The organism is Rhizobium fabae (genome assembly GCF_003985135.1).
Classification (GTDB): domain Bacteria; phylum Pseudomonadota; class Alphaproteobacteria; order Rhizobiales; family Rhizobiaceae; genus Rhizobium; species Rhizobium pisi.
In genome coordinates, this window is record NZ_ML133646.1 from 280988 (window position 1) to 337099 (window position 56112).

The window sequence follows — 56112 nt, forward strand, 5'->3', positions numbered from 1 at the left end:
GCGATCGGAGCTGTTGGCTTCTTGATGATCCTCGATGCCGTTGGCATTCAGATCGGACCACTCCTGGCGGGCGCCGGGGTCGTAGGCATAGCCGTCGGCTTCGGTGCCCAAACACTCGTCAAGGACATCATATCCGGCGTTTTTTATCTGTTCGACGATGCCTTCCGCATCGGCGAATACATCCAGGCGGCAAAATATAAGGGTACAGTTGAAGGCTTTTCGCTGCGATCGATCCGCTTGCGACACCACCGCGGCCCGGTCACCATCGTTCCTTTCGGTGAACTCGGCGCAGTGCAAAATCTCAGCCGCGACTGGGTTATCGACATCATTACTCTCACCCTGAACTATGACAGTGACCTCGAGGAGGTTCGCAAGACCATCAAGCGCATCGGTGTTGAGCTCCTGGAGGACGCTGAACTTGGGCCTAACATCATCGAGCCCTTAAAAATGCAGGGGATCGAGCAGATGGCGGACTACGGCGTGCAGATTCGGCTGAAGTTCATGGCAAAGCCCGGCGAACAGTTCGGCGTTCGCCGAAAGGCGCTCGCCATGCTCAAGAAGACATTCGCGGAAAAAGGGATCCAGTTTGCAACTCCGACGGTTCATGTTTCCGGCGGTCCGGCCGATGCCGCGGCAACCGCTGCCGCGTCGGAGCTCCAAAGACCATCAAAAGTCATCTCGACACCTGAGGAATAACAACGGCGAGCGCATGTGCGAGCTTTCGGTCGAATCCCGTCAAGGCAGCTCGCGACGAAGGTATGCCATTGTAATCAAATGGCATATTCTTGTTCCATAATCTATCTTATGCGATAAAGATATGTAGCCGCAAAGTTGAAGTGTCCTGTTTCTGCAAAGTTGGAATGTCACTCTCCCTCCACCTGAACGGCGCCTGGAGCCTTCCCTGATTTAAGAACGTTTCCGAGGCGGAGCGCGCATCGCCCTTAGCCGGCGGATCGTCTCGCAGCCCTCGGTCGCCGACGAAACCGCGGTCTTCCTGCCGGCCGCTTCGGCCGCAGCGTCCACCAGCTGGAACGCATATTCAACCGCAGCTTCCGTATCGTCTTGACAGAGTTTCTCGCCGCTGCAGCGGGTTTCAAGCAATCGTCGGACCCGGCGCTTGATCACTGGCACGACGAAGCGACCCGAGTGAGTGAAAAGCTGTCGTAAGCAGCTGGTTGCGACCACTTCGCAAACCAATAGCTTTCCCTCGATTTCGCCGAACGTGGGTACAGCGAATCGCGCTCCTCCCGTCCTGCAGTCACGATCTGTAACCAACATCTTCGTTCTCCTGTCATTTCAGTTTCATCGACCGCCTTCAGTACCCAACGCGGGATCTCCGCTCCCCATAAAATATAGGGTCAGATCCGACATCGTCGGCCCTCACCCGTCAGCGCATTCTAGACGGCCGGAACAGGACCGCCTTGCGCCAGATCAATGAACGGCCATTCGAAATTGCATGAATTCATTCTGTGAGGCACCCGATCGCTGTCGACGCGCATCGAGATGCCCGCGCTTTTCTGCTACTGAGGTCCATCTCATGCGGCGCGCAATGCCGCTGGGATCATCGGCCAAATCCGACGACGAAAGGTCAAGCCAGGAGCAAGCCGGCAAATCCGGCAAGGGTGGCGAAAACGCCGGCGATGGCGAGGCGAATGGCATAGCCGATGCTCCCCATGCTTGCTGCAAGAACGGTCTTTGCAAGGAGATTGGCAAAGGCCGCGACGGCGATGGCGTGGGCAGCCGCTTCCGCCGGCACCTGTGCGTCCGGCAGTTTCGCAACGACAAGCGTTATCGCATCGAGGTCGCCAAGTCCCGTGATGAAAGCAAGGGCAATCAGCGACTGGGTTCCGAAGACGATCATGGTCATTTTTGTCAGGATCATCACAACAGCAAGAACAAGCGCGAAACGCAGTACGACCATCACCTCAAGCGGGTTTCGCGGTGAAAAATCGGCGCCGTCGTCGGCGCGCCGCAACGACGCGGCAAGGCCGGCTCCTATGGCAAAGACCACCGCAGCGGCAGTGAGTGATGGAGCCAGTTCCCTGAAAACGGCCGGTGCAATGACGCCGCAAATCAAAAGCACGCGGACAAGCGAAACCGCTCCGGCCAGCATGGCTCCCGCTGAAAGAAGTGACGAGATCGCAGGCATCTGCGTCGACTGGCGGGCAAAGGAAAGCGTCAAGGCGGTCGATGAGACGATGCCGCCGCTTGCCCCAGTTAGCAGTATTCCGGCGCGAGCGCCGCTGAGCCTGATCAGGATATAACCGGCAAACGAGACGCCTCCCACCAGGATCGTCATCATCCAAAGCTCGAAGGGATTGATCAGCTGCCAGCGATCGATCGGCTCGTTGGGAAGGATCGGCAGGATAACAACCGTCATCGTCAGCAGAATCAAGGCGGCTCTGAGCTCGAGCCAGGTCAATTGCCGGAGAAATCCATGCAACGGTTCCCGCGCGGCGAGAAGGACCGTGACTGCAACAGCGCTCGCCGCCGTTACCGTCATATCCGCAACCACGGCGGCATACCCGAGCGCAAACACCATTATTGCCGCGATAGCCCCGGTAGCGCTGTAATCCTCTTCCCGCGCAGCCTGCAAACGGCTGAACAGGAGGACCGTGACGCAGAAGAACCCAAAGATGGCCGTCGGCAGAACCGGCCCGATCACCGGCTGCAGGAAACCGCAGACCCCCCCGAGAAAACTGGACAGGCCATAAGTGCGGATGCCCGCCACCCTCTTACCCGCGGCGGCGTCACGATCCTGCCAGCCGCGCTCTATACCGACCAGAATGCCGATCGCAAGCGCAAGACTGAGACGCTGGAATGCTTCTGTCGTCACCAAAGATGTCATCATTCGATGGTCCGGAACTGGCGGGCTGCTCCATCGCTCAGAGCGCCCTCGCCGTCTAAGTCTTTGCCATTGATCCGCAGCCGTCGTTCGGCGGCGTTCAGACAGGGCGGGACAATCGTCGTCATGGTCTTCCGGCTCCGCACCGATTTCATTTCAATATATTGCAATATGACCTACGCCGGCCACTGCCTTGCGAAAGATCAACGCAGGCCGCTGCGGCAATGAAGTGGCAGACGAGAATGGACCGGACCCCATCGTTTCCGCAGGGCAAAACGACGTGGAACCTTTGAGCACTTGGGACATTGCCTCCCTGCTATCAGGCGCTCTGAATTGCGTCACCTGCACCATAGGAGGATTTCATCATGATGAGCGGTCCATTGAAGGCGCTTCTCGCCGTTCTTGCCGTTGCCGGCTATCAGAACAGAGACAAGATCGGGGAACTCCTGCGGGGTCTCCAGAACCCTCAGCAGCCGGGCGGGCTTGGCGGAGCTGCCGGTTCGGGCGGTCTCGGCGATCTTCTCGGAGGGTTGACGTCAGGCAGCATCGTCAGCGGCGGCCTTGGCGATCTCCTCAAGACATTCCAGCAGAATGGTCACGGCGACAAGATAGAGTCGTGGGTGAGGCCCGGCCAGAATGCCGATATCAATGACGGCCAGCTCGCGGAAGCGATAGGTCCTGACGTTCTCAACGAGATTGCAGGGAAGACCGGCCTTTCGCATCAGGAGATTCTCGGACGGCTGAGCCGCGATCTTCCCAAGGCGGTTGACGACCTGACCCCGAATGGAAAGGTGCCGAGCGCCGAAGACGATGTTTTGTCCTCCGCAAGCCAATCAACCGGCTCCCCTCGCCCCGGCATGGTCTGATACCGGGACGACTGGCGCGCGGCGCAGCAAAACAACCGTCCGAATGGAATCCCGTCGGCTAGAGCCTTTCCGGGTTAGATTGAAGCATTCTGTTGGCTCAAACGGAGTCGGATGATCGACCGGCCGGCGCGCGTCGTAGCCCAGTTCTACGGCCAAGCCGGCCGGTCGATCAGGCGGCCCGTTTCAGCCAACCCGAAGGGCCGGGCATATTTCCGCCAGGATCAAAGGCGATCGGCTCGGACGTACCTTGGGGTATGCCCGTCGCCAATCGCCTTTGCCCTGACGAAAATCTGCTCCGGCAGAATGCTTCAATCTAACCCGGAAAGGCTCTAGTTTATTGCCTCGGTTACGAGCTTCGTATTGAAGTAGGCCTCCATGGCTTCGCTGCCGCCTTCCGACCCGTAACCCGACTCTTTCATGCCGCCGAAGGGCAGCTCCGGCAGCGCCAGTCCATGATGATTGATTGACAGCATGCCGCTTTCGATGTCGCGGGCAAGGTCGGCGCTCGTCTTCGCGGACGTCGTGTAGGCATATGCCGCCAGCCCGTATGGCAGGCGGTTGGCCTCCGCAACGGCAGAACCGTAGTCCGAAAATGCGCTGACGATCGCCATGGGACCGAAGGGTTCTTCGTTCAGCACGCGCGCATCTCGTGGAACGTCCATAAGAACTGTCGGCTGGAAGAAATTGCCGAGATTGCCGATCCTTTTGCCGCCGGTTGCGATTTTCGCGCCGCGCATGACTGCGTCGGCCGTCAGCGCTTCCATGGCTTCGACCCTTCGCGGGTTGGCCAGCGGCCCCATGGTTATGCCATCGCTCAATCCATCACCGACGGTGACTGCCTCGGCCGCCTTGACGAAGCCGTCGAGGAATTTTTCAAAGACGCGCTCCTGGATGAGGAAACGTGTTGGCGCCACGCAGATCTGGCCGGCATTTCGAAATTTCGCAGCGGCCAATATCCTGACCGCAAGATCGATATCCGCATCGTCGAAAACGAGAGCCGGCGCATGGCCGCCGAGCTCCATCGTGACGCGCTTCATATGGGCGCCGGCGAGCGAAGCCAGATGCTTTCCGACCGCGGTCGATCCCGTGAAGGAGATCTTGCGGATAACAGGGTGCGGGATGAGGTGACCGGAAATATCGGCCGGAATTCCGAAAACCAGATTGAGGACGCCCGCCGGCAGGCCGGCGTCAGCAAAGGCGCGAACAAGCTCGGCGCAGCTTGCCGGCGTCTCCTCCGGCCCCTTCAAGATGATCGAGCAGCCGGCCGCAAGAGCTGCCGAGACTTTTCGCACCGCCTGATTCAACGGGAAATTCCAGGGGCTGAAGGCGGCCACCGGGCCGACAGGCTCCTTGACCACCATTTGCCTGACATTGGTTGCTCTCGGTGGGATCAGGCGGCCGTAGGCACGGCGAGCCTCTTCGGCAAACCAGTCGATGATGTCGGCAGCACCCATCGTTTCCGCCTTGGACTCTGCCAGCGGTTTGCCCTGCTCCAATGTCATTAGTCTCGAAATGTCGGCAGTGCGGCCGCGCAGGATCTCGGCTGCGCGGCGCATAAGCTTTGCCCTGTCGAACGCACTGACCTGCCGCCATTGTTCGAACCCTGCGGCGGCGGCCGAAAGTGCTTCGTCGAGATCATTCCCGCCGGCATTTGAAACGCGGCCGATGACCTCACCCGAAGCGGGATTGACGATGGACAGGTGCGCGTTCGACCCGTCCCTCCAGAGGCCATCAATGAAAAGCTGGGTATCCGGATAAGCCGACATATCGCTCTCCATTGCTGTCAGTAACCGAGCGCACAACCATCTTTTCGATGATCGGAGCCGCCCAGCAGCGTGTTGTGTTGATCGTCGATCCAGATCGCCTGAGCACCGCCGATCGCCCAATTCGGAGCGACAACCTTGAAACCGCGAGCTTCAAAATCGTGAGCGATGGAGGTGCGAAGAAGTGCTTCGGCCTCGACCGTCGCCGTGCCGGGGAGCGGAAAGAGCCGGGGCAGATCGATGGCGCTCTGGATGTCCAGACCGAAGTCGAACAGCTTGGAAAGGAAGTGGGCGTGGCCCATCGCCTGATAGTGCCCTCCCATGACCCCGAACGACAGGACAGTTTTGCCTTGGCGCGTCACCAGCCCGGGGATGATCGTGTGCATGGGTCTCTTGCGCGGCCCTATCGCGTTCGGATGGCCCTGTTTCATCCCAAAGCTCTGTCCACGGTTGTGGAACAAGACGCCGGAGTTCGGCGCCATCAAGCCGCTGCCGTAGGGATGGAAGATCGAGTTGATGAAGCTGGCAACATTTCGGTCCTTGTCGACGACCGAAATATAAACCGTGTCCGAATGCTCGGCGCCGTCGAAGGCCGCCGCGGCGTCGGCAACTCCATTCAGGTCGATCTTGGCGGCAAGACTGTCGGCGAGTTCGTCGGACAACAGGAACTCGACCGGAACATCCGATACTTCAGTGTCGGCTATCCTCCGGTCACGGGCGGCATAGGCCAGCCGCGTGGCTTCAACTTCAATGTGCAGATTGTCGACGCCGAGTGGATCGCCCCTGCGTTCGAAGCGCTCCAGGATCTTCAGGATCATCAGTGCGATGATCCCCTGCCCGTTCGGCGGGCATTCATGCACCGTCCATCCTCGATAGGTCGCGCTGATGGGCTTCACATATTCGCCGGCGGCAGACGCAAAATCCTCAAGCGTATGCAGTCCCCCCAACGAATTCAGCCGCGCCACCATGTCTTCCGCCACGGGACCGCGATAGAAGCCGTCACGTCCCAAGGCTGCTATCGTCTCCAAAGTTTGGGCCAATTCCGGCTGTCGTTGAACCGATCCGACGGGCGGAACCTCGTCATCGACCAGGAAAATACGGCGCGTCGAGGGATCGCGCAGCAGCATATCGCGTTGGTTGGAGAGGTCGGCGGCCACGCGCGGCGTGATCCCATAACCGTCGCGCGCCAGCGCTATCGCGGGAGCGAGAATTTCCGCCAGCGACATCCTTCCATGATCGGCGACAAGGCGCGCCCATGCATCCACCGCACCGGGAACGGTCACCGCATGCGGCGACGATCGCTCGATCGAAGTGATCCCGTTGTCCCGGTACCACTCGAAATGTGCCGCAGCCGGTGTGCGTCCCGAGCCGTTATAGGCAACGACATCATCATTTCCATTTGAGGCAAGCAGCGCAAAGCAATCACCGCCGATGCCGGTGGATCCGGCCTCGACCACGCATTGCACGGCGCAGGCACCCACCGCAGCATCGATTGCCTTGCCGCCGGCTTTGAGGATATCGATCGCCGTCAAAGTCGCCATAGGATGTGATGTTGCTGCCATCCCATTGCGGCCGACAGCTATCGATCGTCCCGGCATTTCGAAGTTTCGCATGTCGTCGATTCCCTTGCTCAGTAGAGGCCGGTCGCCCTGGCCCAGGTGTAGGTGTCATCCAATGCACGGGTGGAGCGATCGAACAAGTCGTTGATCTCAGCCTCGGTGATGATAAGCGGCGGGCAAAGCGAGTAGTTGTCGCCAAGCGCGCGTGTGATGACGCCATGGACCTGGGCCTGCTTGCCTGCGTGAATGGCAATGCCGTCCGCTGGCTTGAACTGCTCTTTCGTTTCCTTGTTGCGAACCAGTTCGAGAGTGCCGATGAGGCCGCGGCCGCGGGCGTTGCCCACGAGCGGATGGTCGCCAAGTTCGTTCAATCGCCGCTGGAATACTGGGGCGACGTCCCTGACGTGGCCGACAATGTCGCGCTCCTCGTAGATTTTCAAGGTTTCCAAAGCGACGGCGGTCGCAACAGGATGGCCGCTATAGGTGAAACCATGTCCGAATGTTCCGATTTTCTCGCTCTCTGCGACGACTGCGGAATGGACCTTCTCGTTGATCATCAGTGCGGATATCGGCTGATAGGCTGCAGAAAGCTGCTTTGCCATGACGATCATATCCGGCTGAAGCCCGAAGCTTTCGGAGCCGAACATCGTGCCGAGCCTGCCGAAGCCGCAGATGACTTCATCGGCGATCAGCAGCACGTCGTATTTTTTGAGGATTGCCTGGACCTTCTCGTAATAGGTCGGCGGCGGAACGATGCAGCCGCCGGATGCCATCAACGGCTCGGCGAAAAATGCACCGATGGTTTCCGGGCCTTCGGCGAGGATCATCTGTTCGAGCGAATCGGCACAGCGCGTCGCAAATTCCTCTTCCGTTTCCCCCGGGCGGCCGTAGCGATAAAATTCCGGGCAATCGGTATGCAGCACCCGGTCAATAGGCAGATCGAAATCGCGATGGTTGTTCGGAAGGCCGGTCAGGCTGGCCGAAGCGATCGTCACGCCGTGGTAGGCCCGCATCCGCGATATGATTTTCTTCTTTTCCGGCTTGCCGATGGCATTGTGATAATACCAGACAAGCTTCATCGCCGTGTCGTTGGCCTCGGAACCCGAATTGGCAAAGAACACTTTCGACATCGGCACCGGTGAAAGCTGGATGAGCCGGTCAGCAAGCTCGACTGCGGTCTCATGCGTCTTGCCGCCGAAGCTGTGATAGAAGGGCAATTCCTTCATCTGGCGGGTTGCCGCGTCTACCAGCCGTTGTTCACTGAAACCGAGCGACGCACAAAACAGCCCGCCAAGCCCCTCGATATATTTATTGCCGTCGCTGTCGATGATGTGGATCCCCTCACCCCTGGCGATCACCATCGGGCCGTCCTTCAAATGCTGCGAGGCGTTTGTATAGGGATGAAGAACGAAGGCGGCGTCGCGGGATTCGAGGGAATTGAGAAGGATGGTCACAGTGGTTCTCCAAATGATGGGTGTGTTTCGATGGCGACGCTGGGCCGGTCAGCCGGCGCGACCTCTCGGTGCGCCGGCTGCCAATCGCTGCCGAAATGGGAGCTCTTCCGCTTGATCAATCAAGCTTCGTCTTCATCCACTTCTCAGCGAGCTTGTTGATGGTGCCGTCCGCTTCAGCGGCTTCGATCGCGGCATCAAACATCGACTTCAAGACGGTGTCGTCCTTGCGAAGGCCAGCCGCGATGCCCTGCCCGAAGACCCCACCCTTGAAGGTCGGACCCGCGATCTTGTAGTCTTTGAAGTCGTCCTTGCCGAGCGTTGCATTCAGTGACGTCTTCTGGGCGACGACAGCATCGATGCGACCGGCCTGGAGGTCCAGGTCATGCTGTTCGACCGTCTTGTATTCCCTGGTATCGACGACACCCTTGAAATAGGCATCGAGAAACGCAGTGTTCGCCGTCGAGACCTGGGCGCCCACGGCCTTGCCCTTCAGGGCGTCCCGAAGCGGCTGCAATTCCTGCTCGACTTTCGCCTTGTCGCCGGCGAGATCGACCGTCGTTCCCGTTCCCGGCAGATCTGCGAGAGGACCTGATTTATCGACCATGAAGGCGGCCGCAGTCGGGGCATAGGGCTTGCTGAACGAGATGACGGCAAGACGCTTTTCGGTAACGATCATCGAAGCCATGATGGCGTCGAACTTCTTCGCGTTGAGCGATGGAATGAGCCCGTCCCAATCCTGGGCGACGATGGTGCACTTGATCTTCATGCGAGCGCACAGGTCGTTGGCAAGATCGATCTCGAACCCTGCGAGCTTGCCGTCCGGGCCGGTAAAATTCCAGGGCTCGTATGCGCCCTCGGTTGCAATGGTGATCTCCGTCGGTTTCGTCTCTGCAACGGCAGCGCCAGCCGACAGGACGCCAAGCAGAGCGGACGTCAGCAAAAGTTTTGATACTTGCATTTTGGTATTCCCCTTTTTGTTGCGCCCTGCCCCTTTTCCAAAAGCAAGGCTGTGGCAGACTCCACGCGTCCAGCGATTTGCTAGGACGCGCGAACCTTGATTGCCTCTGCCGTCAGGCAGAGGAGTTCGAATAAGACCTGAGCGGCAATCTGCGCCGTGTTCGAGGTTGGATCGTATTGCGGAGCGATCTCTACGACGTCGCCGCCGACGATGTTCAAACCTGCAAGTCCGCGCAGAATTCCAAGCGCCTGGGCTGATGTCAGCCCACCGACCTCAGGGGTCCCGGTGCCGGGCGCAAAAGCCGGATCAAGAGAATCGACATCGAAGCTGACGTAGGTCGGACCCGATCCGACGATTTCTCTCGCCTTTGCGATCACGCCCCTTATGCCAAGGTCGCCAACTTCTTCCGCGTGGATGACGGTCATGCCCGACGCATAGGAGAATTCCCAAAGATACTCGGAATTCCCTCGAATTCCGATCTGGATTGTGCGCCTGGGGTCAAGAACGCCATCCAGAACCGCCTGGCGGAACGGTCCGCCGTGATGGAATTTGCAGCCCTCAAATGAACCGCCCGTGTCGCAATGCGCATCGATGTGGATCATCCCCACTGGCTGATGCCTGCCAATCGCCTTGAGAATGGGAAGGCTGACCGAATGGTCACCGCCGACCGCGAGCGGCACGACACCAGCCCCTACCAAGCGGTGGACAAATCGTTCGATATCTTCGTGAGACACAGCAAGATCAAAGCGGCTTTTGAACGGGACATCGCCCACGTCGGCAACGCGCGCATGGGCCGTCGGGACGGCTCGCAGGACATGATCGTAGGGACCGACGCGATCGACATTGCGTACGGCTCTCGGTCCGAACCGTGCACCCGATCGGTTCGTCACCCCGAGATCCATGGGGATTCCGAAAAGCGCAATGTCTATGTCCATGAAATCAGGCGATGCATCCGGACGATACGGAGCCTTCAGCAAGGTCGGAACACCGCAATAAGGCGCCTGCCGGCTATCGCCCTCCCCGAAAACCAGTTCGGCGACCTTTCGAAACTCAGGATCGAACACTTCACCGCCTGAAGCATTCGAAAAACGCTCCCGCAATTCGTCCAGGCTGAGAATCTCCGGCATCGGACCTCCACGTGTTCTGCCCCTTCAGGCCGCGATCAAAAAGCGGATGAAGAACCATTGCTTGTTGTAGCCAACATTGTATACATAATCGTATTCTGCTTGATCGAGCAAGAGGGAAAACGTTATGGTGTCATTCGCCGATACCGGTGAATGGACCAGAGATGGAAGGGGAATTGATTGGCACCGACCAAAACGGAACAGCGAGGATCATTGCGCGAGAGCACGTATGCGCAATTGAAGGACCTGATCCTCAGCGGCCAGCTTCGCCCCTCGGAGCGCCTTTCGGAAATTGCGCTTGCCAAGCGTTTCGGCGTCAGCCGTACGCCGTTGCGTGAAGCGCTGATGAAGCTTGAAGAGGAAGGGCTTATCGTCGGGCAGCGGAATTTCGGCTACACAGTGACCGATCTCGACGTCACCAAATTCTGCAATCTGCTGGTCGTTCGCGAAGCGCTCGATGTTTGCGCGGCCCAACTCGCCTGCGAGATGGCGACTGAGGAAGACCTTGATCGGCTTCGGGGCGTCATCGCCCAGATGGTGGAACTCAAGGAAACGACCAATGAGACGCCGTCGGACGCCGCGCGGAATCTCGATCTTGGACTGCACATCCATCGCGTGATCGTCGAATCGACCCGAAACGAGGCCCTCGTGAGGGCGACGGATCAAATTTACCAGCAGCTTCGCCTCGCACTTTGGCTCGAAGTCCTTTGGGTCGATCTGGAGCACACGGATCTCGATGAGCACCGAGCGATCGCAGATGCCATCTGCGCACGCGACCGGGAGGCGGCCGCCATTGCAGCGCGGGCCCATGTCCAAAGCTCGCTCAAGAACATGTCGAAGCTCCAGCGCATTTGGGCGCACCGGCGCGCTGCCGAGTGAAGCAACCCTGATCTGTCACCAAGAGGTCCACGCATGGCATTTATCGGTAGTTATCTGGCTCTCGTCGGTTTCGGGCCGACCGGTTGGGGCTGGCTGCTTCTGACGGCAGCGGCCATGACAATCGGTGTATCCATCTGCGGCTTTCTGGCTGGAACGGTGATCGGCTCGGTCGTCACCTTCATGCAGCTGTCCCGCCACATGGCGCTGCGCTGGCTTGCCGACTGCTACACGACGGTCCTTCGCGGTGTACCGGACCTTCTGGTCATCTATCTGTTCTATTTCGGCGGCAGCGCATTCCTCGGATCTATCGGCGGCCTGTTCGGGTATCAGGGTTTTATCGGAATGCCGGCTTTCTTGACCGGGACCTTGGCGCTTGGCGTGGTCTCGGCAGCCTATCAGGCCGAAGTATTTCGAGGGGCCTACAAATCGGTTGCACGTGGCGAACTTGAAGCCGCCAGCGCCGTCGGTATGCGGCCATGGCACAAGTTCAGGCGCATCGTCGCCCCGCTCGTCCTCCGTTACGCCATTCCTGGCCTTGGAAACACCTGGCAGCTCGTGTTGAAGGAGTCGGCATTGATATCCGTCACGGGTCTCGTCGAACTCCTGCGCCAGTCGCAAATCGCGGCCGGATCCACCCGCCGACCCTTCGAATTCTACCTGTCAGCGGTCATTCTCTATCTCGTCGTAACCTGGTTCTCCTCAATCGTATTCAGACGAATGGAAGCTCGAACGACCCAGGGCGTAAGGAGAGCGCTATGACGGATATCGGTTTCATGTGGGATACGTTTCTCACGCTTCTGACCGGCGTGCCCCTCACCCTCGAACTTGCGGTCACGTCCATCCTGGCAGGAAGCATATTGGCGCTTGCACTCTCGCTACTGGCGGTGACCGGCGGTGCAACAGGACGAAACATAGCCGGCGCCTATGTCTTCGTCTTCAGAGGTTCGCCTCTCCTCGTTCAGATGTTCCTGATCTACTATGGGCTCGGCCAGTTTCGGCACGGGTTACAGGACCTCGGGCTCTGGTGGTTCTTTCGCGAGCCCTATTGGTGCGCGGTGCTCGCGCTCACTCTGAACACGGCCGCTTACTGCAGCGAAATTTTCCGCGGCGGCCTGCGGGCGGTTTCCAGCCAGGAAATCGAGGCGGCGCGCGCCTGCGGCATGTCGGGCGTTCTTCTGTTCCGACGGATCATCGTGCCCATCGCCATCAGGCATGCGCTGCCGGCCTACGGCAACGAGATCATCCTGATGCTCAAGGCAACGGCGCTCGCGTCCGTCATCACGATCATGGAAGTCACCGGCCTGGCCGGAAAGTTGATCGCCGACAGCTTCCGTGCCTTCGAGATCTTCATCGTCGCAGGGGCGATCTACCTTGCAATCAATTTCATTGTTACGCGCATGCTCTTGCTGGTCGAATTTTGGCTTTCGCCTCACATGCGTATGCGGCTGCAATCTTAGATGGGAGTATGCATGTCTGACAGGGGAACAATTTCGGCGAGCGACAATAAGGACAAAAGCGCTGCCGTTTCGGTCAAGGAACTTCGGAAATGCTTCGGCCCACTGGAAGTCTTGAAGGGCGTTTCGTTCGAAGCGCACGAGGGCGATGTGATATCCATTCTCGGTTCGTCCGGATCGGGCAAATCGACGATGCTCAGATGTCTCAATATGCTCGAAACTCCCGACAGCGGGGAAATCCGTATCGGCGGCGAGGTGTATGGCCTGAAGAAAACGGGGCACAGAACCGTGCCCGCCGACCGCAGGCAGGTCGATCGGATGCGCGAACACATCGGCATGGTGTTTCAAAGTTTTAACCTCTGGTCGCACATGACGATCCTGGAAAACCTGATCGAAGCACCGGTGCACGTGCAGAAACGCGACCGCGCGGAATGCATTGCAGAGGCCGAAGCTCTGCTTGAACGGGTCGGTATCGCCGACAAGCGAAATTTCTATCCCGCGCACCTCTCCGGAGGGCAACAGCAGCGCGCTGCGATCGCGCGCGCGCTCGCGCAGCGTCCGAAGGTCATGCTGTTTGACGAGCCGACCTCCGCCCTCGATCCCGAACTCGTCGGTGAAGTGCTCAAGGTGATGCGCTCGCTTGCTGAAGAAGGTCGCACCATGCTTGTTGTGACGCACGAGATGGCGTTTGCGCGCGACGTTTCCAATAAAGTGGTGTTTCTCCACAAGGGTGTCATCGAAGAAACCGGCGCACCTGCCGAGCTTTTCACGCAGCCGAAGTCCGAACGATTTCGGCAGTTTCTGTCGGGACGAGGCGACGTCGTTTGACGTCTGCTCCAGATCAATGCCGACACGCCGGTCGCCGCTCGTTTAGCGCTTGCGGGCCCGGGGCAGCAGGTTCATGCTTGTCTTCTGTATTGAAGCCCGCCGATAGCGGCTGAATAGCCGGAGCAAAGTGGGCTTTTCGTGAGACGCGTGCGATGGAGTGCGCCGGCTGCGGTTTCGATATTCAAAGCGGTTTTGCTTTCTGTCCGCGATGCGGCGCAAGGCAACCGCTCTCCTGCGCCGCCTGCGGCTTCGCGTGCCAACCCGATTTTGCCTTCTGCCCCCGATGCGGCGCGCCGCTTTCCGGCAAAGTGCAATCCGCATTGAAGCCGAATGCCGAGCCGGCGGTAACGGATAAATCAGACAGCGATGCCGACCGGCGGCCGGTCACCGTGCTCTTTGCCGATCTCTGCGGCTTCACCACCCTGAGCGAGCAGATCGACCCCGAAGTCATGCGTGTGCTTCAAAACGAGTTGTTTGAAGAAATGACCCAGGCGGTCGAGACTTATGGAGGCTTCGTCGACAAGTTCGTCGGCGATGCGCTGCTGGCGTTGTTCGGTGCGCCTGTCGCGCATGAGGACGATCCGATTCGCGCGCTTAACGCCGCACTCGATATGATCGATCGGGCCACGAAGGTCGGCACGCGCTGGCATTCACGCGCCGGTGTGCCGCTGCGTCTGCACATCGGCATCAACAGCGGCCCTGTCGTCACCGGCAGTTTCGGTGCGATCAGCACAAAATCCTATTCCGTGACCGGAGACACCGTGAACACGGCGCAGCGCTTGCAATCCATGGCCGGCGAAAACGACATCCTCGTCGGACCGCTGACCTATCGCCTCACCCGCCATGCCTTCGCCTTCGACAGCCTCGGCGCGCAGACATTGCGCGGCAAAAGCGGAAACGTCCATGTCCATCGCCTGACGGGCCTCCTGGAAGCGCCGCATACGGCGCGTGGACTCGAAGGATTCGGCCTGCAAGCGCCGATGATCGGACGGGATGCTGAGCTGTCGCGGTTGCTGACATGCCTCGATCTTGCCTGCGGCGGTGCTGCACAGCTTGTCCGCCTGATCGGCGAAGCGGGTATCGGCAAGTCGCGGCTGGTGAAAGAATTCGTCGCAATCGCCGCCAATACCGCCCGTTTCCAGGGACTGGCCATCCGCCAGGCCACCTGCTCTCCCCTCGGCGAACAATCCTACGGCACGCTTGCTGCGGTCGTGCGTAGCGCCTACGGCATCGGCGAGCGGGACGATCCCGAAAGGACACGGCACCTGCTGGCAACGGGGTTCCGCGCCCTTGATCTCACACCGGAGGACGTCGACGGGTTGTTGCCGCTGTTTCTACATGTCCTCGGCTTCGGCGACCCTGACGGCGCGTTGCGGCACATCGAACCGGAGCAGTTGCGGCGACAGATCTTCTATGCGGTCCGCACCGTCTTCGAGCGGCGGCTGGGGCAAGGTCCTCTGCTGCTTGTTATCGAGGACCTGCATTGGGCGGACGCCGCCTCGCTGGAAGTGCTTCGCTTCATGATGGATCGGCTGGAGCGCAGCCGGTTGATGATGCTCGTGGTCTACCGGCCGACATCGAAGACCGACCCGCTGAATTCCAATCGTGTCAATGTCACCGTGCAACGTCTTGACCCACTCTTTGCAGCCGATGGGCAGAAGCTGCTTGCCGCCTTTTTCGGCGAGGCTCACGGCAAGCTGCCGGTCACGATGCGCAAGCGCATCCTCGATCGCGCCGGCGGCAACCCGCTTTTCATCGAAGAAATCCTTCGGGGACTGATCGACATGGGCACGTTGCACCATGATGGTCAGCACTGGCACGTGGCGGCCGAAGACACCGTTGTCGATATCCCGGTCAATCTGCAGGCCCTGCTGCTTGCCCGTGTCGATCGTCTGCCGCAGGAGATAAGACGGTTGGCGCAGGAGGCAGCGGTGGTCGGCCCGAAGTTCGATACCGCCCTCCTGCGCACTGTCGCCACCGATCCGGCCGGCATCGATGCCGCATTGGATTACCTTTGCGATGCCAATATCATCGAGGAATTGCGCGGCCCCGATGCCGTCGTGTCGCCGGGCTATCGCTTCAGCCAGACGCTGATGCATGACGTCGTCTACCACAATCTCCTGCTCCAACGGCGGATGGAGCTTCATCGACGGATCGGCCAGGTGCTGGAACGCCAGTATGGCGCGTCGCCCGACCGGCTCGAGCATCTGGCGTTGCTCGGCCATCACTTCAGCCTGACCACCGAAAAGGCCAAAGGAGCCGCTTACCTGATGGCTGCAGGCGACCTGGCGCGCAAGACCTACGCCAATGACGATGCGATGCGCCTTTACCGTCAGGCGCTTGCGGCCTTCGCAAACGAGGCGGAGGTGACGCCGGAGCAACTGGCGCTCCTGGAGCGTCTTGCCGATCTATGCGGCCCGGCCGGTCTGCGAGATGCTGCCCTGAACCACTACCAGCGCGCGCTTGCGATCCAGCGCACCAGGGACGACCCTATCGCCGCGGCGAGGATACTGCGAAAGATCGGCCGCCTGCACCTCGATGCAGGGCGCCGCGATCAAGCGGAGACACATTGCGCCGAAGCCGAAGCGATGATCGCGACGATAGATGCGCCGATCGAACATGCGCATCTCCTGCAGGAGCGCGGCCATCTGGCTTTTCGCATGGGGGATCAGGCCGCGGCCGCCGAGTGGGCGACGCTGGCGCTGCAACGTCTGCAAACGCTCCCGATCGATGGGACGACCGAGGCTGGACGGGAGGCGGCGCGAGCGATGGCGGAGGCGCTAAATACCAAGGGTGTAGCACTTGCGCGGCTCGGACGTCGCCGCGAGGCCGTGCAGGAAGTGGAACACAGCCTCTCGGTCGCCGAAAAGGCCGATCTGCAAAGTGCCGCCTGTCGCGCCTATTCCAATCTCGGCGTTCTCTACACGATCGTCGACCCGGCCAATGCCATCAGGATCTGCCGGCGCGGGCTGGAGGTGGCGACCCGCATCGGCGATCTCGGCTTCCAGGCGCGCCTTCTCGCCAATCTCGCAGTCGCCTGCTGCACTTTCACCGATCGCTGTGCTGCAGAGGGTGTACCGGCGGCGGAAAGGGCCATCGAAATCGACAGGGCGCTCGATCAGCGCGATCATCTCTCCGTTCCGCTGATCGTGCTTGGCCAGATTCATCAATGCCACGGTCAGCCGAAGCTAGCTCGTAAGTATTACGAGGAAGCCCTTGAGGTTGCGGAGGAAATTGATGAACCGCAACTGCTCTTTCCGTGCTATGATGGCTTGGCGACACTCAGCCTCGAACATGACGACATGGACGAGGCGGAACGGTATTTTACGCTGGCACAGGATGTGTGCATCCGCCACAACCTCGATCCAGGTACGCTCGTCGTCTTACCGTTTCTCGACTGACTTGTCCTCGTTGCGGTGATCGCCTGAAATCGATTTGGCAAATCGATTCAAAAGCATAAAGGGAGGAATGAAAGATGCAGGAGAACCACGTAGGAAGACCATTGCAGCCAGGAGATCGCGCGCCGAACGTGGTGCTGGATGCGATCACCCGTCAGGGTAAGATCGCTATCGACGATTTTCGCGGCCAGAAGCCGGTGCTCGTCGGGTTGTTCCGCGGACTGCATTGCCCCTTCTGTCGCCGGCAGATCGCCGCCATGGCCGAACTCACTGACGCATTGCAGGAAAAAGGCATCGACAGCCTGACCGTCGTCAACACGCCGATCGACCGCGCTCGCCTCTATTTCCGTTACCATCCGCTTCCCAATCTGCTGGCGGCCTCGGATCCCGAACGGGTATCGCACAAAGCCTTCGGCCTGCCGAACCTTCAGTTCACAGAAGACGAGAATGACTGGCCGCACAAAATCAGCATGAATGCGGTGACGTCTATGCGCATTGACATGCCGGACGAGCTTCCAGCGCCCATGGACCTGATGGCCGCGGTGGAATATCTCGACAAGGCGGACGGCTATGACTTCACCGAGGACGACAAGCAGATGATCGCCACCGGCCACGGCCAACTCGTCGGCGAATTTCTGCTCGATCGGGATGGTGTCGTGCGCTGGTGTTTCACTGAAGTCGAGGACGGTGGCAGCCATATGTTCGGCGGCCCCGCGCCGCGGGAAGTGATGTCGGCAGCGTCGAATATGGCTGTTTGAAGCGAATGAGGCCGCGCTTGAAGGGTCGGACGCTTGGACAAGGCGGGCAACTTCCAGTCCCGCGTGATCGCGCCCTTATTCCGTCCTGAACTTGGCGTGGCAGGTCGTGCAGGTCTGGAGCATGAGGTGGAACGCGTGTTCCGCCGGCATTGCCGATAGCTCCTGCTCGTTGCGGACGTGGGTGCCGAGCGGCCCGCCGCCCATGGCCTCTCCAGGCTTCATGCGCATGCTGGCGGGCATCGGTCCTGGGTTATTCTGCGCAGCGGCGTCCAGCGCGACCGCGTAGTCGCGCAGGTCGTTCGCGATGCGGTCGAACCGCTCGCGCTCCTCGCGGATATTCGGCCTGGCCTTCGACTGTGGACTGGCGGCCTCGGATGCGAAATGCCCAGAGAGCACGACACCCGACCTGTCGCGGATGGCGTCGGCCGCCGATCTGAACTCGGCAGCCTTGTAGTTCGCCGGATCCTTGAACATGTCGGAGATCCTCTTTGCCGCCGCGGCCATGGCCTTCATGTCCGCCTGCCGAAGCGCTACGACATCCTCGGCTGCCGACGACGGGACTGCGGTGATCAGCACCGCTTCCACGACGGAGAACAGTCCGAAAATGATCCGTCTCATAAGGCTGCGTTCCGAATCCGAGATCATGCCACTTGCTTCCGATATCCGTTCTCATCTGGGCAGCAAAAAGGCGGACGCCCTCCCCGATACGCTGCCATCTCACGAAGGGGGCAATCAGGAAGCGTTAACCGTCGCCGACTAATCTGAGCCTCTCGCTGGGAGAGGATCGATGAAAGGTGGCTATTCGCTGGCCCAGATAGGGCTTCACTGGCTGATCGCCCTCATGGTGCCGGTCCAGTATCTGACGGGCGGCAGTATCGAGAGAACCCACCACGCCGTCCACATGGGCATGACCCCATCGTACTGGGACGTCGTCCAGCACCACCTTCACAACTACGCGGGAATAGCGATCGGAGTGGCGATGGGCGTGCGGCTGGTTGTTCGTATCCTTCAACCGCCTGAAACGGGTGAGCCCACCTCATGGACCGGTCGGGCCGCCTCGGCTCTTCACCATGCCTTCTACGCCGCGATCATCGGGCAGGCCTGCATGGGATTCGTCGCGAGCTACTTCTGGTTCGGAATTGCCCCATACCACGTCATCGGGTCGAGGATCATACTGGGAATGGTCGCGCTGCATCTCGCCGCTGCAGCGTGGCACACGCTGGCGGTTCGCGACGAGACTGTCGACCGGATGGTGTTTCCGCGTCGAAAGTAGTCAATCGAAAAATTGAAACGTGGCCAGCGCCAGAACGACGTAGCGTCCTGTCTTGGCAACGAACACCACCGACCAGCAGGGGCTCCGACTGCATCGGCAATATCGTCACCGCACCGAGAGCGGCGGCGAAAAGGCCGAAGTATGATGCGAAATCGATCATGGTTAGAAAAGAACGGCTCCTGTTGACCTTACCACCGTGGGAAGCTCTAGCCTGTGCACACCGTGATGTTCGCGCCACATAAAGGACTCGAAGATCAACGAGACATAGGTCCTAATTGAAATCGCGCTGCTTTGCATGTAGCTCGTTGGGAATGGGCAAGATGTACCGAATCACAATGAGCAGACTGCTCGTGATGATGCGGCTGGTGATCATCGTATCACTGGCGGGGTACTCGATGTCGAGCGCCAACGCCGCGATGCACGGCTCCTCGTTCCCCGATCTGAAAGCCATCGTCTCGGACGTAATGCCTTCCCATGAAGGCCACGACATGACGGAGGCCGCCCGTCACGGCCACTCGCACGGCGATGTGTCCGATGATGGCGATGGCCCGTCGAAGCTCGTCAAGCAGGAATGCTGCAAGGACTTCTGCGGCGGCTTTGGCATCATCTGTGCAGGCCCCGACGTCGGGGGGCCTGTCGTGACCTCGATCCGACAGTTCGCCGACGACCGCACGACCCTTGGCGAACTGCCGACCCTCGACCGTCCCCCGAATATCTGAATAGAGACGCGCCCGCTTGATCGGGTCCAGCCGGACGCCTGCCTTTTAGGCGAGCGCCCGTAGGCTATCTCTTATTCGGAAATTTCATAATGAAACCCTCTCTTTTCGTGGTGGGGCTGCCGCTTGTTATCGGCGGCTGCGCATCCACGCTTCCTCCCGACGTGGTGGCGTCCCCCGCTGCAGTCGAACAGCCGTCCCCGCGCCCGATCGCATACCAGTCGCCGATCTCGGGCTATGTCGCCAGGCAGCCCGTCGATCCCAAGCCGTGGCGTAGACAGAATGACCTGCAGTCTCCCCCGAAAGGAGACGCCTCATGATCGACCTTAGAAAACTGATGTCCGTGCTGGCGTTCCCGCTGGTGCTGAGCGGCTGTGTCACGGGCGCCGAATATTCCAGCAAGCAAGCAGGCTTCGCTTCCGTTGCCGACAAGACAGCAATCGCGACCGCGAAGCAGACAGTCTGGATCCAGAACCAGAACCAGGCCCGCTCTGCCGCCGCTGAGGTCAAAGACCTGCTCGCGCGACGGAAAGTCCTCGACGTCGAGACGGCCGTCCAGATCGCGCTGCTCAACAACAGGGGTCTCCAGGCCGCATACGCCGATCTTGGCGACAGCGCCGCCGACGCCTGGCAGTCGACGATGTTCATCAACCCGACCGCCTCCATCGGCACGACGGGCATGGGGACGCCGGAACTGGAGGCGTTCAAGACCATCGAGGGGATGATCACCACGAACATCCTGGCGCTCGCGACGAGGAACCGGGACATAGCGATCGCCGACACCCGCTTCCGGCAGGCGCAGTTGACTGCGGCGGTAAAGACACTCCAGGTCGCCGCCGACACGCGGCGAGCCTGGATCGGCGCGGTGGCGGCCTGGGAGAACGTCGGGCAGCTCCAGCGCGCTCAGGCAACAGCGGACGCCGCTTCCGAGCTCGCGGAGAAGCTGGGCGAGACCGGCGCGATGACCAAGGGCGCCCAGGCCCGTGAACATGTGTTCGTCGCCGAACTTGCCGGAGAGACCGCGAAGGCCCGCCTGGCGGCACGCCTGACCAAGGAGGAGCTGACGCGGCTCATGGGTCTTTGGGGCTCCGACCTGGACTACCAGGTTCCCAAGAGCCTGCCGCCGCTGCCTGGGTCCGTCGCCAGACGCGACACCATCGAGACCGAGGCACTCCGAAACCGGATAGACCTCCAGGTGGCGAAGCTCGAACTCGAGGCCACTGCCAGGTCGTATGGTCTGACCGAAGCGACGCGCTATGTCACCGACCTCGCGATCCTGACCGGTTTCGAAACCGAACGGGAAATCGAGGACGACGAGAAGAAGACGAGGACGACGGCCCAGGTCGAACTGGAGTTCGCGATCCCGATCTTCGACACCGGCAAGGCCCGGATGCGCAAGGCCGAGGTGGCCTACATGCGTGCGGCGAACCAGCTGGCGGAGAAGGCCGTCAACGTCCGGTCGGAGGCGAGATCCGCGTATGAGGCCTACCGCTCGAACTACGACATCGCCCGACACTACCGCAATAGCGTCGTGCCGCTGCGCACCAAGGTCGAGGAGGAATCCCTGCTGACCTACAACGGCATGATCACCAACACGTTCGAGCTGCTGACCGACACCCGCGACAAGATCAACTCCATCCTGCTCTCCGTCAACGCGAAGCGTGACTTCTGGCTGGCCGAAGCCAACCTCGCGCCTGCGATCTACGGCGGCGGCGCGACGAACGCGTCGGCAGAGACCGAGGTCGCCGCTGCTTCCGAGAGCGGCGGTGGCGGCGGCCATTGAGAAAGGAAACCACCATGTTCAATAGACGACAACTGTTCGGTGCCAGCGCGGCCATGCTGGCGGCGGGAGCCTGGACGAAGACGTCGGCGATGGGCCTGCCTGACGCCCCGACAATGGAATCGGCGGACATGCAGCCGCCGCTTCACCCGACCTCGGGTCCGGACTACCAGCCGGTCGTCACCCTCAACGGCTGGACCCTACCCCACAGAATGAACAATGGCGTCAAGGAGTTCCACCTCGTCGCCGAACCGGTTGAGCGCGAGATGGCCGACGGCATGACCGCCTACCTCTGGGGCTACAACGGCCAGTCGCCAGGCCCGACGATCGAGGCGGTCGAAGGCGACCGCGTCCGCATCTTCGTCACCAACAAGCTGCCGGAGCACACGACGATCCACTGGCACGGCATGATCCTGCCGTCCGGCATGGACGGTGTCGGCGGGCTGACGCAGCCGCACATCCCTGTCGGCAAAACCTTCGTCTACGAGTTCGACCTCGTGAAGTCGGGAACCTTCATGTACCACCCGCATTCCGACGAGATGGTGCAGATGGCCATGGGCATGATGGGTTTCTTCGTCGTCCATCCGAAGGATCCGAAGTTCATGCGCGTCAACCGCGACTTCGTCTTCCTGCTCAACGCCTACGACATCGATCCCGGCTCCTACGTGCCGCGGATCATGGAGATGACCGACTTCAACATGTGGTGCTGGAACAGCCGGGTGTTTCCGGACATCAGCCCCCTCGTCGTTTCCAAGAACGACCGGGTGCGGGTCCGCGTCGGCAACCTGACGATGACGAACCATCCGATCCACATGCATGGCTACGACTTCGAGGTAACATGCACCGACGGCGGGTGGGTACGTCCAGAGGCGCGATGGCCGGAGGTATCCATCGACATTCCCGTCGGGGCGATGCGCGCCTACGAGTTCGACGCGAAGTATCTCGGCGATTGGGCGATCCACTGCCACAAGTCGCATCACACGATGAACGCCATGGGTCACGACATCCCAACCTTCATCGGGGCGGACAAGTCGAAAGTCACCGAAAAAATCCGGAAGCTTCAACCTGATTACATGCCGATGGGAACCAAAGGCATGGCCGATATGGGCGAAATGGAAATGCCCATTCCCGAGAACACCGTCCCCATGATGACCGGCTGGGGTCCGCACGGCCCCATCGAGATGGGCGGCATGTTCTCGGTCGTGAAAGTCCGCGAGGGTATCTCGGCGGACGACTACTCCGATCCGGGCTGGTACGAAAACCCGCCCGGATCCCAGGCCTGGGAGTGGACCGGCGAACTGCCGGACGCGACCAAGGCCAAGGACGCGAAAACCCAAATCACGCCAAAGCCGACAAACGGCTGAGATTCAATCTCCCACACCCAAAAAAGGATCTACGCATGAGGAATTTTGTACTGGCACTGGCTCTCGCAGCCCTCGCGATCCCCGCGTTCGCCTCCGGCAACCACGCCGGCGGCCATGGCGAGAAGATGGTCATCGGAGAACCCGGCGACAAGGCCAAGGCGACGCAGACCATCCGCGTCACGATGAAGGAAACCGAAGACGGGAAGATGTTGTTCACCCCTGCCGTCTTCAACGTCCGCAAGGGACAGACGGTCAAGATCGCGATCAAGAACGCCGGAACCGTCGACCACGAGTTCGTGCTCGATCAGGAAGACAAGATCATGGAGCACAAGAAGGTCATGGAGAAGTTCCCGGAAATGGAACACGCCGATGCCAATTCGATCCGCCTTCCGGCCGGCCAGTCCGGCGAGATCGTCTGGAAGTTCACCACCGACGGCGAGTTCAAGTTCGCCTGCCTGATCCCCGGCCACTATGAGGCCGGCATGCACGGCGATGTCAGCGTCGCCGGAAAGTAATCGAAACCAAGGAGACACAGAGATGAAATCCGCAATGATCAAAATCGGCGTAGCCGCCCTGCTCTCGGCCAGCGCTGCCTTCGGCGCATTCGCTGAGGAATTCACCAAGGGCGTCGTCAACAAGGTCGATGCCAAGGCGAAGAAGGTCACCATCAAGCACGAGGATCTGAAGAACCTCGACATGCCTGCAATGACGATGGTCTTCCGCGTCGAGGACCCGGCTCTGCTTGAAAAGCTGAAGGAAGGCTCGAACATCGAGTTCGTTGCCGAACGCGTGAATGGCAAGCTGACCGTCACCGAGGTAAAATAGCTACCTCCTGCCGCCCGGATCGAGGCCGGGCGGCAGGACGTCGAGGAGTGGAGACGATGCACAGGAGAAGCTTCATCGCGATGGCGGCATCCGCCCTGGCGTTCGTTGACGGAGGAGTCCGCGCCGCCGCCCCGGCGAAAATGACAGTCTACAAGGATCCAAACTGCGGTTGCTGTCATGAATGGTCGAAGGCGATGGCTGTGGCAGGATTTTCCGTCGATGTCCGCGACACCGACGACCTTGCCGCGGTCAAGGCACGGCTGGGCGTGCCTGCCGACATGGAAGGATGCCACTCCGCCATCGTCGACGAATACTACCTTGAGGGACACGTCCCGCTCGAAGCCATCCAGCGTCCGCTTCGGGAGCAGCCGCCGGTCCGAGGATTGGCCGTGCCGGGCATGCCACCTGGTTCGCTGGGGATGGGCGACGCCCCCCAGGCATCCTTTGACGTCTATGCGATCCCCTCGGGGACAGGCGCGCCATACGTGTTCATGCGGGTCCGCCCTCATAAGGGATGACATCGCGATCGATTAACCCATGTCGTACTGCCGGTCAGGAAACCGGAGCGGTGCAGAGCGCTGCCCAGAGATCGTATTTCCAGTCGGTTCCCGGCTGCGCCGACACGTCGATCGCATAGTCGGCAGAGTTGATCCGGACCATGGCGGGCGAAACGCAGCGCACACTCGCCTGGTGTCTTCCTCCGTCCCGATAGAGCACTGTCCCGCCACCGTCAAATTCCGACAGCGTAATGACGACGTCGAAATCGAAGGCGGGATCGCCGGACGCAGTTCCCTCCGCTAAACTGAGGCTGACCGACCGGCTGCCGCCGAACGAAGCGGTGTGGAAGACAGCGAGCTCGGACGCCGCCGACATCGATGCGGGCTGCGCGCAAAGGATCAGAGACAGAAGGACTCGGCGCATTTACCCCTCCCGTGGTCAAATGCATTCCAGTTCTATCATATCCTCGGCCTCGCTACGATCGCATATTGCGTCTGGCCGAGCGTCAGATAGTGCAAGCAGCCTCGTTTTGATGGCGGTGATCTTCACGCTTCGCTCGGAGATGAACATGCGCGTGGTCAAACGCCGCTCCTGAGTGTGCCTGCTCGAGGCCGACGGCCGGGTGTCAGACCAATGTCATCGAAAGCGCCTAAGGGATCGCGCCTGATGCCGTCGCCAGGAGGTGCTGCCAATGGCCACATTGCAACAGGTCGCATTCCGGGCGGGCTGCTCGCTGGCGACCGCAAGCCGCGTTCTCAACCGCAACGGACCGGCGAGTGATCTGATGGTGCGCAAGGTACGCCGGGCCGCCGCCGAGCTCGGCTATCGACCGGCCGGCCTTGCCGTCGGCCGGCTGGGACGCAGGCCCGTGGTCGGCGTGCTGATCCCGAGCATCACCAATCCTGTCTTTGCCTCGTCGCTGTCGAGCATTCAGAACCGCATGCTGGTGGCCGGCCACGGCGTTCTGATTGCTCAATCGAACTACGATCCGGCGCGCGAGGCCGATGCCGTTGCAGCACTCCTGAACGACCGGCCGACCGGGCTGATCCTGACTGTTTGCGATCCATCGACCAGCGAGGCGCTGCTTGCGAAGCTCCCGCCGACCGTGCTGCTCCACAATCTGCCGACGGCGCAGTTTCAGGCGGCCGTCACCGTCGACAATCGCGGCGCCGGCCGCGAGATCGCAACGTTCTTGATCGGCATGGGCCACCGCCGCATTCTCTTCCTCTCCGGCAATTTTGCCGCCTCCGATCGTGCGCGACTGCGCTACCTAGGCTATCTCGATGCCATGGCGGAGGCCGGGTTGACACCGCTCGATGCCGTGCAGATTCCCTTTGTCGGCGGTTATGACCAGCTCGATCTGAGTGACGTGATGACCTCACTCTCTCCCACAGCGATCGTCGCCTCCAACGATCTCCTTGCGCTCGGCGTTATCGGCGCGCTGAAGCGCGAGGGGCTTTCGGTGCCGGGAGATGTTTCGGTTGCCGGCTTCGACGGCATCACCATCGGCAGGCTGATCGACCCGCCGCTGACGACGATCGAAATGCCCGACGCCAGCATGGGCGCGACGGCCGCCTCATTGCTTCTCGACATGGCGGAGAATGCCGCCCCGGCCCGCCATCTCGATGTCGCCTATGTGCTGCGCCGCGGCGGCACGGTGCGTGCCATCTGAAACCCGCGAAACACAAAGGCCGCCACGTCGGCGTGGCGGCCCTGCCTCATTTCTGCTGATGTAGCCGATCAGCTGCGCGGCAGCATGCCCTCGACATCGGCAGCCGCGTCGTCGAGCGCTTCCTTCGGCTCGGCAGATTGGTCGACGATGCGCGAAAGGTTGTCGACGATCGTCTGCGTGACCTTGACGCCGTTCGAGCAGGGGAAGGCATACCAGGGGATCATGACCGGCATCTGGCTAAGACCTGCCTGGAACAACGGGTTCTGCTTGTAGAAATCGCCGAGATATTTGGGCGACTTGGCGGCAAGCTCGTTATTCGGGACATAACCGGTGCCGGGCACGACGACGGAGGCGCCGTAAGGGCCGGCTGCAAATTTGGCGAACTTCCAGGCAGCGTCCTGCTTGGCGGCGTCATGCGTCAGGATGACGACGGCGTTGCCACCCGTCGGCAGATGGCCGTTCACCGGATCGATCAGCGGGATTTTTGCGGTGCGCAGATCAAACTTGTTGCCGACATTCTTGATCGTGTTGCGCAATGCGCCTGTTGTCTGGAATTCGAAACCGACCTTGCCGGCTGCAAAAGCCTGTTCGCCGGCGGGCTTGGTGAAAACGGGCATGCCGCCTTCGGTGACCAGACGATGCAGGACTTCGACGGCCTTCTGACCTTCCGGACCGTTGAAGGCGACCTTGCTTTCGTCGTCGCTCAGCATCTTGCCGCCGGCGCCGAAGAGCAGTGCCGAAAACATCCAGTCGTCGCCCTGCCAGCGGAAATCGATACCATCGACGCCATTGCCGAGCGCCTTGATCTTGCCGCCTAGCGCGATGACCTCATCCCAGGTCTTCGGCGGATTTTCAGGATCGCCGCCGGCTGCCTTCACGAGATCGGCGTTGTAATACATGATCGGGTTCGAGGTGGCGAAAGCCAGGCCCACCTGCTTGCCCTTGACCTGGGCGAGCTTGAGGATCGTATCGGAGAAGCCCTGCTCGGCCATGTTGCCGTCTTTCTTGACGAGCGGGCCGAGATCGACGGCAACGTCGCGCTCGTCGAGCATGCGCAGGCGATTGAGGCCAATGAAGGTGATATCGGGCATTTCGCTGGTGCCGACCTGGCGAAGGATCGTCTGGATACCTTCTTCATAGGTCGCCGAGGGGCTGGCGAACTGGATCTTGATGTCGGGGTTTTCTTCCATGAATTTCTTCGAGATCGTGTCCATCACGTCCTTGAAGAAGCCCGGCATCGGGTAATGAACCGTCAGCGTCGTCTCGGCATGCGCGGGAAGCGCGATTGCCAAGGATACGGCCGCTGCGGCGAGAAGCTGGGTGATATGTTTCATCGCTCGTTCTCCTGGTTGAAGCCGGTCAGCCTTTGAGACCGGTCATGGTGATGCCCTCGACGAAACGCTTCTGCGCAAGCAGGAAGGCGGCGACGAGGGGAAGGGTAATGATGAGGGTCGCCGCCATCAGCGCGCCGTAGTCGTCGCCGGCTTCGGCGGCGCGGAAATACATCAGGCCGAGCGGCGGTGTGGCGTAGTCCTGCTTGCTGATGACGATCAGCGGCCAGTAGAGGTCGTTCCAATGGGCGACGACCGAGAAGATGGCAAAGGCGGTGACCGCCGGCCAGGCATTCGGCACGATGACGCGGGCGACGATGCCGAGCTCTGACATGCCGTCGAGACGCGCGGCGTGGATGAGATCATCCGGCATGGCGCGGAAGAACTGCAGGAACATGAAGATCGCGAAGACCGAAATGGTGAAGGGCGCGACAAGGGCGGCATAGCTGTTGAGCAACGAGGCGCGGTCAAAGGCGACATAGAGCGGCAGCGCGGTGGCATGGATCGGCACGAGAAGGCCGAGCATGACAAGCACCATCATGGCCCGGGCGGCGCCAAAGCGCAGCTTCGCCATGGCATAGGCGCAGGGGATCGCCACCAGTATCTGGAAGAAGAAGATCAGCCCGCAGACGACGACGCCATTCCACAGGAGCCGCGCCATCGGCACCCGGCTCAAGGCCTTGGTGAAGTTCTCGACATAGGTGAGGTGCGTGGGGATCAGCGACAGCGACGAGGTAAAGATGTCGCTCTGCGCCTTGCCAGCCGTCGAGATCATGAAGACGTAAGGCGACAGGAAGATGATCGCGCCGAGAGAAAGCAGCGTCAGGCGGATGATCCTGCCGAGGGAAAAAGCGCTGGTCATCATGTGTAATGCACCCGGCGATCGAGAATGCGGTACTGCAGGAACATCAGCACCACCAGGATCAGGAGGAAGACCACCGTCATCGCCGAGGCGTAGCCGACGCGCAGGTAGACGAAACCTTCCTGGTAGATCGTGAAGAGCAGCACTTCCGAGGCCTTGTTCGGGCCGCCGTCCGTCAGCGTCTTCACGATCTCGAAGACCTTCACAGCATTGGTGATGCTGATCGTGATGACGAAGAGCGTCGTCGGCCCGAGCATCGGCCAGGTCACCAGCAGGAAGCGATCGAACGAGGATCTGGCGCCGTCCACTTCGGCTGCCGCGTAGAGCTCGCGCGGGATCGCCGTCAGCCCGGCGAGGAACAGCACCATGTTGAAACCGACCGATTGCCAGACGCCGATGATCGACAGGCTGTAGAGGACCGTGCCGGAGCTGCCCAGCCAGTTCGGGCCGGGAAGGCCTGCAAGCGCCAGAAGCGCATTGATGGGGCCGATGGTGGGATGGAACATATATTGCCAGACGGTTGCCATGGCGACGATTAACGAGGCGACCGGCAGGAAATAGGCGGTGCGAAACAAGCTGCGTGCTGCCGTCTCGCTCTCGATCAGCATGGCGATGCCGAGCCCGAGAAGAATCGATATGGGTGCGACGATTGCCGTGTAGACAGTAGTATTCCACAGCGATTTGCGGAACGTGCGGTCGGTGATCAAATGCGCGTAATTCTCGAAGCCGACGAAACGGAACTTGCCGTAGCCGAGTTCGAAATCGGTGAAGCCGAGCACGATGACGGATGCCACCGGCAAAAGCACGAAGAGGAAAAGCAGGACGATCGCCGGCAGCACCAGCATCCAGGCGATGCGGGCCTCGCTGCGCCGATGCGCAATAGCGGGATTGCCTGGCACGGCCATGGAGACGACGCTAGCCATGTGCCCTCTCCCGCTTGATGTCACTTGCGGCGAACCCGCCACCGGCCTCGGCGCGAGCGGCCAACCGGCTGCCGTCCTCGGCGAAAGCCATTGTCCTGCCCGACGACAGCCGCAATCCGACCGGGTCGCCGGCTGCAAGGCCTGCGGCTTCGGGCGGCTGAACCTTGGCGATCACGCTCTCGCCGATCGCATCGAGACGGCAATAGAGGATGACTTCCGACCCGAGGAATTCGATGCGCTCGATCCGGGCGGCAAGCCCGTCCTGGCGGTTCCTGTCTGGAAAGACGAACTCGGGGCGAATGGCGAGCGTGACCGGTATTTTGCCGGCAGGCGGGTTTTCCAGCGTCAGGCGCATATCGCCGAAAGCAACGACACCGTTCTCGGCTTCCGCCGGCAGCAGATTGATACGCGGCTGGCCGATGAAGCGTGCCACCTCGATATGGGCGGGATCGTCGTAGATCACCTCCGGGCTTGCGATCTGCAGCAACCGGCCGCCCATCATCACGGCAACACGGTCCGCCATCGACAGCGCTTCCGCCTGGTCATGGGTGACATAGAGCGTCGGCACACCGGCGCGGCGATGCAGCTCGACGATCTCGCCGCGGGCATGGACGCGCAGATTGGCGTCGAGATTGGACAGCGGCTCATCCATCAGGAAGATGCTCGGCTGGCGCACCATGGCGCGGGCGAGCGCCACGCGCTGACGCTGGCCGCCCGACATCTGACCGGGCTTGCGGTCGAGCAGATGGTCGATCTTCAGTGAAGTCGCCATGTCCCTGACGTCGCGGGCAATCGTCGTGCGAATGGTCCGCTGGTCCGGCATCAGCGATCCCAGAAAGGGCAGCCGCTGCATCCTCGACAGCCGGCGCATTGCCAGCGGCACGGCGATATTCTGAGAGGCCGTCAGATGCGGATAGAGCGCGTAGGATTGAAAGACCATGGCAATGTTGCGGTCGGCGGCGGCGATACCGGACATGTCTCGCCCACCGATCAGGATCTCACCGTGGTCGGCATGATCGAGGCCGGCGAGGACGCGCAGAAGCGTGCTCTTGCCGCAGCCGGAGGGGCCTACCAGCGCGATGAATTCGCCGGCACCGACATCGAGGCTGACGCCGTTGAGGATCTGGTTGCCGCCGAAAGCCTTGGTAATTCCCCGAAGCGAAAGCGCGCTCATTCGACGGGCTCCCGCGGCTTGACCGCCTGCGGATAGACCTCGTGCACGACATCGTCGAGTACATGCGCGGTCATGCCGGGAATAGCGACGATCGTGCTTGCGACATCGGCATCGAACTCATGGATGACGGCGCCGATCAGGCGCTCGCCCGGCATCTCCCGCTCCATCTTGTTGATGATGAAGGCGGCCGACGGCGCCCAGGTCAGCTGGGTATTGTCGAAACGACCCTGCCAGGCCCAATGAAGATGGCCGCTTGCGAAAAGCGCCACGTCGTGGGCCGCGATCAGATCATAGAGCCGGCGCCGCTGAGCAGGACGAACGCTCCAATATCCGGTATCGCCTTCATCGGGCGCATCGACGAACAGTGGCTTGTGCGCGAAGAGTGCCACGCGCCGCCCTGCCCTTTCGGAAAGCGCCTTGGCGAGCCAGTCGAACTGGGCCTCTTCTTCGTCGTCCTCATGGCCGAGAAGCAGCGAGTTCAACCCGACGAAGCGCCAGCCGGCCGTATCTTCCAGCCAGCGGTCGTCACCGGCAAGGCTGCGCCAGCGCGCCAGTCGCTCGGCATTGACGGGCTGATCGGATTCTTTGAAGTGGCCGACGTCATGATTGCCGGGAACGATCAGCATCGGGATCGACACCTGACGCATCAGATCCATCGAGAAGGTGATATCCTCGTCCTTGTCGGCCCCATCGACGGTGAGATCGCCGGTGTGGACGATCAGATCGGCGCCCGTCTCCTCGATCCATGTCAGGAGCGGTGCCCAATTGCCGTTGAAGTGCGGCTTGTTCGGGCTGAAATGGGTGTCGGTGATCTGAATGATTTTCACGGGGCGCATCTCCAAGACAGGGGAAGCGCGAGATGTCGTCACACGCGTCCCTTCCTTGGCACCTCTCTAGGAGGCTCCCATGTCAAACAGATATCTGATGTTTTCAGCTGTTTCTCAGTTGTGACATCAATCTGTCATGCGAACGCTAACCCGCCGTCCGCGGATTAGCGGCGCGGCGCATTGGCTGGGATGGATGAAACCGTTGCCGAGACGGGATCGCTCGCAGGAAATGTGTCCTCAAGTCCCTCCTCGAGTTCGTCCTCCAGCGTTTCGCGATCTTTGCTCGAACGTGCACTGGCTTGGCCGAGAAGGCCCTTGCTGCCTTCATCGAAGTTGCCGTTGCTCAGGGCATCGTAACGGTTGACGCTGCCATCCGTGCCGGGGCCGGTAAATGCCGTCAGCTGAAGCATCATGACCTTGGCGTGATCCACCGCCGTTTTCTCATCGAGTTCGCCATTGGAGTTGTCGATCCTGACTGAAATCGATTCCCCTCCCTCACCCAGAAATTCGACGGCAAGGAAGCCGCCAGCCTGCGTCACCCGCGTTTCGATCAATTGCATGGGAAACCTCCTGTGCTCACCACATCAACGGCGAGCAAGGTTCGGAGTTCCATCGAGACGCCTTTCGACGCCGCAAGCAGTCGAGCCGAATGCGTCTTCCGCCGGCCGTTTATGGTTAATTTATTAATAATTCGGGATTTATAAATGGAGCCAAGCGGTCCGGTACGTTGCGGAGGAACCCCCGATGATTCTGAAAATCCTTGCCCCGAAAATCGACGGCGATTGCCATGACACCGGCACCTATCCCGATGGGATTTTTGCCGAAAACCGAATCGATCTGTCCATCCGCCGTGACGGCCGTCGCCGCTCGCCGCATGAACGCGATTACGGCGCTGACAGGAAACTGGAAAACCTGCCGCTCGGCTTCGCCTGAGGTTCCCGCCGCCCAAGGCGGCAAGCATCACAGCCTGCGGAAGACAAGAACACCTGCCGCAGGCAGCACGGCATTGAGCGCTCCCGCCGTGGCCCTGATCTTTGCGCCGCCATTGCCGACATTCCAGCCGCCATATTCCTGAGCATCGGTGTTAAAGACCTCCTCCCAGAGGGCATCTCCCAGGCGTTCGCTATGCAGCCAATAACCGTCATCGAAAGGAGCGTCGTTCAGCGATCCGACCACAAGGAAATCCTCGCCGTCGTTCCACCGGTGGAATGCGATTACCCGATTTTCGTCATGAACCAGGGGAATGGCGATGTTGCGCGAACGAATAGCTGCTTCGCGGATGCTGAGTGCGATCAGGTCGCGATAACAGCTGAGCAATCCTGCTCCGCCATTCTTGGCTTCGCCTAGAATATTCTCCCGGTTGTCGAGGAAATCATCGTAGCGATAGGGCTTCTGGGCGCCGATTTCCTCGCCCATGAAAAACATCGGCGTCCCGGCCGACAGCAGCGTCATCGCTGCAGCGAACCTTGATCGCGCCTCGGCCCACTTGCGGGTTTCGCCGACAACAGGCGCGAAATTGACCGCGATAACAGCAGTTCGCGCCGATCCCTCTCGATTGCCGCAATCGTCATGCGACTGGTTGTAGACCACCTTTGATCGCGCGCTCGTGCGCAATGCGCCGGCAAATGACGACATGGTCAGAGGCCGCTCGTCGCCGAAACCGGCATTCTTCAGCAGCTGCGCCTGCGCACCGCCATGATATTCGACGAGATTGTGATGAAAATCGCCGTACCAGGTCGCGTCGAAGCCGAGTCCGTCGCCAGTCAGGCTCGGTTCCGTCATCGCCGACCAGTCGGAATAATCTTCGGCCGTCAGGAAAAGCTGCGGTTTGATCAGCCGCATTGTGCGGGTCCACTGCTTTAAGAATTTGGCGCCGAAGGCCGCGGCCCGGTCAGCGCGACGACCGTCGGCGTGCAGAACCGGATATTGATGGATCGAGCTCGTCTGATCCAACCGGAAGCCATCGATATGGCAGACGGAGACGAGAAAGGCGGCGCTCGAAATGAAAAGCTGGCGCACGGCTTCTTCATCGAAGGCAGGCGCCCATCCTGTGGAGATGTTATCGATATATCCGCCTCTGGGATCGGCGTAGTCCTCGGGCCGTCCTTCGTACCAGTAATAGATATTGCGCGTGTGATCGTTGGAATCATAGGCCCATTGCGCGCGCTCGCCGTCCGGATCGAAGTGGTTGTAACAAACATCGAGGATGACGGCGATGCCCTGTTGATGGCACGCCTTGACGAACATCTTCAACCGGTCCGTGCCGCCCGCGCCCTGGTCCGCGGCAAAGAAATGCGACGTGCCATAACCCCAGTTGGCCCGGGACTCGAATTCCGCAATCGGCAGCAGTTCCACGGCGTTGACGCCCAGCGCCGAAAGATGGTCGACGAATGCGATGGCGTCATCGAGCGTGCCGGGAGCGGGCTTGCCGAAACCCAGCGCGCCGACATGCAACTCATAAATGACCAGATTTTCGAGCCGGTCCGGAAGCGGCCGTCCCGCAACGAACTCGTCCGCCCAGAAAGCCTCGGCGGCAACCTCCTGGCCTGAAGGGAGCACCGCCCGTTTCGGATCGCAGACGACCGAACAGCTCTGCGGTCCGTCCAATGCCGCCGGCGATCCGTGATAGATTGCGCCGTCGGGATCGAAATCTCCGACGCCGATCTGCATGAGAGACCAGATATCGGTCCGGTAGGCGAATGATCCATCGTCCTTGGTGACGCGGTACATATAGGGCGTACCGACGATGCCGTCGAAATCGGCAAGCGTGCCACCATCGCCGGTTTCAGCGATCCAGAACCCATCCGTGGCCCTTCGCATGGCGATGGTTGCGACCGTGCCGGTGCCGTCATCGGCGATATAGCCGATAGCGGGATCGGCGAGCACGAGCGAAACCTCTTTGGCGTTCGGCGCCCAGACCGAGAAGCGAATGCCGTCGGCGGCGCCGGACCTTTCAACCCGATTGGCCCCCAGACGGCCGATCCATGTCAGATAGTAGGTCTGTGGCGCTATGTCCCGCTGGAGATCGAAAGCGCGCTCGCGACGCGACAAGGTCTCGTCATCCAATTCGGCGGCGATCGCCCAGAGGTTCGGTGTATCAGGCCGATCCAGCTCGATACCCCAGCGAAAATTCGTGCCGATCCCGGCATCGGGAAAGGAAACATCTGCAATGAAGACCTCATATCCGTCTTCGTCATGGGAACGCCGCATGGGAACGGACGTCCAATTGTTCGAATGCCGGCCGTGCTCGTCCCAACTGCCACGAAGGCGGACATTGTCGAATTCCGTCGACGGCAAACCACTACGAAACCGGAATTGAACATTGACGGTCATCGGATCCTCCAAACCTGCATCGGATTACGTCATGCAATGGGGTATGCGGCCGTCTCAGGCGGCATGATCAGCAGGCTGAATGCAAAAAGGCAAGCACCAATTCCGCGGCAATTGCGATGCGACGCAGGTCACATTCAGAACAATAAATCATGGTTAACGGGCAACACTGCACGGCCCTCCCCGTGTATTAAATCGATTCGGCTTCAGCAAATGGGCATATATTCCCACAGCCGATTCCCTTGTAAACTGGGAGAAAAACTTATGGCTCAAGCTGTTAGAATAAACGATATTATTCGTTCCTTTGGCATCGACACGCATATCGACTATACAGACGGAAAATATTCCAATGTCGGTGAAGTTGTTAAAGCTCTCGACTATCTTGGCCTCGACACGGTCCGCGATCATGCCCCCAACACTGCTTCCGATCCCAACGGTCAGACGCATCTCGGCGATGCGGCCGCAGCCGGCGTGCAATTCGTCTTCAGCGCCCAGCGGGAAGTGGACCCCGCGACCGTCGCCCAGCGGCTGCATACCTTCGTGCAGGCCCATCCCGGTTCGGTCGTCGGCATCGAAGGTCCGAACGAAGTCAACAACTGGCCGGTCAGCTATCACGGCCTCAGCGGCCAGGCAGCCGCGCTCGCCTATCAGAATGACTTGTTTGCCGCCGTCAACGCAGATCCCCTGCTGAAGAATATCCCGATCCTCGGCTTTACCGGATATACGGCCGCTTCCGCGTCCGACTACACGACGATCCACACCTATGCAAAAGATGGCGACCAGCCATATTCCTGGCTCTCCCGGGAATCCGGCGTTCAACGCGCTGCCGATCCGGGCAAGCCGCTTGCAATCACCGAGACGGGCTATCACACCTCGCTTACCGCCGACACCAACGGCGGCTGGGAAGGCGTCAGTGAAGCGACGCAGGCCAAGCTCGTGCTCAATACGTTGATGGACGGGGCAGCGCTCGGATCGAAAAACACGTTCATCTACGAACTGCTGGACGCCTATTCCGATCCGCAGGGTACCAATCAGGAAAGGCATTTCGGCCTTTTTCATCTCGACTATTCCGCCAAGCCCGCGGCGACGGCAATTCACAATCTGACCGAAATCCTCGATGACGGCGGCGCGACCGAGGCAAGCTTCAGCGCGGGGACCCTCAACTATTCGATCGACGATCTGCCGTCGTCCGCACACAGTTTGCTCACGGAAAAATCGGACGGCAGCTACCAGATCATCATCTGGAACGAGCCCGACATTTGGAACCAGGCCTCCGACACCGCCATTCAGGCCGCGACGTCAGGCGTCAAGCTCAATCTCGGGGCCTCCTTCGGTTCGGTGGAGGTGTTCGATCCTCTGGCCGGAACGACGGCAATCAAGAGCCTCAGCAACGTCTCGTCCCTGACGCTTGACGTCGTCGACCATCCCCTGATCGTCAACATCAAAGGCGGCAGCGCCAGCACGCCTCCACCGGCCGGCGACCATCTCTATGGCGGCACCGGCAACGACACTTTCACCGTGAGCAACCCCGCCCAAATCGTCGACGAAAGCAAAGGCGGTGGAACCGACACTGTCATGTCGTCGATCAGCTTCAGCCTCAAGGATACCGCGCATACGATCGGAAATGTCGAGAATCTGACGCTGACCGGCACCGCCAATCTGAACGGCACGGGGAATGCCCTGGCGAATGTTCTCACCGGCAATTCCGGCAACAATATCCTCGATGGAAGCACGGGCGCCGACCACATGTCGGGGCACGCCGGCAACGACACCTATGTGGTCGACAATACGGGCGATTTCGCCGATGAAACAGGCGCATCCGGCAAGGACACCGTCAAGGCTTCGATCTCCTTCAATCTGGCTGATCAGACACGCACCGCCGGAACGATCGAAAACCTCGCCTTGACCGGAACGGCCAATCTCAGCGCGACAGGCAACAACGCGGCCAACCTTCTTACAGGCAACGACGGAAGCAACATTATCAATGGCGGCAAAGGCGCCGATCAGATAACCGGCGGGCTCGGTAACGACAAGCTGATCGGGAAAGCCGGCGCGGACATTCTGACCGGCGGCGGCGGAGCCGATTCCTTCGTCTTCGACGTGAAGCCCGACAATCTCAGCGTCGACAAGATCCGGGATTTCTCTTCCGCGGCGGGCGACAAGCTGTTGTTCGACCATGCGATTTTCGCCGCACTCAGCCTCTCCGGATTTTCGGATGAGAATTTCGTTCTGGGAACGAAAGCGCTCGAGGCCGATGATAGGCTGATCTACGATCAGACCAGCGGCGCTCTATTCTTTGACGCGGATGGAAGCGCAGCGGGCAGCGCAGTCCATGTCGCCGATCTCGACAAGTCTCCCGCACTTCACTTCAGCGATTTCCAGCTTCTCTGATCGGGATAGCGGCCGTTCTGGCCGCCTCCACCACCATCGAATAGAATGAATTTCCGCGGCATGACAGGCAGCCGGCGTTCCCGCGCCCCTCTTGCCGCCGCGAATATCCGCCACATTCTTCCATTGACGCCACTCGTGCAGCAGCGGAGAAGCCTTTGCCCTGGATCGCCTATATCGCCCATTTCATCGCCGCAGCCTTTCTGACAAACGGCGTGCCGCATTTCGTCAACGGCGTCAGCGGCCGGTCTTTCCGCATCCCTTTTGCGCCGCGGGCAAAGCTCGGCTCGCCGACAGCCAATGTCGTCTGGGGCTGGGCAAATTTCCTCATTGCCTTCCTGCTCTTTGCCAATATCGGGCCGCTCTATATCGGCACGCCGGGCGATACGATCTTCGTCGCGGCCGGCATGCTCGTCACCGGCATCGTCCTTGCTCGGATTTTCGAGAACCAGTCTCGATAGTAACTTGCATGATGATAGTCACTGTTGTAGTGACATCAGCCATGCAGCGGACAAGCTTCAGCAATTTCAAATGCCCGGCGGCACGCGCGCTCGACAGCGTCGGCGACTGGTGGAGCATCCTGATTCTGCGCGACGCCTTCCAGGGACTGTCGCGCTTCGATGAATTCCAGAAGAGCCTCGGCGTGGCGCCAAACATCCTGACGCGGCGGCTGAAGCATCTGACCGATGAAGGGCTGTTCGAACGGCGGCTCTATCAACAACGCCCTGCCCGTTACGAGTATGTCTTGACGGAAAAGGGACGCGATTTCTTTCCTGTCCTGATGACGCTGTTTTCCTGGGGAAGCCGCCATATTCCGGAAGAGGACCTCGCCTTCCTGCTCGGCGATGCTGCCTCCGGCCAAGAGCGCAAAACGGTGCTGGTCGACGCTCAGACCGGCGAACAAGTCACACCCGAGAACACCAGCCTGCTTGCAGGCCCAGCCGCCGATGACGGGGTGCGCGAACGGATCGCCCGAATGCGCGCATGGTATCTCGGCATCGACGCATAGAGAGGAAATGCAATGGATCGTATCGTTGTCACCGGCATGGGACTTGTCTCGCCACTCGGCACCGGCGTCGAGCCCGCCTGGAGACGTCTTCTCGACGGCGGCTCGGGTCTGAGGGTGCTGGCGGAAGATATCGTCGGCGAGCTTTCGGCCAAGGTCGGCGGTATCGTTCCCAGCATCGCCGAGGACGCGGAAGCCGGTTTCGATCCCGATCGATACGTGCCGCCCAAGGATCAGAAGAAGATGGACCGCTTCATCCACTTCGCCATGGCGGCGACGGAAGAAGCGGTGAAGCAAGCCGGCTGGATGCCTACAGACGAAGGCGAGCGCGAGCGCACAGCAACGATCATCGCCTCCGGGGTCGGCGGTTTTCCGGCGATCGCCGAAGCGGTGCGGATCGGCGAGACGCGCGGCGTGCGGCGGCTATCGCCCTTCACCGTGCCCTCCTTCCTCGTCAACCTTGCAGCCGGCCAGGTCAGCATCCGCTACGGCTTCAAGGGGCCGCTCGGCGCGCCGGTGACGGCTTGTGCGGCCAGCGTCCAGGCGATCGGCGATGCGGCGCGGCTGATCCGCTCCGGAGAAGCTGACGTGGCGATCTGCGGCGGCGCCGAAGCCTGCATCGACAAGGTCAGCCTCGGCGGTTTTGCCGCCGCCCGCGCTCTTTCCACCGGCTTCAACGACACGCCGGAACTTGCGTCGCGCCCCTTCGACACGGCACGCGACGGTTTCGTCATGGGCGAAGGCGCCGGCATTCTGGTAATCGAGACGCTGGAACATGCACTTGCCCGCGGCGCCACACCGCTTGCCGAACTCGTCGGCTACGGCACTGCGGCAGACGCCTATCACATGACCTCAGGCCCCGAGGACGGCGATGGCGCCCGCCGAGCGATGGAAGCGGCATTGCGGCAGGCGAAGATCCCCGTCTCCGAGGTTAAACACCTAAATGCGCATGCGACTTCGACACCGGTCGGTGACAGGGGCGAAATCGCAGCGATCGGCACGGTCTTCGGCCGCAATGGCGGCATCGCCGTCAGCGCGACGAAATCGGCGACGGGCCATCTGCTCGGTGCGGCCGGCGGGCTGGAGGCGATCTTCACCATCCTCGCATTGCGCGACCAGATCGCACCGCCGACCCGCAACCTGGATGCGGCAGATCCGGCCGCCGACGGCATCGATATCGTCGGCAAGACGGCGCGGCCGGTGGCGATGGACTATGCCATTACCAACGGTTTCGGTTTCGGCGGGGTGAATGCCAGCGCCCTCTTCCGGCGCTGGTCTTAGCGCCCATTTTCCTTGCGCCGGAAATGGCCTACACTTCTGCTTTATCGGGATCATTTCCCGATGGAGCCGGAGATCAATCCATGCGCGCCTTCTTCGCAGTTTTCATTCTGTGTGCAGCGTCCATCCTCTCCCACGCATCGGCCCGCGCCGAAGATCCGATAGACACGACGCGGACGATGATCGAGGAACAGATCAAGGCCTTCCTCAAGGACGATGCCGAGACCGCCTACTCCTTCGCCGCCCCCGGCATCAAGGCGATGTATCCCGACAAGAACCTGTTCTTCGCCATGGTCAAGAAGAGCTACGAGCCGGTCTATCACCCCGGCAACTACGCTTTCGGGCGCAGCCGCTCGATCGACAACGGGGCGCTGATCTACCACGAGGTGCTGATTTCAGGCCGCGACGGCAAGGATTGGACGGCGATCTACCAGATCACGCGCCAGCCGGACGGCAGCTACCGGATCAATGGGGTGCAGATCATGCCCAACGCTGACAGCAAGGGCATTTGAGCGCTGGCAGACGCCGGTCACTATTCCGATAATCGAAATAATCACTTTCACCTTTTGCCAATTAACGTAGTCGAGCGAACGGCTATTGTTGGTTGCAGACGCCGACGGCGACGCTCGGTGATCTTCAACCAAGGAGAAATGTGATGAAGAGACTGATCCTTTCGCTGTTGCTGGCAACCGTCAGCATCGCCCCTCTTTCTCAGGCTGTTGCAGCTCCAGCCAAGCAGGCTGCGCTCATCCGCCAGGCTGCCGTAACCGTTCATTATCGCTCGGCCAAGATCGATGGTGTCGACATGTTCTATCGCGAAGCCGGCCCTGCCGATGGCCCAGTGGTTCTGCTGCTGCACGGCTTTCCGACATCGTCGCATATGTTCCGCAATCTCATCCCATTGCTTGCAGATCGCTATCACGTCATTGCACCGGATTATCCGGGTTTCGGCCAGAGCGGCGCTCCCGATCACGCGAAGTTCGCCTATACGTTCGGCCACTACGCCGACATGGTCGACACGCTCATGGGCCAGGTTGGCGCCAAGACATATGCGATGTATGTCATGGATTACGGCGCACCGATCGGCTACCGTCTGGCGCTCAAGCGTCCCGAGCGGGTTACCGGGCTGATTATCCAGAACGGAAACGCCTATGACGAAGGTCTGCGCGCGTTCTGGGATCCGATCAAGGCCTATTGGGCTGATGGCTCGCCCGAGAAGCGGGGGGCTCTGTCGAACCTCGTCGCTCTCGAAACCACCAAGTTCCAGTATACCGATGGCGTGAAGGATCTCTCGCGCATCAGCCCCGACAACTGGGTTCAAGATCAGGCGCTGCTCGATCGGCCTGGGAACAAGGACATTCAACTGGATCTGCTCTACGACTACCGCACGAACGTTCCGCTCTACCCGCAGTTCCAGACGTTCTTTCGCGAGCGCAAGCCGCCGGCGCTGATCGTCTGGGGCAAAAACGACAAGATCTTTCCGGTGGAAGGCGCCCATCCCTATCTGCGCGATCTTCCGAACGCGGAAGTGCATATCCTTGATACGGGCCATTTCGCTCTGGAAGACAAGCTCGATGAAATGGCGCCCCTCATTCACGACTTTCTCGACCGGAAGGTGGCAAAGCGCTGAGCTAGCGTAAGGCCTGCGCATTCCACGGCGAATGCGCAGGCTCGCATGCTTATTGCTTGCGGAGAGTGCTTTGACCAAAGATCTCATTACGCCGGTCATGCTCATACAGATCGAACTTGCGATTGCGAGCACGAGAGGTGATCGCGATTCTCTTGACTTGTTGGAGATCGACGCAAAGCGGATGGCACTTACGGCGGCAGAGATCGACGCTGCAAAACGAGGAGCGAGTTTTGATGCAATCACCAATATCGCGATTAAATTCGCGCTTGCCGATTACGCCGACGACGCGGCAGAAATAACGGCCGCGAAGAAGAAACTGGCTGCTTTCGGTGTGGCCGCCTTAGCTCCTCGTCTCCACGCCTTCGTGCAGGGGCTAAAACTGCCGACGTCAATATAGAATGTTCCCGTTCAATGGCCTGCTACACGAAGGGTTCATGCGTTGCGATCGTCCCAAAAGCGTTTAATTCTGCAATCCTGAAACGATGTACGGGATGATTGCGGCTCGCATGGACAGATGGCAGGCGATGAGAGTGTTCGTGAAGGTCGCGGAAACAGAGAGCTTCGCCGCGGCTGGGCGACAAATGCACATGAGTCCCCCGGCAGTGACGCGCATCGTTTCCTCGTTGGAAGCGGTTATCGGAACGCGCCTCCTGACCCGCACGACCCGATCAGTGAAGCTGACGGAAGCCGGGGCCAGATATTTCGGGGATTGTCAGCGGCTGCTTACCGGTCTCGAGGAAGCAGACGCGGCTGCTGCAGGGGCTTACGGCAAGCCCACCGGCACGCTCACCGTCACCGCTTCGGTGATGTTTGGCACGATGTTCGTTTTGCCCATCATGACCGAATATCTCGATCTTTACCCCGAGGTCACCGGGCGGGGCCTTTTTGTTGACCGCGTGGTGAACATTGTCGACGAGGGTATCGATGTCGCTGTCCGCATCGGACACCTGAGCGACTCCGGTTTCACCGCAACGCGTGTCGGCCAAATAAAGCGAGTGATTTGCGGATCGCCTGCGTATTTTGAGAAGCACGGCATTCCGACAGTGCCCAACGATCTCGCGCGCCATCAGATCGTAGCATCCACCAGTGCATGGACGTCGCTGGAATGGCGCTTTGGAGGAGCAGGAAAGGCTGCTGTGCGCGTCAACCCCCGCCTCTTTTGCAACACCAACGAAGCTGCAATCGCAGCGGCAGCGCGTGGCTGGGGTTTGACGCGCGTTCTTTCCTACCAAATTGCGCCTCAGCTTGAATCGGGCGAGTTGCAGACGGTCCTGTCCGACTACGATGAGGAAGCTCTACCCATCCATGTTGTCCATCCCGATGGACGGTATGCCTCAGCTAAGGTCAGAAGCTTCATCGATTTTGCTGTCGGAAAATTGCGAGCCAATCCGCATTTCAGCTAGAGCCTGTTTCAGCTTCACAGCTTGAACCTTTCTAGCGGCTTAGACCGGTTGGAGGTCCCCTCTCGCCCATTCCTCCTGCGTTTCCGCCATGAAATCGGCGAAGCGGCCTTCTGCGATCGCCTTGCGGATGCCCTGCATCAATTCCTGGTAATAGGCGAGATTGTGCCAGGAGAGCAGCATGCCGCCGAGTGCTTCGTTGGAGCGGACGAGATGGTGCAGGTAGGCGCGGGAATAGTCGCGCGAGGCCGGGCAGTTCGACTGTTCGTCGAGCGGGCGCATATCCTCGGCATGGCGGGCATTGCGGATATTGACCTTGCCGCGGCGGGTGAAAGCCAGGCCATGGCGACCGGAACGGGTCGGCATGACGCAGTCGAACATATCGATGCCCCGGGCGACCGATTTCAGCATATCGTCAGGTGTGCCGACGCCCATAAGGTAACGCGGCTTTTCGCCAGGCAGTACAGGAAGCGTCTCGTTGAGCATCTTCAGCATCACCTCCTGCGGCTCGCCGACCGCAAGACCGCCGACGGCGTAACCCTTGAGATCGAGCTTGGTGAGCTCTTCCGCCGAACGAATGCGCAGCGCCGGGATGTCGCCGCCCTGGACGATGCCGAACATCGCCTTGCCTGGCTGTTGGCCGAAGGCGACCCTGCAGCGCTCGGCCCAGCGCAGCGACATTTCCATGGCGCGCTCGATCTCCTTCGGTTCGGCGGGCAGCGCCACGCATTCGTCGAGTTGCATCTGGATGTCGGAGCCGAGCAGCCCCTGGATTTCTATGGAGCGCTCCGGCGACATGTGATGCAGGCTGCCGTCGACATGGGACTTGAAGGTCACGCCCTGTTCGTCGAGCTTGCGCAGCCCCGATAGCGACATGACCTGGAAGCCGCCCGAATCCGTCAGGATCGGATGTTCCCAGCGGATCAGCTTATGCAGACCGCCGAGGCGGGCGACGCGCTCGGCCGTCGGGCGCAGCATCAGGTGATAGGTATTGCCAAGGATGATATCGGCGCCGGTCTCGCGTACCTGGTCGAGGTACATGGCCTTGACTGTCCCGACCGTGCCGACCGGCATGAAGGCCGGCGTGCGGATCGTGCCGCGCGGCATGGAAATTTCGCCAAGGCGTGCGCCGGCATCGGTCTTCTTCAGGGTGAACTGGAAGTTCTCGGTCATTTGTCTTTCCGGAAAAGAAGGCTCGCATCGCCGTAGGAATAGAAGCGGTAGCCTGTCGAAATGGCGTGTTTATAGGCCGCGTGCATCGTTTCGAAGCCGGCAAAGGCCGAGACCAGCATGAACAGCGTCGAGCGCGGCAGGTGGAAGTTGGTCATCAGGATATCGACCGCCTTGAAGCGGTAGCCGGGCGTGATGAAGATGCCCGTGGGGCCGGCCCACGGCTTGATCTCGCCGCTGTCCCCCGCCGCACTCTCGATCAACCGCAACGAGGTCGTGCCGACACAGACGATGCGCCCGCCGTTTTTCTTCACCTCGTTCAGCCGCGCGGCAGTCTCGGCGCTGACATAGCCGCTTTCGAGATGCATCTTGTGATCGTCGGTGTCATCGGCCTTGACAGGCAGGAAGGTGCCGGCGCCGACATGCAGCGTCACGAAATGGCGTTCGATACCGGCTTTGTCGAGCGCCTCGAACAAAGCCGGCGTAAAATGCAGGCCGGCCGTGGGAGCTGCGACAGCGCCCTCCTCGCGCGCGTAGATGGTCTGATAGTCGGCGCGGTCGCGCTCATCCTCCGGCCGCTTGGCGGCGATATAGGGCGGCAGCGGAATGTGGCCGACGGCGGCGATCGCTTCATCAAGCGCAGGGCCGGAGAGATCGAAGGCGAGCATCACTTCGCCTGCCTCGCCCTTTTCTTCCACGGTCGCATCAAGCGAGCCGATCATGCAGCTTTCGCCGCTGTGGCCGAAGGCAATGCGATCGCCCTCCTTGATGCGCTTGCCGGGCTTGGCGAAGGCCTTCCATTTGTTGGCGCCGACACGCATGTGCAGCGTCGCCGACACCTGCTGGCCGCCTGCACCTTCGCGATGGCGAATGCCTTCAAGCTGCGCCGGAATAACCTTGGTGTCGTTGAATACAAGCGCATCACCTGCCCGCAGAAAGGATGGCAGATCGGAGGCGCGGTGATCGGAAAGCATTGTCTGCCCGTTCGGATCGACGACGAGCAGGCGCGCGCTGTCGCGCGGCTCGGCGGGCCGCAGCGCAATGCGTTCATCCGGCAGGTCGAAATCGAAGAGGTCTACGCGCATAAGGGCACTTTCAAGCAAAGCGAAACCCGCCCCGCGCTTTCACGCAAGGGCGGGTTTCAGCAGAAATCACAATCAAACGTCGGCGGCAACCCGCAGAGAGACGATCGAGTCCGGATCGGAAACCGGCTCGCCGCGCTTGATCTTGTCGACGTTGTCCATGCCTTCGATGACCTGGCCCCAGACGGAATACTGCTTGTTCAGCCACGGCGCATCGGTGAAGCAGATGAAAAACTGCGAATTCGCCGAGTTCGGGTTCTGCGAGCGCGCCATCGAGCAGGTGCCACGGACATGCGAGGTCGCAGAGAATTCAGCCTTCAGATCGGGCTTGGAGGAGCCGCCCATGCCGGCGCGGCTGGGATTGAAGGTTTCCGAGCCCTTCTTGCCGAATTCGACATCGCCCGTCTGGGCCATGAAGTCCTGGATGACGCGGTGGAAGACGACGCCGTCATAGGCCTTCTCGCGGGCGAGTTCCTTGATGCGGGCGACATGCTCCGGGGCGACCTGCGGCAGGAGCTGAATGACAACCTTGCCCTTGGTGGTTTCCACAATGATGGTGTTCTCGGGGTCCTTGATCTCGGCCATTGCCTTCTCCTGTTGTTTTCTTCTCGTCGCTTACTTCTTGCCCAGGGTGACCTTGATCATCCGGTCGGGATTGCTGACTTCGCCGTTCTGGCCTTCGCCCTTCTTGATCTTGTCGACATTTTCCATGCCGGAAACAACCTTGCCGACAACCGTGTACTGGCCATTAAGGAAGGAACCGTCGGCGAACATGATGAAGAACTGCGAATTGGCGGAATTCGGATCCTGGGCGCGTGCCATGCCGACCGTGCCGCGTACAAACGGGGTCTTGGAGAATTCGGCCGGAAGGTCTGGCAGGTCAGAGCCACCGGTGCCGGCCTGGCTCGCGTCGAAGTTCTTTTCCATGTTGCCGTATTTCACGTCGCCGGTCTGGGCCATGAAGCCGGGGATGACGCGGTGGAAGGCGACATTGTCATATTCGCCCTTCTTGGCCAGCGCCTCGATCTGGGCGACATGCTTCGGCGCTACATCGGGCATCAGCTGGATGACCACGGGGCCGTTCTTCAGCTGGATGGTGAGATAGTGATCGGCCGACTGGGCGAAGGCATCGCCGGCGAAAGAGGCGAGATACAGCACGCCGGCAAATGCGAGATAAAAGAGTTTCATGTGAGCTCCGTTGGGCGTTATCCGCCTAGTCTTTGCGCTTGGATGTGAGGGCTTGCAAGACGGCTGCCGGCACGAAAGCGCTGACGTCGCCGCCCATGGCGGCGATCTGGCGGACCAATGTGGCGGTAATGGGCCGCGAAGCCGTTCCCGCCGGCAAAAAGATGGTCTGAATATCAGGCGCCATCGTCCTATTCATTCCGGCCATCTGCATCTCGTAGTCGAGGTCGGTGCCGTCGCGAAGGCCGCGGATCAGCAGCGTTGCGCCATGGGTGCGGGCGGCATCGACGACCAGATTGTCAAAGGCGACGACGGCGATGTCGCCGGTCTTGGCGGGCAGAACCTCGGCAAGCGAGCGGCGGATCAGCTCGGCTCTCTCCTCGAAGGAGAAAAGCGGCGCCTTGCCGGGATGGATGCCGATCGCGACGATGACCTTTTCGGCGACGTTCAGCGCCTGGACCAGAACATCCACATGTCCGTTGGTGATCGGGTCAAAGGACCCCGGATAAAAAGCTGTCGTCATCTGGCCCGACCGTTGGTTTGACGCCTTTTGTCACGGATGCCGCCTTCCCGCAAGTGATTTGGCCAGCCGATCCGGGCGACTGAACGACGGATGAATAGACCGTTCAAGGCCGTTTCAGACACCATCTGCTTAACTCGGATCGTCAAGTCGGCCGATGCCATTCCGGCATCCGGCGCCCTCCGAAAGACCAAGTCCATGCTGATCGTGCTCGTTGCACTTGCCGTTGTTTTCTCCCTCGCCGGTGAAATGGCCTACGGCTATTTCGCCGATCGCTACGAGGTGAACTGGCTACGGCCGGAGCTTGCCGAACACGCGGCGATCGTGCGCGCTGCTCGGGGCCGTCTGCGTCCAAAAACGAGCTTCGAATCTGAACGCCAGATGAACGAGACATTCAAAGTCGCTTCAGATCGGGCTTGCTAAACACCCGCTCAACATCCGGCGGAACCAATTTTAAACGGATGCGTTCATTCAACCGACACATAGATGCGACAAGCGCGCCAGGAAGGACTGAATATGCCCGGCAAGATTACCATGATTAACGTAGTCTGGATGGCAATGATCACGGGTATGCTTACTGCAACCGTCGCTCTTTATGATCAGAAGGTCGATACGTCCAAGGTTTATGGTCCCTATGCTTCGGCCCGGACGGCCGTAGTGGGCCAATACTGACGGGCGAGAACGCAACTCCCCACGAAAGGAATGCCTATGTTCACGATCTTGACAGTGCTCACAGCCCTTATCAGCGTCATGTTCATAGTGTCCGTGGCCTCGACGATTTCCGCGCTCAGGCGCGAAGGCGAAGAGGTAAAGGCGCTCAACGAAAAGCATAGCGCATTCTGACATTCCCCCTTCCCCACCTCGAGCGACACCCTTCCGTCGCCGAGGCTATTCAAAGCCGGATGCACCCAGCGTCCGGCTTTTTTCTCAGCTTGATGCCGGGCGAAGCGCCAGGCAGCCGCTCTTTCGCACTGGCAGAACGAGAAATGCGCCTTTGACATAAAGCGCGCGGACATAATCGGCGCGCTCGCTCGTCACCACGGCAAAACCCCTGCCCCATCGAAGAATGGAGACACCGTCCGGCAAGGCGGCAGGCTCCATGGCGCGTACGGTAAAGACCATAGCGGCCGGCGCCTTGCCCGTTGCCGCGAAGACAACCGCAAACAGCATGAAGACCGCGACAACGACCGCAATCGCAATGCCTGTTCCGCGTGCCAGGCGCCTCACCATGGCGTCACCCATTTGATATGTCAGAAATCGAATATATGCTCAAGGCCGGGATCGGCAATCTGCCGGTCTCGCAGCAGGAGCGAGAGATCCGCCATCTTGACCGACAGAAGCAGGCGGTCGCCATCGAAGCCGGCGCGCGGGAGACGCGTGATAACCTCGCCGGGCAGATCGTTCTGGGCAGCGCCGGAAGGCATGGTCAGCGACACCATGATCTCGTCATTGCCCGCAATTTCGCGGATTGTGCCGCCGGCCCTGACAATCTCGGCGAGGATATGGGTGAAGCGATCGTATCGCGGCGTCTCGATCAGCACACCGTCAGTTCTGTCGGAGATCACAGCAACATCGGGTATTTCAGAAAGCGTGGCGGCCGGCAGGCCTGATACCACCGAGCGGATCGTCAGCTTCGCCTCGCCGGTTGCGGCCACAGCACCGGCGATCATGCCGGCATAGGCGATCTTGGCCCGCCATTCGCCGCCGAGCGCGAGCCGGCGCTCCCAGCCGCGCAGCGGCTCTTCCATCGGGGCGGCCCAAAGCCTGTCGATCCAGGGCTGGAAGGGATACTTGTACCACGGCGTCTGACGCAGGAACGCCGCATAGTCGATCGCCATGTCGCGGGCAACGATATCCTGCTGCGTCTTTTCGCTGCCGCGCCAGAGCGCGAACACCCGGCCCACGGTTTCCTCATAGGCAGCTTTCAGCCCCATTTCGAGCGTGAAGCTGACGCCGATGGTAGCAATCATCATCCGAGTCTGACTATCGGCGCCGCCATGACGATCAGCGATGCGGGTCAGCGCGCAATCGGCGACCCAGAAATCCTTGACGCTGGAGATATAGCCAAAGCCATATTCGTCTCCGGTCTTCAGGGTCTCGGCGAGGCCGTCATAAGCATAGACGATATGCCACTCCGGATAGGTGAGATAGGTATTGGCTTCCTGCCGGCGGAATTCCGGCTCCGATATCAGCGGCCTGTAGGTATCGGGTTCCGGGTCGGCATGGCAGAAGGTCTCGACATAGGCGACCGGGCTAAGCAGCAACAGGATGACGATGACGAGGAGGGCCAGAAGCCAACCGATGATTTTCAGGCGCCGCCGCATTAGGGGGCCTCGCGACGGAAGATATAGCTGGAAACGATCGCCGCACCGCCAAGAAAGAGATGCGGCAGGTTGGCCAGGATCTTGAACGTAAAGGGAATATCCTGGATGCCGTAGTTGACGATGCCGAGGTCGAGGTAGCCCGATCCCGTGATCAGCCCGAGAAGGCCGTCGCTGAAATAAAGCAGACCAAAATAGAAGAGGAAATTTCTGGATGCGCGGGCTGAAATAAACGCCGCAATGCCTGCCCAGGCCGCCGAAGCGAGATGTAGGCTGTCATCATAAATATCGAGCGCGAAGATGCCGAAAGCGCGCCCCTGCGTATCGGTCAGCCCCGGAATGTAATTCAGCGCCGCCGCAAAGAGCAGGGCCACGGTATAAAGCACTGCGGTCAGCCGAAGCCTGGACATGCAAATCCTCCTAGAGGCTTCCGAGATAACGATCCCAGAAATGATTACGGAAGGTGAGGCCGGGATCCAGCCGGCGCTTGGCCGCTGCAAACTCCCCGGCTCTGGGATAGGCGCGTATGAACTGATCCGGCCGGGGATGCGGCCGATAAGGCAGATAGTAGCTACCGCCGATATCAAGCACGCGCTCGATCAGCGCCTCGGTCATCCGCTGCATGTCGGCCTCGCCCCTTACTGTCTTTTCCTGCGAGAAGAGCATCACAGCGGCGATCCGAGATTCCCCGGCGTAGGCCAGTACGCTGTCTCGATCGGTGTCCACATAACGCAACGTGATGTTCAGGAGCTGCTGATAAGATGCCGGAATGACATCGCGGCAGGCCGCGACGAAATCGGCAAAACGCGTCGGCGACACGAAATATTCGTGCAGGATATCCGTGCGGGACGGATCACGATCGTCGAGCGTGATGACCGGTTCGTTCATCAGGCTGTTGCGCGTCGCCTGCCTCGCAATCGGCGGTCCGACGACAGCCTCGGTCCACCAGCGGAAATGTTTGGCTGCGTCCGAACCGAGCTGCGCCCGGAAGATTTCGCGCGAGATATGGCTGACAAAACCCGAGCCGGCGGCCGCGGGTATATTCGTCTGATCCGGGGTGGCGCGATAGGCAATCAGCAGGGCATCCTCGAAGAAGCGATCGAGAGAAACATCCATGCGGCCATAGGCCATGTTGATCGAGCTGTCGCTTTTGAGAATCTCGGCAAAGCGCCGCCCAAGATCCTCGCCGGCAAGATGCTCGAATGTCGGTTGCAGCAGCACGTTCGGTACCATATCCAGCTCAAGCTCGGTGATAACCCCGAAAAGGCCGTATCCGCCCATGGCATGATTGAAGAGCTCGGCGTTTTCCTTGCGTGAGCAGGTCAGCAGATTGCCGTCCGCCGTCATCAGCCTGATGGAGCGCACGGTGCTGCCGCAGCCGCTGAACGGAACCGGCCAGCCGTGGGCATTGACCGAAAAGGTGCTGGCGACCCCGAAGTCATTGTTGGACTGCATGACGGCGGGCGAGAAGCCGATGGCATCGAGCCTCGAAATCACCGTCGACCAGCGCGTGCCGGCGGCGACGCGGTAGGTCCGGGCGGATGTATCGGCCTCCAGCCAATCCTGATCGAGCGTCAGCGCCGTGCCGTTCTCGGCAAGGCTCTGGCCGCCCATCGAATGGCGCGCGGCGCTGGCGACGAAGGGCCTGTTGGCTTTGACCGCCTCCGAAAGCGCGGTGCGCAACCGGCCGATCATCGCCTCCTGCGGCGGCTCCCTGACGGTCAGATGGGTGGCGACCCGCGTCGGCGTTAGCTCTCCTGCATCATTGAGAATGACCGCGCCGTCTTCGGCGGGAATTTCCGGTGGAAAAACCGGTCCGGAATCGCTTTCGGGCTGCAGGAAATAGCCGCCCGTGGCAGCCCCCGCGACGGCCGAGATGCCCGCAAGCACCCCTCGCCTTGTCCACTTGCCCATAACATTCCCCCTCGGATGAATCGGCAAGCCCTTCATAGCGCAATAAAAAACCGGGCGGCAGGGGCCGCCCGGTTCAGAATGAGAATGTGGCGAATTATTCGCCCGACGGCGTTTCGTCGGTTTCGCCAGCGGGAGCCGCGCCTTCGGAAACGGCTGTTTCCTCACCCGCCTCCGCCGTCTCGTCGTCCTCCGGCTCGCTGATGCGCTCGACGGACACGACCTTCTCGTCCTTGGCCGTCGAGAAGATGGTGACGCCCTTGGTGGCGCGGCTAGCGATGCGGATGCCGCCGACCGGCACGCGGATCAGCTGGCCGCCATCGGAGACGAGCATGATCTGGTCACCGTCATCGACCGGGAAGGCCGCGACCAGTTCGCCGATCTCGCCTGTTTTCGACGTGTCGGTGGCGCGAATGCCCTTGCCGCCACGGCCGGAGATGCGGAAATCGTAAGAGGATGAACGCTTGCCGAAGCCTTTTTCCGAGACCGTCAGCACGAACTGTTCGCGTGCCTTCAGCTCTTCATAGCGTTCGTCGGAGAGTTGTCCTTCTTCAACGACTTCTTCTCCAACCAGCGCAATATCTTCTTCGTCAACGCCCGTCGCCCGGCGTTCGACGGCGGACCGCTTGAGATAGGCAGCACGCTCCCAGGGCTCGGCATCGACATGGCCGACGATCGTCATCGAGATGATGCGATCGCCATCGCCGAGATTGATGCCGCGCACGCCGATCGAGTTGCGGCCGGCAAAGACGCGAACGTCGTCGACCGAGAAGCGGATGCACTGGCCGAGCGCCGTCGTCAGCAGCACGTCGTCATCTTCCGTGCAGGTCTCGACGGAGAGGATTTCGTCGCCCTCCTCCTCGAGCTTCATGGCGATCTTGCCGTTGCGGTTGACCTGGACGAAATCCGACAGCTTGTTGCGACGAACCGTGCCGCGCGTCGTCGAGAACATGACGTCGAGATTATCCCAGCTCGCCTCATCCTCAGGCAAAGGCAGGATGGTGGTGATGCGTTCGCCGGGTTCGAGCGGCAGCATGTTGATCAGAGCCTTGCCGCGCGAGGTCGGCGTGCCGATCGGCAGGCGCCAGACTTTCTCCTTATACACAATGCCGCGCGAGGAGAAGAACAGAACCGGCGTATGTGTATTAACCACGAATAGCCGGCTAACAAAATCCTCGTCACGAGTGGTCATGCCGGAGCGGCCCTTGCCGCCGCGACGCTGGGCGCGGTAGGTGGTGAGCGGCACGCGCTTAATATAACCGAGATGCGAGACGGTGACGACCATGTCCTCGCGGGCGATCAAATCCTCGTCGTCCATTTCGAGGCCGCCATCGACGATCTCGGTGCGGCGCGGCGTGCCGAACTCGTCGCGGACGGCGATGAGTTCGTCCTTGACGATGGTCTGAATGCGGACGCGCGAGGAGAGAATATCGAGGTAATCCTTGATCTCTTCGCCGATTTTGTTGAGTTCGTCGCCGATTTCGTCGCGACCAAGGGCTGTCAGGCGGGCGAGGCGCAGTTCGAGGATGGCCCTGGCCTGCTCTTCAGAGAGATTGTAGGTCAGGTCCTCGTTGATGCGATGGCGAGGATCGTCGATCAGGCGGATCAGGCTTTCGACGTCTTCCGCCGGCCAGCGGCGCGTCATCAGCTCTTCGCGGGCCGACTGCGGATCGGGTGCCTGACGGATGACGCGGATGACTTCGTCGATATTGGCAACGGCAATCGCGAGGCCGACCAACACATGGGCGCGGTCACGCGCCTTGCGGAGCAGGAATTTCGTTCTCCGGCTAACGACTTCTTCGCGGAAGGAGACGAAAGCGCGCAGCATGTCGAGCAGCGTCAGCTGTTCCGGCTTGCCGCCGTTCAACGCCACCATGTTGCAGCCGAAGGAGGTCTGCAGCGGCGTGTAGCGATAGAGCTGGTTGAGGATGACCTCGGCATTGGCATCGCGCTTCAGCTCGATGACGACACGATAGCCCTGGCGGTCGGATTCGTCGCGCAGGTCGGAGATGCCCTCGATGCGCTTTTCGCGCACCAGTTCGGCCATCTTCTCGATCATCGTCGCCTTGTTCACCTGGTAGGGAATCTCGGTGATGATGATCTGCTCGCGGTCGCCGCGCATCGGTTCGATGGCGGCGACGCCGCGCATGATGACCGAGCCGCGGCCGGTCTCATAGGCGGAGCGGATGCCGGCGCGGCCGAGGATCTTGGCGCCCGTCGGGAAGTCAGGACCTGGAATGATCTGCATCAGGTCCAGCAACTCGATCGCAGGATTGTCGATCAGCGCGATACAGCCGTCGATGACTTCGGAGAGATTGTGCGGCGGGATATTGGTCGCCATGCCGACGGCGATGCCGCCGGCGCCGTTGACGAGCAGGTTCGGGAACTTGGCGGGAACCACGACCGGCTCGGAGAGCGTGCCGTCGTAGTTGTCGCGGAAATCGACGGTTTCCTTGTCGAGGTCGTCGAGCAGCGAATGGGCAGCCTTCTCCAGGCGGCATTCGGTGTAACGTTCGGCCGCCGGCGGATCGCCGTCGACGGAACCGAAATTGCCTTGACCGTCGATCAGCGGCAGCCTGAGCGACCAAGGCTGCGCCATACGGGCGAGCGCATCATAGATCGCAGCATTGCCATGCGGGTGGTATTTACCCATCACGTCGCCGGTGACGCGGGCGCATTTGACGTATTTCTTGTTCCAGTCGATGCCGAGCTCGGACATGCCGTAGAGGATGCGCCGGTGCACGGGCTTCAGGCCGTCGCGCACGTCGGGCAGCGCGCGGCTGACGATGACGCTCATGGCGTAATCGAGATACGACCGCTGCATTTCCTCCATGATGGAGATGGGCTCGATGCCTGGCGGGAGCTTCCCGCCGCCGGGGGGTGTTTGCTCAGTCAAAACAGATCACGATCTCTTCTAGAATCACTTGAAGATTTATAGCGGAAAGCCTGTTCCCGCGCCAATTTCACAGCGCGTTTTGAACAGGCTTTTGCGGCTTAAAGAGGGTAAAACACATAAGTTTCGCGGCCGGATCGAGCAAATCCGCCCCGGGCCGCCGCAGGATATTTGCCAAATCGAAATCGCCGCTTCACAATCATAAAAAACCACGCACCCATATGGGGTTCCGGAGAGACGATGGCAAGCGCCGACCAGTTGATCAACGCCTTCACCACGCTCCTCGTCACCATCGATCCGCCCGGGCTTGCGCCGATCTTCCTGGGGCTGACTACGGGCATGAGCCGAGCCGAGCGCACACAGGTGGCGCTGCGCGGCTCGACCATCGCCTTCATCATTCTCGCCATCTTCGCGCTGTTCGGCGCAAGCGTGCTCGGCGTGCTCGGGATCTCGATCGGCGCCTTCCGTATCGCCGGCGGGCTTCTGCTCTTCTGGATCGCCTTCGAGATGGTGTTCGAAAGGCGGCAGGAACGCAAAGAGAAGGCCACCGAAGCGGCCGTCACCAAGGATCATATCGAGAATATCGCCGTCTTCCCCCTCGCCCTGCCGCTGATCGCAGGCCCGGGCGCGATCTCGGCGACGATCCTGCTTGCCGGCACGCTGGCGACATCTGTCGGAAAGGCGCAGTTGATCGGCGTCATTGCCGCCAATCTGTTGCTGACCTTTCTTATGCTGCTCATCGCCGAAAGGCTGGACCGTTTCCTCGGCGTCACGGGCCGTGCCATCCTGACGCGGCTTCTCGGCGTCATCCTCGCCGCGCTCGCCGTGCAATTCGTCGTCGACGGCGCGAAAGCGGCGCTCAATCTGATCAGCGCGACGCCGCACTGAAACAGCAGCAAGATCGGGATCCACCCCGATCGACATCATGATCAAAGAAAAAGAGCATGATGTCGTCCAAGACATCATGCTCTCAGGTCTTTCAAGCCACCAAAAGTACTCGATCAGAACGGGATGTCGTCGTCGAGATCCCGCGAAAAGTTGCCGCCACCGCCGCGGCTCGGCGACGAGGAAGGAGCCGGCGCGCCGTAATCGTCGCCATAATCGTTGCCACCGGCGCCACTGCCGCGACCGCCGCCGAAGCCGGAGCTTGCACCGCCGCCTTCGCCGCGACCGTCGAGCATCGTCAGCGTCGAGCTGAAGCCCTGCAGCACGACTTCGGTGCTGTAGCGGTCCTGGCCCTGCTGATCCTGCCATTTGCGGGTCTGCAGTTGGCCTTCGATATAGAGCTTGGCGCCCTTCTTTACATATTGTTCAACGACCTTGCAGAGGCCCTCGTTAAAGACGACGACGGTGTGCCATTCAGTCTTCTCGCGGCGCTCGCCGGAATTTCGGTCGCGCCAGGTTTCCGAGGTCGCAATACGAAGATTGGCGATCGGCCGGCCATCCTGAGTGCGGCGGATTTCGGGGTCTGCGCCCACGTTTCCGACCAGAATTACCTTGTTCACGCTACCAGCCATGCTTTTCACCCTGCCTGCCGCCCTGCCCGGCGGCGTTAATCGATCAGCGCACCTTAAACCAAAGAGGACCGCCGATGCGCGTAAGCGGTCTTTAATCCACATGTTTATCCCATCAGAAGGCCGCATGCATTCATCAGGAATTTTGTTCTTTATTTGTTCTAATTTATCCGTATGATCCTGTCAACAGAATCGAAAACCTTCAGCCTTGTGGATATTCAGCCTCGACTCGCCGGTCGGCATCACTAAATAAGGGCTGTTATCCAGAAAACCAAAGCAGAGACGATGAGCGAACTGAAGACGATCTCCATCCGCGGCGCGCGCGAGCACAATCTGAAGAGCATCGATCTCGATCTGCCGCGCAACAAGCTGATCGTCATGACCGGTCTTTCCGGCTCGGGCAAATCCTCGCTCGCCTTCGACACGATCTATGCCGAGGGCCAGCGGCGCTATGTCGAGAGCCTGTCGGCCTATGCCCGGCAGTTCCTCGAAATGATGCAGAAGCCCGATGTCGACCAGATCGACGGGCTGTCGCCGGCGATTTCGATCGAGCAGAAGACCACTTCGCGCAATCCGCGCTCGACGGTCGGCACAGTCACCGAGATCTACGACTACATGCGCCTGCTTTTTGCCCGTGTCGGCGTTCCCTATTCGCCGGCAACGGGCCTGCCGATCGAGAGCCAGACCGTCAGCCAGATGGTCGACCGCATCCTCGCTTTCGGTGAAGGCACCCGTCTTTATATCCTCGCGCCGCTCGTGCGGGGGCGCAAGGGCGAATACAAAAAGGAACTGGCGGAGCTCATGAAGAAGGGCTTCCAACGCGTCAAGGTCGACGGCCAGTTCTATGAGATTGCCGAGGCGCCAACGCTCGACAAGAAATACAAGCATGACATCGACGTGGTGGTCGACCGCATCGTCGTGCGCTCCGATGTCTCGGCACGCCTGGCCGACAGCCTGGAAACCTGCCTGAAGCTCGCCGACGGGCTGGCGGTCGCCGAATTCGCCGACAAACCGTTGCCGCCGGAGGAGACCTCGGCCGGCGGCTCTGCCAACAAGTCGCTGAACGAGACGCATGAACGCGTGTTGTTTTCGGAGAAATTCGCCTGCCCGGTCTCGGGCTTCACCATTCCGGAGATCGAGCCCAGGCTCTTCTCCTTCAACAATCCCTTCGGCGCCTGCCCGACCTGCGACGGTCTCGGCGCGCAGCAGAAGATCGACCCCGACCTGATCGTGCCCGAGCCCGAGCGCACGTTGCGCGACGGGGCGATCGCGCCCTGGGCCAAGTCGACCTCGCCCTATTACAACCAGACGCTAGAAGCGCTCGGAAAACATTACGGCTTCAAGCTCGGCACG

The 56112-nt window shown here is 60.6% G+C and carries 57 protein-coding genes (2 of these 57 only partly in view); 30 read left to right on the top strand and 27 right to left on the bottom strand.

Annotated elements, in window-relative coordinates:
• A protein-coding gene (locus EFB14_RS04460) for a mechanosensitive ion channel family protein (RefSeq protein WP_126823066.1) crosses the window boundary here: on the top strand, positions 1-696 show its 3' portion. The gene continues 1458 nt to the left of window position 1, outside the view; only the last 696 of its 2154 coding nucleotides appear in the window; the start codon falls outside the window, past its left edge; it ends in the stop codon at positions 694-696.
• 892 nt (positions 697-1588) lie between these two features.
• Here the strand turns inward: EFB14_RS04460 and EFB14_RS04470 are convergent.
• Together EFB14_RS04470 and EFB14_RS33710 are read right to left on the bottom strand one after the other, a co-directional pair.
• The gene (locus EFB14_RS04470) at positions 1589-2851 is read right to left on the bottom strand and encodes an MgtC/SapB family protein (protein WP_126823070.1); all 1263 of its coding nucleotides are present in this window, start codon (positions 2849-2851) and stop codon (positions 1589-1591) included.
• Complete coding sequence (locus EFB14_RS33710; protein ID WP_281015367.1) at positions 2848-2973, bottom strand: hypothetical protein; 126 nt, start codon at positions 2971-2973, stop codon at positions 2848-2850. Before EFB14_RS33710 ends, EFB14_RS04470 begins: the two co-directional genes overlap by 4 nt.
• A gap of 237 nt (positions 2974-3210) precedes the next feature.
• Between EFB14_RS33710 and EFB14_RS04475 the strand changes: the two genes are divergently transcribed.
• Positions 3211-3711 carry a YidB family protein gene (locus EFB14_RS04475; protein ID WP_126823072.1) on the top strand — a complete coding sequence of 167 codons (501 nt, stop codon included), beginning with the start codon at positions 3211-3213 and terminating at the stop codon, positions 3709-3711.
• A gap of 329 nt (positions 3712-4040) precedes the next feature.
• On the opposite strand, the gene EFB14_RS04490 is transcribed toward EFB14_RS04475, so the two are convergent.
• The 5 genes from EFB14_RS04490 to speB all read right to left on the bottom strand — a co-directional run bounded on the left by EFB14_RS04490 (position 4041) and on the right by speB (position 10572).
• Positions 4041-5477, bottom strand: coding sequence for an NAD-dependent succinate-semialdehyde dehydrogenase (locus EFB14_RS04490; protein ID WP_126823074.1), 1437 nt, complete (start codon positions 5475-5477; stop codon positions 4041-4043).
• A gap of 17 nt (positions 5478-5494) precedes the next feature.
• Positions 5495-7087: a gamma-glutamyltransferase gene (gene ggt / locus EFB14_RS04495; protein WP_126823076.1), complete on the bottom strand. Its 1593-nt coding sequence runs from the start codon at positions 7085-7087 to the stop codon at positions 5495-5497.
• Positions 7088-7104: 17 nt separating this feature from the next.
• Positions 7105-8487, bottom strand: a complete 1383-nt coding sequence (locus EFB14_RS04500) for an aspartate aminotransferase family protein (protein ID WP_126823078.1) — start codon at positions 8485-8487, stop codon at positions 7105-7107.
• A 115-nt stretch (positions 8488-8602) separates the two neighbouring features.
• Positions 8603-9445, bottom strand: a complete 843-nt coding sequence (locus EFB14_RS04505) for a transporter substrate-binding domain-containing protein (protein ID WP_126823080.1) — start codon at positions 9443-9445, stop codon at positions 8603-8605.
• Positions 9446-9525: 80 nt separating this feature from the next.
• Complete coding sequence (speB, locus tag EFB14_RS04510) at positions 9526-10572, bottom strand: agmatinase (protein ID WP_126823082.1); 1047 nt, start codon at positions 10570-10572, stop codon at positions 9526-9528.
• A gap of 177 nt (positions 10573-10749) precedes the next feature.
• Between speB and EFB14_RS04515 the strand changes: the two genes are divergently transcribed.
• The 6 genes from EFB14_RS04515 to EFB14_RS04540 all read left to right on the top strand — a co-directional run bounded on the left by EFB14_RS04515 (position 10750) and on the right by EFB14_RS04540 (position 17886).
• Positions 10750-11448: a GntR family transcriptional regulator gene (locus tag EFB14_RS04515; RefSeq protein WP_126823084.1), complete on the top strand. Its 699-nt coding sequence runs from the start codon at positions 10750-10752 to the stop codon at positions 11446-11448.
• A 33-nt stretch (positions 11449-11481) separates the two neighbouring features.
• Positions 11482-12207 (top strand): ABC transporter permease, encoded by a 726-nt coding sequence (locus tag EFB14_RS04520; RefSeq protein WP_126823086.1) that lies wholly within the window; start codon positions 11482-11484, stop codon positions 12205-12207.
• Positions 12204-12905 carry an ABC transporter permease gene (locus EFB14_RS04525; protein WP_126823088.1) on the top strand — a complete coding sequence of 234 codons (702 nt, stop codon included), beginning with the start codon at positions 12204-12206 and terminating at the stop codon, positions 12903-12905. Before EFB14_RS04520 ends, EFB14_RS04525 begins: the two co-directional genes overlap by 4 nt.
• 12 nt (positions 12906-12917) lie before the next feature.
• The gene (locus tag EFB14_RS04530) at positions 12918-13730 is read left to right on the top strand and encodes an ABC transporter ATP-binding protein (RefSeq protein WP_126823090.1); all 813 of its coding nucleotides are present in this window, start codon (positions 12918-12920) and stop codon (positions 13728-13730) included.
• 152 nt (positions 13731-13882) lie between these two features.
• On the top strand, positions 13883-17131 hold the full coding sequence (locus EFB14_RS04535; protein ID WP_126823092.1) for an adenylate/guanylate cyclase domain-containing protein: 3249 nt from the start codon (positions 13883-13885) through the stop codon (positions 17129-17131).
• Positions 17132-17205: 74 nt separating this feature from the next.
• Positions 17206-17886, top strand: coding sequence for a peroxiredoxin-like family protein (locus EFB14_RS04540; protein ID WP_125849919.1), 681 nt, complete (start codon positions 17206-17208; stop codon positions 17884-17886).
• A 75-nt stretch (positions 17887-17961) separates the two neighbouring features.
• On the opposite strand, the gene EFB14_RS04545 is transcribed toward EFB14_RS04540, so the two are convergent.
• Complete coding sequence (locus EFB14_RS04545) at positions 17962-18504, bottom strand: cytochrome c (RefSeq protein WP_126823094.1); 543 nt, start codon at positions 18502-18504, stop codon at positions 17962-17964.
• A gap of 169 nt (positions 18505-18673) precedes the next feature.
• On the opposite strand from EFB14_RS04545, the gene EFB14_RS04550 reads away from it, so the two are divergent.
• The 8 genes from EFB14_RS04550 (at position 18674) to EFB14_RS04590 (ending at position 24362) form a co-directional block, all read left to right on the top strand.
• The gene (locus EFB14_RS04550; RefSeq protein WP_126823096.1) at positions 18674-19159 is read left to right on the top strand and encodes a cytochrome b; all 486 of its coding nucleotides are present in this window, start codon (positions 18674-18676) and stop codon (positions 19157-19159) included.
• Between the two features lie 320 nt (positions 19160-19479).
• On the top strand, positions 19480-19878 hold the full coding sequence (locus EFB14_RS04560; RefSeq protein ID WP_126823098.1) for a hypothetical protein: 399 nt from the start codon (positions 19480-19482) through the stop codon (positions 19876-19878).
• Positions 19879-19967: 89 nt separating this feature from the next.
• Positions 19968-20195: a hypothetical protein gene (locus EFB14_RS04565; protein ID WP_126823100.1), complete on the top strand. Its 228-nt coding sequence runs from the start codon at positions 19968-19970 to the stop codon at positions 20193-20195.
• Positions 20192-21658, top strand: coding sequence for a TolC family protein (locus tag EFB14_RS04570; protein ID WP_126823102.1), 1467 nt, complete (start codon positions 20192-20194; stop codon positions 21656-21658). The genes EFB14_RS04565 and EFB14_RS04570 overlap by 4 nt, the downstream gene beginning before the upstream one ends.
• A 14-nt stretch (positions 21659-21672) precedes the next feature.
• Positions 21673-23019, top strand: a complete 1347-nt coding sequence (locus tag EFB14_RS04575) for a multicopper oxidase family protein (RefSeq protein ID WP_126823104.1) — start codon at positions 21673-21675, stop codon at positions 23017-23019.
• A 35-nt stretch (positions 23020-23054) separates the two neighbouring features.
• Positions 23055-23534, top strand: coding sequence for a cupredoxin domain-containing protein (locus EFB14_RS04580; RefSeq protein ID WP_126823106.1), 480 nt, complete (start codon positions 23055-23057; stop codon positions 23532-23534).
• Positions 23535-23556: 22 nt separating this feature from the next.
• Positions 23557-23844, top strand: a complete 288-nt coding sequence (locus EFB14_RS04585) for a copper-binding protein (protein WP_125849936.1) — start codon at positions 23557-23559, stop codon at positions 23842-23844.
• A gap of 56 nt (positions 23845-23900) precedes the next feature.
• Positions 23901-24362, top strand: coding sequence for a DUF411 domain-containing protein (locus EFB14_RS04590; RefSeq protein WP_126823108.1), 462 nt, complete (start codon positions 23901-23903; stop codon positions 24360-24362).
• Between the two features lie 34 nt (positions 24363-24396).
• Here the strand turns inward: EFB14_RS04590 and EFB14_RS04595 are convergent, their stop codons facing one another.
• On the bottom strand, positions 24397-24765 hold the full coding sequence (locus EFB14_RS04595) for a hypothetical protein (protein ID WP_125849940.1): 369 nt from the start codon (positions 24763-24765) through the stop codon (positions 24397-24399).
• A 268-nt stretch (positions 24766-25033) separates the two neighbouring features.
• Between EFB14_RS04595 and EFB14_RS04600 the strand changes: the two genes are divergently transcribed.
• Positions 25034-26014: a substrate-binding domain-containing protein gene (locus EFB14_RS04600; RefSeq protein WP_126823110.1), complete on the top strand. Its 981-nt coding sequence runs from the start codon at positions 25034-25036 to the stop codon at positions 26012-26014.
• A 68-nt stretch (positions 26015-26082) separates the two neighbouring features.
• Here EFB14_RS04600 and EFB14_RS04605 read toward each other — a convergent pair whose 3' ends face one another.
• The 6 genes from EFB14_RS04605 to EFB14_RS04630 all read right to left on the bottom strand — a co-directional run bounded on the left by EFB14_RS04605 (position 26083) and on the right by EFB14_RS04630 (position 31691).
• Entirely contained in the window at positions 26083-27348 is a 1266-nt protein-coding gene (locus EFB14_RS04605; protein WP_126823112.1) for an ABC transporter substrate-binding protein, read from the bottom strand.
• Positions 27349-27373: 25 nt separating this feature from the next.
• Positions 27374-28210: a carbohydrate ABC transporter permease gene (locus tag EFB14_RS04610; protein ID WP_126823114.1), complete on the bottom strand. Its 837-nt coding sequence runs from the start codon at positions 28208-28210 to the stop codon at positions 27374-27376.
• Positions 28207-29130, bottom strand: a complete 924-nt coding sequence (locus tag EFB14_RS04615) for a carbohydrate ABC transporter permease (protein ID WP_126823116.1) — start codon at positions 29128-29130, stop codon at positions 28207-28209. Before EFB14_RS04615 ends, EFB14_RS04610 begins: the two co-directional genes overlap by 4 nt.
• The gene (locus tag EFB14_RS04620) at positions 29123-30304 is read right to left on the bottom strand and encodes an ABC transporter ATP-binding protein (protein ID WP_126823118.1); all 1182 of its coding nucleotides are present in this window, start codon (positions 30302-30304) and stop codon (positions 29123-29125) included. Before EFB14_RS04620 ends, EFB14_RS04615 begins: the two co-directional genes overlap by 8 nt.
• Positions 30301-31131: a metallophosphoesterase family protein gene (locus EFB14_RS04625; RefSeq protein WP_126823120.1), complete on the bottom strand. Its 831-nt coding sequence runs from the start codon at positions 31129-31131 to the stop codon at positions 30301-30303. Before EFB14_RS04625 ends, EFB14_RS04620 begins: the two co-directional genes overlap by 4 nt.
• Before the next feature lie 164 nt (positions 31132-31295).
• Positions 31296-31691: a hypothetical protein gene (locus tag EFB14_RS04630; protein WP_126823122.1), complete on the bottom strand. Its 396-nt coding sequence runs from the start codon at positions 31689-31691 to the stop codon at positions 31296-31298.
• A 184-nt stretch (positions 31692-31875) separates the two neighbouring features.
• Here EFB14_RS04630 and EFB14_RS04635 point away from each other — a divergent pair, with 184 nt between their 5' ends.
• Entirely contained in the window at positions 31876-32064 is a 189-nt protein-coding gene (locus EFB14_RS04635; protein WP_125849955.1) for a hypothetical protein, read from the top strand.
• Between the two features lie 27 nt (positions 32065-32091).
• Here the strand turns inward: EFB14_RS04635 and EFB14_RS04640 are convergent, their stop codons facing one another.
• A complete protein-coding gene (locus EFB14_RS04640) occupies positions 32092-34464 on the bottom strand; it encodes an alpha-amylase family glycosyl hydrolase (protein WP_126823124.1) in 2373 nt (790 codons plus the stop codon).
• A gap of 261 nt (positions 34465-34725) precedes the next feature.
• Here EFB14_RS04640 and EFB14_RS04645 point away from each other — a divergent pair, with 261 nt between their 5' ends.
• The 8 genes from EFB14_RS04645 (at position 34726) to EFB14_RS04680 (ending at position 42166) form a co-directional block, all read left to right on the top strand.
• Positions 34726-36852, top strand: a complete 2127-nt coding sequence (locus tag EFB14_RS04645) for a calcium-binding protein (protein WP_126823126.1) — start codon at positions 34726-34728, stop codon at positions 36850-36852.
• 155 nt (positions 36853-37007) lie between these two features.
• Positions 37008-37310: a hypothetical protein gene (locus EFB14_RS04650; RefSeq protein ID WP_126823128.1), complete on the top strand. Its 303-nt coding sequence runs from the start codon at positions 37008-37010 to the stop codon at positions 37308-37310.
• 41 nt (positions 37311-37351) lie between these two features.
• Positions 37352-37858 carry a winged helix-turn-helix transcriptional regulator gene (locus EFB14_RS04655; RefSeq protein WP_126823542.1) on the top strand — a complete coding sequence of 169 codons (507 nt, stop codon included), beginning with the start codon at positions 37352-37354 and terminating at the stop codon, positions 37856-37858.
• A gap of 12 nt (positions 37859-37870) precedes the next feature.
• Positions 37871-39136, top strand: a complete 1266-nt coding sequence (fabF, locus tag EFB14_RS04660) for a beta-ketoacyl-ACP synthase II (protein WP_126823130.1) — start codon at positions 37871-37873, stop codon at positions 39134-39136.
• A gap of 80 nt (positions 39137-39216) precedes the next feature.
• Positions 39217-39645: a DUF4864 domain-containing protein gene (locus tag EFB14_RS04665; RefSeq protein WP_126823132.1), complete on the top strand. Its 429-nt coding sequence runs from the start codon at positions 39217-39219 to the stop codon at positions 39643-39645.
• A gap of 143 nt (positions 39646-39788) precedes the next feature.
• A complete protein-coding gene (locus tag EFB14_RS04670; RefSeq protein WP_126823134.1) occupies positions 39789-40763 on the top strand; it encodes an alpha/beta fold hydrolase in 975 nt (324 codons plus the stop codon).
• A 70-nt stretch (positions 40764-40833) separates the two neighbouring features.
• Positions 40834-41160, top strand: a complete 327-nt coding sequence (locus EFB14_RS04675) for a hypothetical protein (protein ID WP_245438202.1) — start codon at positions 40834-40836, stop codon at positions 41158-41160.
• A gap of 109 nt (positions 41161-41269) precedes the next feature.
• Positions 41270-42166, top strand: a complete 897-nt coding sequence (locus EFB14_RS04680; protein WP_125849971.1) for a LysR family transcriptional regulator — start codon at positions 41270-41272, stop codon at positions 42164-42166.
• A 39-nt stretch (positions 42167-42205) separates the two neighbouring features.
• Here the strand turns inward: EFB14_RS04680 and tgt are convergent, their stop codons facing one another.
• The 5 genes from tgt to coaD form a co-directional block, all read right to left on the bottom strand.
• Positions 42206-43336 carry a tRNA guanosine(34) transglycosylase Tgt gene (gene tgt, locus EFB14_RS04685; RefSeq protein WP_126823138.1) on the bottom strand — a complete coding sequence of 377 codons (1131 nt, stop codon included), beginning with the start codon at positions 43334-43336 and terminating at the stop codon, positions 42206-42208.
• A complete protein-coding gene (gene queA / locus EFB14_RS04690; protein ID WP_126823140.1) occupies positions 43333-44418 on the bottom strand; it encodes a tRNA preQ1(34) S-adenosylmethionine ribosyltransferase-isomerase QueA in 1086 nt (361 codons plus the stop codon). The genes tgt and queA overlap by 4 nt, the downstream gene beginning before the upstream one ends.
• A gap of 72 nt (positions 44419-44490) precedes the next feature.
• Entirely contained in the window at positions 44491-45000 is a 510-nt protein-coding gene (locus EFB14_RS04695; RefSeq protein WP_126823142.1) for a peptidylprolyl isomerase, read from the bottom strand.
• Between the two features lie 30 nt (positions 45001-45030).
• A complete protein-coding gene (locus EFB14_RS04700) occupies positions 45031-45603 on the bottom strand; it encodes a peptidylprolyl isomerase (RefSeq protein ID WP_126823144.1) in 573 nt (190 codons plus the stop codon).
• Positions 45604-45628: 25 nt separating this feature from the next.
• Positions 45629-46123 (bottom strand): pantetheine-phosphate adenylyltransferase, encoded by a 495-nt coding sequence (gene coaD, locus EFB14_RS04705; RefSeq protein WP_125849981.1) that lies wholly within the window; start codon positions 46121-46123, stop codon positions 45629-45631.
• Positions 46124-46318: 195 nt separating this feature from the next.
• On the opposite strand from coaD, the gene EFB14_RS04710 reads away from it, so the two are divergent.
• Together EFB14_RS04710 and EFB14_RS33715 are read left to right on the top strand one after the other, a co-directional pair.
• On the top strand, positions 46319-46543 hold the full coding sequence (locus tag EFB14_RS04710) for a hypothetical protein (protein WP_245438203.1): 225 nt from the start codon (positions 46319-46321) through the stop codon (positions 46541-46543).
• Between the two features lie 285 nt (positions 46544-46828).
• A complete protein-coding gene (locus EFB14_RS33715) occupies positions 46829-46963 on the top strand; it encodes a hypothetical protein (protein ID WP_010056528.1) in 135 nt (44 codons plus the stop codon).
• 84 nt (positions 46964-47047) lie between these two features.
• On the opposite strand, the gene EFB14_RS04715 is transcribed toward EFB14_RS33715, so the two are convergent.
• The 5 genes from EFB14_RS04715 to gyrA form a co-directional block, all read right to left on the bottom strand.
• Entirely contained in the window at positions 47048-47350 is a 303-nt protein-coding gene (locus EFB14_RS04715) for a hypothetical protein (protein ID WP_126823148.1), read from the bottom strand.
• 20 nt (positions 47351-47370) lie between these two features.
• Positions 47371-48444, bottom strand: a complete 1074-nt coding sequence (locus EFB14_RS04720; RefSeq protein WP_126823150.1) for a hypothetical protein — start codon at positions 48442-48444, stop codon at positions 47371-47373.
• Entirely contained in the window at positions 48444-48851 is a 408-nt protein-coding gene (locus tag EFB14_RS04725) for a hypothetical protein (RefSeq protein WP_126823152.1), read from the bottom strand. The genes EFB14_RS04720 and EFB14_RS04725 overlap by 1 nt, the downstream gene beginning before the upstream one ends.
• Before the next feature lie 10 nt (positions 48852-48861).
• Positions 48862-50355: an FAD-binding oxidoreductase gene (locus EFB14_RS04730; protein WP_126823154.1), complete on the bottom strand. Its 1494-nt coding sequence runs from the start codon at positions 50353-50355 to the stop codon at positions 48862-48864.
• Positions 50356-50449: 94 nt separating this feature from the next.
• Positions 50450-53248 carry a DNA gyrase subunit A gene (gyrA, locus tag EFB14_RS04735; RefSeq protein ID WP_126823156.1) on the bottom strand — a complete coding sequence of 933 codons (2799 nt, stop codon included), beginning with the start codon at positions 53246-53248 and terminating at the stop codon, positions 50450-50452.
• A 237-nt stretch (positions 53249-53485) separates the two neighbouring features.
• Here gyrA and EFB14_RS04740 point away from each other — a divergent pair, with 237 nt between their 5' ends.
• A complete protein-coding gene (locus EFB14_RS04740) occupies positions 53486-54133 on the top strand; it encodes a MarC family protein (protein WP_126823158.1) in 648 nt (215 codons plus the stop codon).
• Positions 54134-54246: 113 nt separating this feature from the next.
• Here the strand turns inward: EFB14_RS04740 and EFB14_RS04745 are convergent, their stop codons facing one another.
• Positions 54247-54762, bottom strand: a complete 516-nt coding sequence (locus EFB14_RS04745) for a single-stranded DNA-binding protein (RefSeq protein ID WP_126823160.1) — start codon at positions 54760-54762, stop codon at positions 54247-54249.
• A gap of 282 nt (positions 54763-55044) precedes the next feature.
• Here EFB14_RS04745 and uvrA point away from each other — a divergent pair, with 282 nt between their 5' ends.
• Positions 55045-56112, top strand: partial view of an excinuclease ABC subunit UvrA gene (uvrA, locus tag EFB14_RS04750; RefSeq protein ID WP_126823162.1) — the beginning only. The gene runs 1854 nt beyond the window's last position; the window shows 1068 of its 2922 coding nt (coding positions 1-1068); the start codon lies at positions 55045-55047; its stop codon lies beyond the right edge, outside the window.

What these genes read in the sequence shown, in the direction of transcription:
- speB (WP_126823082.1), bottom strand. Translation starts at nt 10,572, where the DNA reads ATGCCGGAGATTCTCAGCCTGGACGAATTGCGGGAGCGTTTTTCGAAT.
- EFB14_RS04575 (WP_126823104.1), top strand. Translation starts at nt 21,673, where the DNA reads ATGTTCAATAGACGACAACTGTTCGGTGCCAGCGCGGCCATGCTGGCG.
- EFB14_RS04610 (WP_126823114.1), bottom strand. Translation starts at nt 28,210, where the DNA reads ATGATGACCAGCGCTTTTTCCCTCGGCAGGATCATCCGCCTGACGCTG.
- EFB14_RS04715 (WP_126823148.1), bottom strand. Translation starts at nt 47,350, where the DNA reads ATGGTGAGGCGCCTGGCACGCGGAACAGGCATTGCGATTGCGGTCGTT.
- EFB14_RS04530 (WP_126823090.1), top strand. Translation starts at nt 12,918, where the DNA reads ATGTCTGACAGGGGAACAATTTCGGCGAGCGACAATAAGGACAAAAGC.
- EFB14_RS04620 (WP_126823118.1), bottom strand. Translation starts at nt 30,304, where the DNA reads ATGAGCGCGCTTTCGCTTCGGGGAATTACCAAGGCTTTCGGCGGCAAC.
- EFB14_RS04590 (WP_126823108.1), top strand. Translation starts at nt 23,901, where the DNA reads ATGCACAGGAGAAGCTTCATCGCGATGGCGGCATCCGCCCTGGCGTTC.
- tgt (WP_126823138.1), bottom strand. Translation starts at nt 43,336, where the DNA reads ATGACCGAGAACTTCCAGTTCACCCTGAAGAAGACCGATGCCGGCGCA.
- queA (WP_126823140.1), bottom strand. Translation starts at nt 44,418, where the DNA reads ATGCGCGTAGACCTCTTCGATTTCGACCTGCCGGATGAACGCATTGCG.
- EFB14_RS04615 (WP_126823116.1), bottom strand. Translation starts at nt 29,130, where the DNA reads ATGGCTAGCGTCGTCTCCATGGCCGTGCCAGGCAATCCCGCTATTGCG.
- EFB14_RS04720 (WP_126823150.1), bottom strand. Translation starts at nt 48,444, where the DNA reads ATGCGGCGGCGCCTGAAAATCATCGGTTGGCTTCTGGCCCTCCTCGTC.
- EFB14_RS04525 (WP_126823088.1), top strand. Translation starts at nt 12,204, where the DNA reads ATGACGGATATCGGTTTCATGTGGGATACGTTTCTCACGCTTCTGACC.
- EFB14_RS04745 (WP_126823160.1), bottom strand. Translation starts at nt 54,762, where the DNA reads ATGGCTGGTAGCGTGAACAAGGTAATTCTGGTCGGAAACGTGGGCGCA.
- EFB14_RS33715 (WP_010056528.1), top strand. Translation starts at nt 46,829, where the DNA reads ATGTTCACGATCTTGACAGTGCTCACAGCCCTTATCAGCGTCATGTTC.
- EFB14_RS04580 (WP_126823106.1), top strand. Translation starts at nt 23,055, where the DNA reads ATGAGGAATTTTGTACTGGCACTGGCTCTCGCAGCCCTCGCGATCCCC.
- EFB14_RS04655 (WP_126823542.1), top strand. Translation starts at nt 37,352, where the DNA reads ATGCAGCGGACAAGCTTCAGCAATTTCAAATGCCCGGCGGCACGCGCG.
- fabF (WP_126823130.1), top strand. Translation starts at nt 37,871, where the DNA reads ATGGATCGTATCGTTGTCACCGGCATGGGACTTGTCTCGCCACTCGGC.
- EFB14_RS04740 (WP_126823158.1), top strand. Translation starts at nt 53,486, where the DNA reads ATGGCAAGCGCCGACCAGTTGATCAACGCCTTCACCACGCTCCTCGTC.
- EFB14_RS33710 (WP_281015367.1), bottom strand. Translation starts at nt 2,973, where the DNA reads ATGACGACGATTGTCCCGCCCTGTCTGAACGCCGCCGAACGACGGCTG.
- EFB14_RS04535 (WP_126823092.1), top strand. Translation starts at nt 13,883, where the DNA reads ATGGAGTGCGCCGGCTGCGGTTTCGATATTCAAAGCGGTTTTGCTTTC.
- EFB14_RS04645 (WP_126823126.1), top strand. Translation starts at nt 34,726, where the DNA reads ATGGCTCAAGCTGTTAGAATAAACGATATTATTCGTTCCTTTGGCATC.
- EFB14_RS04540 (WP_125849919.1), top strand. Translation starts at nt 17,206, where the DNA reads ATGCAGGAGAACCACGTAGGAAGACCATTGCAGCCAGGAGATCGCGCG.
- EFB14_RS04545 (WP_126823094.1), bottom strand. Translation starts at nt 18,504, where the DNA reads ATGAGACGGATCATTTTCGGACTGTTCTCCGTCGTGGAAGCGGTGCTG.
- EFB14_RS04560 (WP_126823098.1), top strand. Translation starts at nt 19,480, where the DNA reads ATGTACCGAATCACAATGAGCAGACTGCTCGTGATGATGCGGCTGGTG.
- ggt (WP_126823076.1), bottom strand. Translation starts at nt 7,087, where the DNA reads ATGCGAAACTTCGAAATGCCGGGACGATCGATAGCTGTCGGCCGCAAT.
- EFB14_RS04695 (WP_126823142.1), bottom strand. Translation starts at nt 45,000, where the DNA reads ATGGCCGAGATCAAGGACCCCGAGAACACCATCATTGTGGAAACCACC.
- EFB14_RS04680 (WP_125849971.1), top strand. Translation starts at nt 41,270, where the DNA reads ATGGACAGATGGCAGGCGATGAGAGTGTTCGTGAAGGTCGCGGAAACA.
- EFB14_RS04600 (WP_126823110.1), top strand. Translation starts at nt 25,034, where the DNA reads ATGGCCACATTGCAACAGGTCGCATTCCGGGCGGGCTGCTCGCTGGCG.
- EFB14_RS04470 (WP_126823070.1), bottom strand. Translation starts at nt 2,851, where the DNA reads ATGATGACATCTTTGGTGACGACAGAAGCATTCCAGCGTCTCAGTCTT.
- EFB14_RS04700 (WP_126823144.1), bottom strand. Translation starts at nt 45,603, where the DNA reads ATGAAACTCTTTTATCTCGCATTTGCCGGCGTGCTGTATCTCGCCTCT.
- EFB14_RS04520 (WP_126823086.1), top strand. Translation starts at nt 11,482, where the DNA reads ATGGCATTTATCGGTAGTTATCTGGCTCTCGTCGGTTTCGGGCCGACC.
- EFB14_RS04670 (WP_126823134.1), top strand. Translation starts at nt 39,789, where the DNA reads ATGAAGAGACTGATCCTTTCGCTGTTGCTGGCAACCGTCAGCATCGCC.
- EFB14_RS04730 (WP_126823154.1), bottom strand. Translation starts at nt 50,355, where the DNA reads ATGGGCAAGTGGACAAGGCGAGGGGTGCTTGCGGGCATCTCGGCCGTC.
- EFB14_RS04585 (WP_125849936.1), top strand. Translation starts at nt 23,557, where the DNA reads ATGAAATCCGCAATGATCAAAATCGGCGTAGCCGCCCTGCTCTCGGCC.
- EFB14_RS04605 (WP_126823112.1), bottom strand. Translation starts at nt 27,348, where the DNA reads ATGAAACATATCACCCAGCTTCTCGCCGCAGCGGCCGTATCCTTGGCA.
- EFB14_RS04635 (WP_125849955.1), top strand. Translation starts at nt 31,876, where the DNA reads ATGATTCTGAAAATCCTTGCCCCGAAAATCGACGGCGATTGCCATGAC.
- EFB14_RS04665 (WP_126823132.1), top strand. Translation starts at nt 39,217, where the DNA reads ATGCGCGCCTTCTTCGCAGTTTTCATTCTGTGTGCAGCGTCCATCCTC.
- EFB14_RS04640 (WP_126823124.1), bottom strand. Translation starts at nt 34,464, where the DNA reads ATGACCGTCAATGTTCAATTCCGGTTTCGTAGTGGTTTGCCGTCGACG.
- EFB14_RS04505 (WP_126823080.1), bottom strand. Translation starts at nt 9,445, where the DNA reads ATGCAAGTATCAAAACTTTTGCTGACGTCCGCTCTGCTTGGCGTCCTG.
- EFB14_RS04475 (WP_126823072.1), top strand. Translation starts at nt 3,211, where the DNA reads ATGATGAGCGGTCCATTGAAGGCGCTTCTCGCCGTTCTTGCCGTTGCC.
- EFB14_RS04630 (WP_126823122.1), bottom strand. Translation starts at nt 31,691, where the DNA reads ATGCAATTGATCGAAACGCGGGTGACGCAGGCTGGCGGCTTCCTTGCC.
- EFB14_RS04725 (WP_126823152.1), bottom strand. Translation starts at nt 48,851, where the DNA reads ATGTCCAGGCTTCGGCTGACCGCAGTGCTTTATACCGTGGCCCTGCTC.
- EFB14_RS04595 (WP_125849940.1), bottom strand. Translation starts at nt 24,765, where the DNA reads ATGCGCCGAGTCCTTCTGTCTCTGATCCTTTGCGCGCAGCCCGCATCG.
- EFB14_RS04710 (WP_245438203.1), top strand. Translation starts at nt 46,319, where the DNA reads ATGCTGATCGTGCTCGTTGCACTTGCCGTTGTTTTCTCCCTCGCCGGT.
- EFB14_RS04550 (WP_126823096.1), top strand. Translation starts at nt 18,674, where the DNA reads ATGAAAGGTGGCTATTCGCTGGCCCAGATAGGGCTTCACTGGCTGATC.
- EFB14_RS04570 (WP_126823102.1), top strand. Translation starts at nt 20,192, where the DNA reads ATGATCGACCTTAGAAAACTGATGTCCGTGCTGGCGTTCCCGCTGGTG.
- coaD (WP_125849981.1), bottom strand. Translation starts at nt 46,123, where the DNA reads ATGACGACAGCTTTTTATCCGGGGTCCTTTGACCCGATCACCAACGGA.
- EFB14_RS04565 (WP_126823100.1), top strand. Translation starts at nt 19,968, where the DNA reads ATGAAACCCTCTCTTTTCGTGGTGGGGCTGCCGCTTGTTATCGGCGGC.
- EFB14_RS04490 (WP_126823074.1), bottom strand. Translation starts at nt 5,477, where the DNA reads ATGTCGGCTTATCCGGATACCCAGCTTTTCATTGATGGCCTCTGGAGG.